Annotated in this window: 51 protein-coding genes; 44 read left to right on the forward strand and 7 right to left on the reverse strand. The window is 71.4% G+C overall.

The genetic code is table 11. From position 1 onward, the window contains the following. The first annotated feature begins 180 nt into the window (after positions 1-180). The 8 genes from ACZ6S0_RS50565 to ACZ6S0_RS50600 all read left to right on the forward strand — a co-directional run bounded on the left by ACZ6S0_RS50565 (position 181) and on the right by ACZ6S0_RS50600 (position 7,250). A complete protein-coding gene (locus ACZ6S0_RS50565) occupies positions 181-1,068 on the forward strand; it encodes a hypothetical protein (protein WP_465927908.1) in 888 nt (295 codons plus the stop codon). Beyond that, complete coding sequence (locus tag ACZ6S0_RS50570; RefSeq protein ID WP_465927909.1) at positions 1,068-1,733, forward strand: hypothetical protein; 666 nt, start codon at positions 1,068-1,070, stop codon at positions 1,731-1,733. The genes ACZ6S0_RS50565 and ACZ6S0_RS50570 overlap by 1 nt, the downstream gene beginning before the upstream one ends. A gap of 177 nt (positions 1,734-1,910) precedes the next feature. Continuing rightward, a complete protein-coding gene (locus ACZ6S0_RS50575) occupies positions 1,911-2,603 on the forward strand; it encodes a hypothetical protein (RefSeq protein WP_465927910.1) in 693 nt (230 codons plus the stop codon). Then, positions 2,600-2,842, forward strand: coding sequence for a hypothetical protein (locus ACZ6S0_RS50580; protein WP_465927912.1), 243 nt, complete (start codon positions 2,600-2,602; stop codon positions 2,840-2,842). The genes ACZ6S0_RS50575 and ACZ6S0_RS50580 overlap by 4 nt, the downstream gene beginning before the upstream one ends. Then, on the forward strand, positions 2,829-3,866 hold the full coding sequence (locus ACZ6S0_RS50585) for a tyrosine-type recombinase/integrase (RefSeq protein ID WP_465927914.1): 1,038 nt from the start codon (positions 2,829-2,831) through the stop codon (positions 3,864-3,866). The genes ACZ6S0_RS50580 and ACZ6S0_RS50585 overlap by 14 nt, the downstream gene beginning before the upstream one ends. A gap of 185 nt (positions 3,867-4,051) precedes the next feature. Next, positions 4,052-5,590: a hypothetical protein gene (locus tag ACZ6S0_RS50590; protein WP_465927916.1), complete on the forward strand. Its 1,539-nt coding sequence runs from the start codon at positions 4,052-4,054 to the stop codon at positions 5,588-5,590. Between the two features lie 908 nt (positions 5,591-6,498). Continuing rightward, a complete protein-coding gene (locus ACZ6S0_RS50595; RefSeq protein WP_465927918.1) occupies positions 6,499-6,966 on the forward strand; it encodes a hypothetical protein in 468 nt (155 codons plus the stop codon). A 98-nt stretch (positions 6,967-7,064) separates the two neighbouring features. Beyond that, entirely contained in the window at positions 7,065-7,250 is a 186-nt protein-coding gene (locus ACZ6S0_RS50600; protein ID WP_465927920.1) for a hypothetical protein, read from the forward strand. Between the two features lie 197 nt (positions 7,251-7,447). Here the strand turns inward: ACZ6S0_RS50600 and ACZ6S0_RS50605 are convergent, their stop codons facing one another. Then, on the reverse strand, positions 7,448-7,684 hold the full coding sequence (locus ACZ6S0_RS50605) for a hypothetical protein (RefSeq protein WP_465927922.1): 237 nt from the start codon (positions 7,682-7,684) through the stop codon (positions 7,448-7,450). Between ACZ6S0_RS50605 and ACZ6S0_RS50610 the strand changes: the two genes are divergently transcribed. The 4 genes from ACZ6S0_RS50610 to ACZ6S0_RS50625 all read left to right on the forward strand — a co-directional run bounded on the left by ACZ6S0_RS50610 (position 7,665) and on the right by ACZ6S0_RS50625 (position 11,062). Further along, the gene (locus tag ACZ6S0_RS50610) at positions 7,665-8,042 is read left to right on the forward strand and encodes a hypothetical protein (RefSeq protein WP_465927924.1); all 378 of its coding nucleotides are present in this window, start codon (positions 7,665-7,667) and stop codon (positions 8,040-8,042) included. The genes ACZ6S0_RS50605 and ACZ6S0_RS50610 overlap by 20 nt on opposite strands. 30 nt (positions 8,043-8,072) lie before the next feature. Beyond that, the gene (locus ACZ6S0_RS50615) at positions 8,073-8,756 is read left to right on the forward strand and encodes a hypothetical protein (RefSeq protein ID WP_465927926.1); all 684 of its coding nucleotides are present in this window, start codon (positions 8,073-8,075) and stop codon (positions 8,754-8,756) included. Positions 8,757-8,820: 64 nt separating this feature from the next. Next, positions 8,821-10,557, forward strand: a complete 1,737-nt coding sequence (locus ACZ6S0_RS50620; protein ID WP_465927928.1) for a hypothetical protein — start codon at positions 8,821-8,823, stop codon at positions 10,555-10,557. A 235-nt stretch (positions 10,558-10,792) separates the two neighbouring features. Continuing rightward, positions 10,793-11,062: a hypothetical protein gene (locus ACZ6S0_RS50625; protein WP_465927930.1), complete on the forward strand. Its 270-nt coding sequence runs from the start codon at positions 10,793-10,795 to the stop codon at positions 11,060-11,062. On the opposite strand, the gene ACZ6S0_RS50630 is transcribed toward ACZ6S0_RS50625, so the two are convergent. Genes ACZ6S0_RS50630 through ACZ6S0_RS50640 form a run of 3 tightly spaced genes read right to left on the reverse strand, consistent with a single transcriptional unit; the run spans position 11,059 to position 11,820 of the window. Further along, positions 11,059-11,352, reverse strand: a complete 294-nt coding sequence (locus ACZ6S0_RS50630) for a hypothetical protein (protein ID WP_465927932.1) — start codon at positions 11,350-11,352, stop codon at positions 11,059-11,061. The genes ACZ6S0_RS50625 and ACZ6S0_RS50630 overlap by 4 nt on opposite strands. Continuing rightward, positions 11,345-11,539 carry a hypothetical protein gene (locus ACZ6S0_RS50635; protein WP_465927934.1) on the reverse strand — a complete coding sequence of 65 codons (195 nt, stop codon included), beginning with the start codon at positions 11,537-11,539 and terminating at the stop codon, positions 11,345-11,347. The genes ACZ6S0_RS50630 and ACZ6S0_RS50635 overlap by 8 nt, the downstream gene beginning before the upstream one ends. A gap of 44 nt (positions 11,540-11,583) precedes the next feature. Beyond that, the gene (locus ACZ6S0_RS50640) at positions 11,584-11,820 is read right to left on the reverse strand and encodes a hypothetical protein (RefSeq protein WP_465927936.1); all 237 of its coding nucleotides are present in this window, start codon (positions 11,818-11,820) and stop codon (positions 11,584-11,586) included. A 281-nt stretch (positions 11,821-12,101) separates the two neighbouring features. Between ACZ6S0_RS50640 and ACZ6S0_RS50645 the strand changes: the two genes are divergently transcribed. From ACZ6S0_RS50645 to ACZ6S0_RS50660, 4 genes are all read left to right on the forward strand, one after another. Next, positions 12,102-12,338: a helix-turn-helix transcriptional regulator gene (locus tag ACZ6S0_RS50645; RefSeq protein ID WP_465927938.1), complete on the forward strand. Its 237-nt coding sequence runs from the start codon at positions 12,102-12,104 to the stop codon at positions 12,336-12,338. Between the two features lie 230 nt (positions 12,339-12,568). Beyond that, positions 12,569-13,741 (forward strand): hypothetical protein, encoded by a 1,173-nt coding sequence (locus tag ACZ6S0_RS50650; protein WP_465927940.1) that lies wholly within the window; start codon positions 12,569-12,571, stop codon positions 13,739-13,741. A 197-nt stretch (positions 13,742-13,938) separates the two neighbouring features. Beyond that, the gene (locus tag ACZ6S0_RS50655) at positions 13,939-14,682 is read left to right on the forward strand and encodes a ParA family protein (protein WP_465927942.1); all 744 of its coding nucleotides are present in this window, start codon (positions 13,939-13,941) and stop codon (positions 14,680-14,682) included. Beyond that, a complete protein-coding gene (locus tag ACZ6S0_RS50660) occupies positions 14,679-15,722 on the forward strand; it encodes a ParB/RepB/Spo0J family partition protein (RefSeq protein ID WP_465927944.1) in 1,044 nt (347 codons plus the stop codon). Before ACZ6S0_RS50655 ends, ACZ6S0_RS50660 begins: the two co-directional genes overlap by 4 nt. Before the next feature lie 110 nt (positions 15,723-15,832). Here ACZ6S0_RS50660 and ACZ6S0_RS50665 read toward each other — a convergent pair whose 3' ends face one another. After that, positions 15,833-16,813, reverse strand: a complete 981-nt coding sequence (locus tag ACZ6S0_RS50665) for a GntR family transcriptional regulator (protein WP_465927946.1) — start codon at positions 16,811-16,813, stop codon at positions 15,833-15,835. Between the two features lie 232 nt (positions 16,814-17,045). Here ACZ6S0_RS50665 and ACZ6S0_RS50670 point away from each other — a divergent pair, with 232 nt between their 5' ends. The 23 genes from ACZ6S0_RS50670 (at position 17,046) to ACZ6S0_RS50780 (ending at position 35,467) form a co-directional block, all read left to right on the forward strand. Continuing rightward, entirely contained in the window at positions 17,046-17,258 is a 213-nt protein-coding gene (locus tag ACZ6S0_RS50670) for a BldC family transcriptional regulator (protein ID WP_465928004.1), read from the forward strand. Then, the gene (locus ACZ6S0_RS50675) at positions 17,258-18,439 is read left to right on the forward strand and encodes a hypothetical protein (protein WP_465927948.1); all 1,182 of its coding nucleotides are present in this window, start codon (positions 17,258-17,260) and stop codon (positions 18,437-18,439) included. The genes ACZ6S0_RS50670 and ACZ6S0_RS50675 overlap by 1 nt, the downstream gene beginning before the upstream one ends. Beyond that, on the forward strand, positions 18,439-19,836 hold the full coding sequence (locus tag ACZ6S0_RS50680) for a DUF2637 domain-containing protein (RefSeq protein ID WP_465927950.1): 1,398 nt from the start codon (positions 18,439-18,441) through the stop codon (positions 19,834-19,836). The genes ACZ6S0_RS50675 and ACZ6S0_RS50680 overlap by 1 nt, the downstream gene beginning before the upstream one ends. Then, positions 19,833-20,549, forward strand: a complete 717-nt coding sequence (locus ACZ6S0_RS50685) for an SsgA family sporulation/cell division regulator (RefSeq protein ID WP_465927952.1) — start codon at positions 19,833-19,835, stop codon at positions 20,547-20,549. Before ACZ6S0_RS50680 ends, ACZ6S0_RS50685 begins: the two co-directional genes overlap by 4 nt. Continuing rightward, entirely contained in the window at positions 20,546-20,797 is a 252-nt protein-coding gene (locus ACZ6S0_RS50690; protein ID WP_465927954.1) for a hypothetical protein, read from the forward strand. The genes ACZ6S0_RS50685 and ACZ6S0_RS50690 overlap by 4 nt, the downstream gene beginning before the upstream one ends. Next, the gene (locus ACZ6S0_RS50695) at positions 20,797-21,216 is read left to right on the forward strand and encodes an ATP-binding protein (RefSeq protein WP_465927956.1); all 420 of its coding nucleotides are present in this window, start codon (positions 20,797-20,799) and stop codon (positions 21,214-21,216) included. The genes ACZ6S0_RS50690 and ACZ6S0_RS50695 overlap by 1 nt, the downstream gene beginning before the upstream one ends. Next, a complete protein-coding gene (locus tag ACZ6S0_RS50700) occupies positions 21,213-21,467 on the forward strand; it encodes a hypothetical protein (protein ID WP_465927958.1) in 255 nt (84 codons plus the stop codon). Before ACZ6S0_RS50695 ends, ACZ6S0_RS50700 begins: the two co-directional genes overlap by 4 nt. Further along, the gene (locus ACZ6S0_RS50705) at positions 21,467-23,332 is read left to right on the forward strand and encodes a hypothetical protein (RefSeq protein ID WP_465927960.1); all 1,866 of its coding nucleotides are present in this window, start codon (positions 21,467-21,469) and stop codon (positions 23,330-23,332) included. Before ACZ6S0_RS50700 ends, ACZ6S0_RS50705 begins: the two co-directional genes overlap by 1 nt. Positions 23,333-23,469: 137 nt before the next feature. Then, positions 23,470-25,620, forward strand: a complete 2,151-nt coding sequence (locus tag ACZ6S0_RS50710) for a hypothetical protein (protein WP_465927962.1) — start codon at positions 23,470-23,472, stop codon at positions 25,618-25,620. Positions 25,621-25,866: 246 nt separating this feature from the next. Then, positions 25,867-26,289, forward strand: coding sequence for a hypothetical protein (locus ACZ6S0_RS50715; RefSeq protein ID WP_465927964.1), 423 nt, complete (start codon positions 25,867-25,869; stop codon positions 26,287-26,289). A 41-nt stretch (positions 26,290-26,330) separates the two neighbouring features. Next, positions 26,331-26,771 carry an HIT family protein gene (locus ACZ6S0_RS50720; protein WP_465927966.1) on the forward strand — a complete coding sequence of 147 codons (441 nt, stop codon included), beginning with the start codon at positions 26,331-26,333 and terminating at the stop codon, positions 26,769-26,771. A gap of 8 nt (positions 26,772-26,779) precedes the next feature. After that, a complete protein-coding gene (locus tag ACZ6S0_RS50725) occupies positions 26,780-27,310 on the forward strand; it encodes a nucleoside 2-deoxyribosyltransferase domain-containing protein (protein WP_465927968.1) in 531 nt (176 codons plus the stop codon). Between the two features lie 117 nt (positions 27,311-27,427). Then, positions 27,428-27,835, forward strand: coding sequence for a hypothetical protein (locus tag ACZ6S0_RS50730; RefSeq protein ID WP_465927970.1), 408 nt, complete (start codon positions 27,428-27,430; stop codon positions 27,833-27,835). A 74-nt stretch (positions 27,836-27,909) separates the two neighbouring features. Further along, positions 27,910-28,380, forward strand: a complete 471-nt coding sequence (locus ACZ6S0_RS50735; RefSeq protein WP_465927972.1) for a hypothetical protein — start codon at positions 27,910-27,912, stop codon at positions 28,378-28,380. A 112-nt stretch (positions 28,381-28,492) separates the two neighbouring features. Beyond that, a complete protein-coding gene (locus ACZ6S0_RS50740) occupies positions 28,493-28,999 on the forward strand; it encodes a Pycsar system effector family protein (RefSeq protein WP_465927974.1) in 507 nt (168 codons plus the stop codon). Continuing rightward, positions 28,996-29,577, forward strand: coding sequence for a hypothetical protein (locus tag ACZ6S0_RS50745; RefSeq protein WP_465927976.1), 582 nt, complete (start codon positions 28,996-28,998; stop codon positions 29,575-29,577). Before ACZ6S0_RS50740 ends, ACZ6S0_RS50745 begins: the two co-directional genes overlap by 4 nt. After that, positions 29,574-30,551 (forward strand): DUF5131 family protein, encoded by a 978-nt coding sequence (locus ACZ6S0_RS50750; protein ID WP_465927978.1) that lies wholly within the window; start codon positions 29,574-29,576, stop codon positions 30,549-30,551. The genes ACZ6S0_RS50745 and ACZ6S0_RS50750 overlap by 4 nt, the downstream gene beginning before the upstream one ends. Beyond that, positions 30,548-30,895, forward strand: a complete 348-nt coding sequence (locus ACZ6S0_RS50755; protein WP_465927980.1) for a hypothetical protein — start codon at positions 30,548-30,550, stop codon at positions 30,893-30,895. Before ACZ6S0_RS50750 ends, ACZ6S0_RS50755 begins: the two co-directional genes overlap by 4 nt. Further along, positions 30,888-31,481, forward strand: coding sequence for a hypothetical protein (locus ACZ6S0_RS50760; RefSeq protein WP_465927982.1), 594 nt, complete (start codon positions 30,888-30,890; stop codon positions 31,479-31,481). Before ACZ6S0_RS50755 ends, ACZ6S0_RS50760 begins: the two co-directional genes overlap by 8 nt. Next, positions 31,481-31,858, forward strand: coding sequence for an RRQRL motif-containing zinc-binding protein (locus ACZ6S0_RS50765; RefSeq protein WP_465927984.1), 378 nt, complete (start codon positions 31,481-31,483; stop codon positions 31,856-31,858). The genes ACZ6S0_RS50760 and ACZ6S0_RS50765 overlap by 1 nt, the downstream gene beginning before the upstream one ends. Before the next feature lie 150 nt (positions 31,859-32,008). Then, positions 32,009-32,731: a hypothetical protein gene (locus tag ACZ6S0_RS50770; protein ID WP_465927986.1), complete on the forward strand. Its 723-nt coding sequence runs from the start codon at positions 32,009-32,011 to the stop codon at positions 32,729-32,731. Positions 32,732-32,796: 65 nt separating this feature from the next. Then, on the forward strand, positions 32,797-34,599 hold the full coding sequence (locus ACZ6S0_RS50775; protein WP_465927988.1) for a hypothetical protein: 1,803 nt from the start codon (positions 32,797-32,799) through the stop codon (positions 34,597-34,599). 151 nt (positions 34,600-34,750) lie between these two features. Next, positions 34,751-35,467 (forward strand): type II toxin-antitoxin system Phd/YefM family antitoxin, encoded by a 717-nt coding sequence (locus ACZ6S0_RS50780; protein ID WP_465927990.1) that lies wholly within the window; start codon positions 34,751-34,753, stop codon positions 35,465-35,467. A gap of 208 nt (positions 35,468-35,675) precedes the next feature. Here the strand turns inward: ACZ6S0_RS50780 and ACZ6S0_RS50785 are convergent, their stop codons facing one another. Together ACZ6S0_RS50785 and ACZ6S0_RS50790 are read right to left on the reverse strand one after the other, a co-directional pair. Continuing rightward, entirely contained in the window at positions 35,676-36,032 is a 357-nt protein-coding gene (locus tag ACZ6S0_RS50785; protein WP_465927992.1) for an STAS domain-containing protein, read from the reverse strand. A gap of 66 nt (positions 36,033-36,098) precedes the next feature. Next, positions 36,099-36,299 carry a hypothetical protein gene (locus ACZ6S0_RS50790; protein WP_344890662.1) on the reverse strand — a complete coding sequence of 67 codons (201 nt, stop codon included), beginning with the start codon at positions 36,297-36,299 and terminating at the stop codon, positions 36,099-36,101. Between the two features lie 535 nt (positions 36,300-36,834). Here ACZ6S0_RS50790 and ACZ6S0_RS50795 point away from each other — a divergent pair. The 5 genes from ACZ6S0_RS50795 (at position 36,835) to ACZ6S0_RS50815 (ending at position 40,129) form a co-directional block, all read left to right on the forward strand. Beyond that, positions 36,835-37,827 (forward strand): SEL1-like repeat protein, encoded by a 993-nt coding sequence (locus tag ACZ6S0_RS50795; RefSeq protein WP_465927994.1) that lies wholly within the window; start codon positions 36,835-36,837, stop codon positions 37,825-37,827. Between the two features lie 327 nt (positions 37,828-38,154). Next, the gene (locus ACZ6S0_RS50800) at positions 38,155-38,817 is read left to right on the forward strand and encodes a RapZ C-terminal domain-containing protein (RefSeq protein WP_465927996.1); all 663 of its coding nucleotides are present in this window, start codon (positions 38,155-38,157) and stop codon (positions 38,815-38,817) included. Between the two features lie 167 nt (positions 38,818-38,984). Beyond that, the gene (locus ACZ6S0_RS50805; protein WP_465927998.1) at positions 38,985-39,173 is read left to right on the forward strand and encodes a hypothetical protein; all 189 of its coding nucleotides are present in this window, start codon (positions 38,985-38,987) and stop codon (positions 39,171-39,173) included. Then, positions 39,170-39,382: a hypothetical protein gene (locus ACZ6S0_RS50810; protein WP_465928000.1), complete on the forward strand. Its 213-nt coding sequence runs from the start codon at positions 39,170-39,172 to the stop codon at positions 39,380-39,382. The genes ACZ6S0_RS50805 and ACZ6S0_RS50810 overlap by 4 nt, the downstream gene beginning before the upstream one ends. Positions 39,383-39,709: 327 nt before the next feature. Then, entirely contained in the window at positions 39,710-40,129 is a 420-nt protein-coding gene (locus ACZ6S0_RS50815) for a hypothetical protein (RefSeq protein WP_465928002.1), read from the forward strand. The last annotated feature ends 419 nt before the right edge of the window (positions 40,130-40,548 follow it).

Raw genomic sequence — 40,548 nt, forward strand, 5'->3', positions numbered from 1 at the left:
TGCTACGGCTCGGTGAACCCGCCTCGCCCGTTCCCGCACCGGTCGCCGCTCTGCTGCTGGAGCACATAGCGAACCGCGACAACATGAACACCGCCTCCTCTTCAAGGGGCGTGACTGTCAGTCTTTAGCTGACATTCTTGTTTGTCAGTTATACGCTGACGACGAGAAGGGGAGGTGTCCATGGAGGACAAGACCGAGCCGACGTACGAGGACGCCCCGTACACCGAACAGTCCCTCGCCCAGCTGGCCCTGGCCGCCACCGCGCAAGACCTGGCCGACTTCCTGATCGGCTTCGTGGCGGTCTGGTCGGACTACAACCCGCGTCCGGTCGAGGACGCGGCCAGGTTCGTCAGGCGGGCCCAGGAGCTGCTGGACCGGGCGGTAATTGTGGAGAAGGTCGGCGGCGCCTCGTGGGAGGACATCGGGGACACCCTGGAGATCACCCGGCAGTCCGCCCACGCCAAGTTCCGCCAGGCCGTCGAGGAGTGGGAGGAGGCGGTCAAGCGCCCGATCGTCACCGATGAGATCCACGGGATCAGCGGCGGGCTGGAGACGCGCACCTACAACCGGATGCCGGCGGGGACCTCCACACCGGACGAGACGGCCGCCTACCTGGACACGTGGGCGCTCGCGCACGCCCAGGCCGACGGCCGCGACGTCGGCGAGCGCCCGGTGTCCGGCGGGCTGGCCCGGATGACGCCCCTGGTCGAGATGATGAGCTTGTCGAGCGGCCCGCTGTTCGACGAGTTCGTCTCTCCGCCCCCGCACCTCCTGGCAGAGATCAGCGAGCGGGAAGCCGTCCTGTGGGAGCGTCTCGCAGCGGGCCCGCGCCCCTCGCGGGACGCCAAGAAGCACGCCGCCGCCGCGCGCCAGAAGGCCGCCACCTACCGGGCCCAGGACGCCCACGCCAAGTCGATCGCCGAGACCCAGACCCCGGCCCAGCACGCCGCCGAGCACGAGCGGCGCTGGCCCAAGAAGATCTACGGTCCGTACCGGGTGTTCCCCGACCTGGCCACCGCACGCGACTGGTGCGCCCACTGCAGCGTCTGGATTGGAGGCACTTCCTGATGGCATCGCCCGGTGAGTACCCCGAAGAGAAACCGCTGCCGCTGGCGATGCGGCGCGAGGATGGCGCCGAGCCGTGGCCCGGCTATCACGACGATCTGGAGATGCAGTTCGCGCTGTTCGACTCCATCGTTGGCGAGCATGGCCGATCGATCGGTTCCGCGGGGGACCTGGCCGATCTCCTGGCCGCCCTGCCCCGCGACACTAGCGTCCACCTCGACCCGGTCGTGTGGGCGGCCGGGCCCGCGCCGTGGGGCGTGAGCACGATGATCGCCCGCCGGATCATGCTGACCGAACGTCACCACGAGCCCGGCGGCCCCGCCTACCCCGATGGGTGGGAAGGCTTCGTTCCCGGGATTGAACTCCAGACCGTCTACCTGCCCGAAGGCATCCCCCACAACCACGTACCCCCGGCCAAGGAGACGCAGCCGGCCTCCGTCTACGACCGCACCGAGGACGCCCTCGACCACTGTCGGCTGGCCGACGGGCTGCGCGGCATCGCTGGCCAACTCAACCGGATCGCCGAACGGATCGAAACCGACGTCCTCGCCTTCGTCCCTGAGGACCACTCAGCCCACGAGGATCTGACCGTAGAGATCAAGCTCATGCTCACTCAGGCCAAGAGCCTCCTCGCCCTTGCCGACCCCGTGGAGGAAGCCGCCTCTTAAGGGCCGTCCCGAAACGAACCGTTCGATGGACGGTGGCCGTGTCACGTCCCCTCGACGACCCCCTCGCGCACCAGGATGACGGCCGCGCTGCTGACTTCCGGGAATGGTGATTCCCGGAAGCTGATCAAGGTTAGAGTGAGGGACACCAAGCAATCCCCCAGCCCCCGAGGAGGGCCTGTGGCCAGGTACGCGCACGAGCGCTACGACATCCCCGCCGACACCTACGTCCCCGCCGGCGCCGGCCGCGAGACGGGCGGCCCCGGCGGCCCCGGCGGCCCCGCGGTCACGTTCCCGTTCGACAACGCCGCCGAGTACGCCGCCGCGCGCAGCCTCGCCGCCGCGCGCCAGCAGATCGCCCACGAGGCCACGTACCTGGACACGTGGGAGGAACTGACCGACGAAGATCGGGAGGCGGCGGCGGTGGACGCGCTGCACTGGCTCCGCGCCGGCCGCCGCATCGGCATCTTCGTGGAGCGGCGGAGCATCGACGAGTACGTCGGCGCCTACGCCCGGCAGATCACCGACGCGCTCGCCGCCGAGGACATCGTCGCCGACCAGCACGAGTGGCTCAGCTCGGAGGCGGACGACGGCCCCGGCATGTACTGGATGTTCGACCCGCAGACCCCGCCCACCGACGACTCGTGGACCGAGGGCGTCACCATCGTCTGGGACTGGCGCCAGGGGTGGATCGACAACGCCGGCGGCACGCTGCCGCTGACCAGCCTCGCCGCCGTGGTGGACGTCGTGGCGGCGATCAGGGCGCACATCACCGCCCGGCCCAAGGTGACGAGCACGGACGGGCCGCAGTGGCACAACGCCGCCCCGCTGGAGGGACTGCTCGCCGAGCTGGCGAAAGAGGTCGACGCGTGATCGAGGGGGAGGGAGAACGGGCTGAGGCCGTGATCGTCTCGCTGCTCGGCTCGGCGGAAGGTACCGAGGTCCGGGCGATCATGCGCGCGGCGGTGCGCGCCGGCCTGATGTGGCAATGCGTGTGCCAGCAGGCCAACTACCCCAGCCACAAGTGGTGCGGCACGTGCGGGGAGATCCGGAAGCACGGGGAGACCCAGCCGAAGAAGAGGGAGAACCGGGCCAGGCATGACCGAGCTTGACCGCCTCGACGACGGCCAGGAGCACGCGCTCCCGGCCGTCGTCGACGTGCGCCCGGCCGACAACAACCCCTTCCTCGTGTACATCGGCGGCCTGGACTCGGCGGAGTCGCGGCGCACGATGGCCGGCTGCCTCGCCGAGATCGCGCGCATGCTCGGGGCCGACGACCCGGTCGCCGTGCCCTGGGAAGCGCTGCGCTTCCAGCACGTCGCCAGGCTCCGCACGCTGCTGGCCGAGCGCACCACCCTGCGGGACGGGGAGCCGGTGCCCTGGGCGCCGTCGACCATCAACAAGCACCTGTCCGCCGTCCGCGGCGTGACCAAGACCGCATGGCGGCTCGGGCTCATGACCGCCGACGACCTCCAGCGCGTCCAGGACATCAAGGGCGTGAAGGGCACGCGCGTCCCGGCCGGACGCAACATCGCCGCCGCCGAGCTGGCCGCGATGCTCACGGCGTGCCTGGCCGACGACACGCTGATCGGCATCAGGAACGCGGCCGTCCTCGCCGTCCTCGCCTCGACCGGCGCCCGCCGCGCCGAGCTGGCCGGCGCGCGGCGCGAGCACTACAACCCCGGCGAGCGGTCGCTGCGCATCGTCGGCAAGGGCAACAAGGAGCGCGAGGTCTACCTCACCGAGGAGACCGCGGTCTACCTGGGCGCGTGGCTGGCCCGCGCGGCCTGGCGCATGGGGCCGCTGTTCGCGCCGATCGACCGCTGGGGCAACGTGGCCAGGCGGCACCTGACGACCAAGGCCATCGCCGACGCGGTCAACACCGCGCGAGACGCCGCCGGGCTGCCCAGGCTCACCGCGCACGACTTCCGCCGCACGTTCATCGGCGACCTGCTCGACTCCGGCGCCGACCTGGCCACCGCCCAGGCCCTCGTGGGACACGCGAGCCCGACGACAACCGCCCGATACGACCGCCGCCCCGCCGCGACCCGGCGGGCCGCCGTGGCGCGGCTCCACATCCCCCGACCCGAGGACCTGGAGGCGCCCAAGGCCGCCGACGTCGCCGAGACCGAGTGACGGCCGGGAACGCGCGGGGAAACGTCACGGGGTCACGGCAAATTTGCCGTGACCCCGTGACGGTAAGCCGGGAGAGGTGGCAGCATGGGATCGTAACGCGGGGCAGCGGAAATGCCTCCGTCACGCCACGGTGTGACGGAACGCAAACCCGCCGACCGTCACAGCCCTCCGGAGGAGAAGCGACGATGACGACAGACCGCCAGCACGCCGACGGCGCGCGCCGGTGCGCCTCCCCGTTCTGCCGCAAGGCGCTACCCGCCGACGCCACTCCCCGCCGCCGCTACTGCTCGGGCGCCTGCCGCCAGGCCACCTGGCGCATCGACAACCCGGCCGCCGTCCCATCGCCCGCCCGGCCGAGCCCGGCCGAACTGGAGGAGCTGGAGAACGCCGTACGCCGGCGCGCCGGCCACCTGGCCGTCCACGCCCAGCACATCGCCGACCCCCAAGCCGGTACCGGCAAGCAGGCGGTCGCGCTGCGCGTCCTGCCCGGCCTGGTGGACGGACTGCTGGCCGCGCACGTCGCCGCCCGCCGCGCGGCCGGAGACACCTGGGAGCACATCGGCCAGGTCCTGGAGATGCACCCCGACACCGTCCGGCGCCGCTTCGGCCAGCAGCATGCCGACACCGACCATGCCAGCGACCACAGCGACCGCGGCCGCCAGGAGCACCGGCACGAGGACCTGGACGACCAGCCCGCCCGCGTGCTGCGCGCCGTTCCCGAGTTCGGCGAGGACCTCGCGCTGCCGATCGACAACGAGCTCCCTGCCGCCAGCACCGCGGCGGCGGCCGACGACCGCCAGGCCCTCACCGGCAAGCCCGGCGAAGGCCTCGCCGAGCAGGACGCAGCGGACGCGCCGGCCGCCCCCAGCACGGCTCCGGCCGCGCCGATACCGGAGCTGTACCTGGCGCGCCTTCACGGCGAGGACTACCTCCTGCTGGCCGACGGGACCCGGGTGGGCTGGCTGCGCGCCACCCCCGGCGGCTGGCAGGTCCACGACGGCGACGGGCAGCTCGTCACCACCGTGCAGGCCGACGACGGAATCGGGCTCGGGCTGGCGGCCGCCGCGCTCGCGGCGGCCGCGCTGGGCATCCCGGGTGCCGGTCAGGCGGCGGTGACGGTCGGCCCGCTGACCGACGAGCGCGGCAGAGCCATGGACACCACGACGGCGGCGCTGGCGTCCTGGAGCCTGCTCAAAGGCCGCGTGCCCGGCCGCGTCGACGTGATCGTGCGCAGCCGCTGCGTCGGCTGGCTCCAGCGCGACGATCGCGGCCGTGACGTCGCCTGCACGATCGACGGCCCGGTACCCGGGTCGGCCAGCACCAGCCGCGTGCACGCCGTGACCGCGCTACTGGCCGCGCTCCTCACTCCCGCTCCCCTGCCCGACCTCGGCCCCGAGGCCCGCACCCCGCGCAGGCCGCGCGCCCGCTCGCCGCGGGAGCGGCCGATCAGCCCGTTCACCCCGGAGCAACTGGCCGCCGCCGCGCTCGCCGACAACCTGCCCCGCCTGCCCGACGGCTCCTACCGCGTGCACATCCACGACGGCCTGGACGACACCGAGCTGGGCCGCGTCTACCGCACCGGCAGCCGCTGGCAGGCCCTCACCCCGGACGGGCGCACGGTCGTACGCCGCGCCGCCACCCGTACCGAGGCCGTCGACCACCTGCTGGCTACTCCCGGCCCGCTCTTCGGCGACCCCGGCGACACCGTCCTTCACGACCTATAACCAATCGCGCAAGCATCGGTCGCTACTGACCTGGTTTTGTTCGTGGGAATTGACCGCACTTGCTTGTGAATTTTGACCGCACTTGGCGGCCGGAAGCATGATCGATGTTCGCGAGAAGTGACCGCACTTTGGCGGCTTGCGGCTCTGCGGGCGGGGGTGTCCCTATGGGATTCGTCAAGCGACGATCTGCAAGCGCTGGTGCCGGTAATCGTCAGACGTCGCTCTCCACCCCGGGCAGCCGCCAGAGAGTTCCCGGCCCTCTTGGCTCGTGAGGGGGCGGGGGCTCTCTGGCGCTCCGGGTGCGTGCCCGGCTCGGGCAGACGAACCTCGAAGATCAACCGACATAGACAGCCAAGATCCCATGGACCTCAACATCGAATGATCTTGAAAAGTGAAAGGAGCAAAGATGGTAGATCGGGGGCCCTGATCTCAAGTAGCGATCACGCAGGAACCTTCAAGGTCACAAACTGCAAGATCAAACTGAGTGCTAAGGTATCGTCGCTTCGCGCCGATACGTCCGGGACGGAACTCGGTGAATCCCCTGGCCGCAGCGCCCCCGCCTGATGCCCTCGGTGGGGCGGTGGGTGGCCTCGATGCGGGGAAGAACGGGTACACGTTCGCCCCGGAGCAAGTTAGTGCAAAACTCGGAGTTCACGATTCGCCCGGGACGAAAGCCCGGTGCGGACGACGCGCCCCGAGGCCCCCCGGTCGGCAGGCCATCCGCCATCCCCGTGCAGCGCGCCTGCGCCCCCGAATCTCATGATCATGTCCATGCTCTTGAGGAGCAAGTTAGAGGTTTAGTCGGACTTTCCGTTCCGTCCGGGACGGAAAAGGGCGTAGCGCAAGATAGTGGAAAAGACAGTCTTAACCTTCCGTCCGGGATCAAACACGGACTACTGGTAGATGTCATGACCGACATCCACGAGGTCGACAGCATCGAATTCCGGGACCGGCTGCAGGGCCGCACGTGCGCGTGGTGCGCCACCTACATCACCTACTCCGGGCGCGGCCGGCCGCCGAGCTACTGCAGCAAGTCATGCCGTAACCGGGCCTGGGAAGTGCGCACCGCCGAGCGCCGCCTGCAGCGCGACATCGCCGCGGCGGCCGTGCGCGCTGAGCCGGTACGCGAGGTGCACACCGAGACCATCACCCGCACCCGCACGCGCGTGCAAACCCGCCTGGAGCGGCGGTCGCCGAGCACCGCCCACGACTGGGTCAAGCACCTGGCCGCGCTCACCGACCAGCTGCGCAAGGACGGCACGCTCGCCCCCAGGTTCTGGGATCACCACAAGCTTTATGCGGCCCTGGTCGACGCCGTCGTCGTGCTCGGCGAGGCCCATCCCGGAGGCCTCGACGAACTCCGGCGCCGACGCTGAACCCGGGGAACGGCCGCGTTGTACGACGACGCATCTTTGACGTGCTGGTGGTTCCGCCTTGTCGCGATGCCGAACACCGGCCGGGTAGGCCGAAGGGCATGAGCAAGCACACTCCGTGGGACAAAGAGGCCGCTGCGAGAGTGCAATCCAAGGCCGCCAAAGACCCCGACAGTCCCAGCGCGCGTGACGGCCTGGACCGCGAAGCCCAGTCGCAGGCCGACAAGAACGAGCACCAGGACGACGAAGACGACGAAGACGACGAAGACGACGAAGACGACGACTGAACCGGGCTTGGCACCCATTGGTGCCAAGGCGGGGCCGATCGAGCTGCTGAACGCCAGGTGACCATCGGGCCTCAAAGGGTTAGGTTCGTCTCTGTGACCCCAGCACCCCGCGGCCATCACGATGATGAGGAGATCCCGGCCCGGCACCTGGAAGTCGTGGCCGTGATCGTCGGGGCGGTTTTCCTGGGGGTCGTGGTCTACGCCCTGCGGCCGTGGGAGTCAGGAGAACCCGCCCCGAGCCCGTCTGCGGCGGCAGTGACCAGTGCGCCGCCGTCGCAGTCCCCGCCCGCTTCTGCCCCGCCGACGTCGGCGACGTCGCCGGGCGCGTCGACCGCGGCCGGCGTCTCGCCGTCGACGGCGGACAGCATCTCTCCCCCACCATCGTCGACGTCGGCGCCGTCGCCGGCGCGGCCGGTGGTGCGGTGGCGGGGCACGATCACCGTCAACGGCCTGTACGCGCACACCGATCTGGACAAGGTCCCGGCGCGGATCGCCCGCGACGAGCCGGACGCCGACATCGTCGGGGACTGGCTGAAGACCTCGATCAAAGCGGCGTCGGCCGGGGTGCGGGTGGCCCTGCTGCCGAGCGGGACGAAGCCGGGAATGCGGGCCTGCCAGGACGCGGCCGCCGCGGGCGCCGACCAGATCGAGCAAGTGCGCGACGGTGATGTGCTGTGCGCCATCACCACGCAGGGCCGCACGGCGCAGCTGCGGGTGCTGCAGGCCACGCAGCTCAGCACCCGGCCGACCGTGCGGCTCGCGGTCACGGTGTGGGATCCGCCGACGTCGTAGGAGCGTGGCAGAGAAGGGGTGAGGGGCGCCGTGACAGACGTGGTGCCAGCCGCAGTCGCCGCCGCAGTCGCCGCCGCGGTGGTGGACGCGGCAGCGGATGAGGCGGCGGGCGCAGTGGCGGGTGAGGTGGCGGTGCTGGGCATCGACCCGGGCCGGCGGTGGACGGCCGGGGTGCTGCGCCGCGGGGCCGAGGCGGTGCACGGCTGGACGATCGGCCCGGTCGACGCGAGCGGCCGGCCGTCGGCGGCGGCCGCCGACAACGTGCACGACCTGACGGCGTGGGCGCGCTACATGGCCCGGCTGATCGACGTCGTGGAGGCCACCCTGCAGCGGTACCGCGACGCCGGCGGCGGCCCCGTACGGCTGGCGTGCGAGGTGGTGCTGCCGCCGGGCGGGCGGATCGCCCTGGCCGACTGGCTCATCCCCCGCCAGATCGTGGCCGGCCTGCTGGCCTACGACCCGGCCCTGCTGCTGGTGCGCCCGGACGGGCACGGCAAACGCCACTACGACCGCGACGGCGCGGGCCGGCTGGTGCGGGCCCGGCCGGTCAACGCGAACTACCCGCCCGCGTTCTGGCCCGCCAAAGGCAGCCGGGGCGGCCGCCCTGCCGGGTGGGGGCCGTGCGAGGCCCGCCGCGGCGAACGTGACCACGAACGGGCCGCCTACGACATCGCCGGTGCCGCGCTCGCCCAGATGCGGCACTCGGCACCGTGAAGAACACCACCGACAACAACACCGAGAACGGCACCGTAAGGGGCGGCGCGGTGAGGACGGCGTGGTGAAGACGACGGCCGAGCTGGCGGCCTGGGCCGAGCGTAACCCCTGGGCCCGCGAGGCCGGCCACGCGGTCCGGGACGCCGCCCACGTGGCCTGGCTGGTCGCCGTCGTCGCCGCGGTCATGGTGTGGATCGCCCGGGGCATGCCCTCGCCGTGGAGCGCCGCCGCCCTGGCCGCCGTGGCTCCGCTCGGGGCGGCGGCGGGCGCCTGGCGCGCCGCCCGCCGCTCGAGCGGCGCCGAGACCGAGCGGCGGGCGGCCGCGGCGATGGCGTTCCGCCGCTGGCTGACGGCGTACGCGGTACTCGCCGCGCTCATCCCGGCCGTCTGGGCCGGCGCGCTGGTGCCGGTCCTGCTGGCCGTGGTCGCGCTGGTCTGGCTGGCGGTCGTCACCATCCCGGTGCGGGGGCGGCGTCGGCTGCTGGCCCGGCTGCGGATCGGCGCGGCCGCCGTCGCCGGTACCGAGGAGGTCCAGGTGGGCCGGGCGCTGTGGGGGCGCGACGGGCGCACCCTGCGCCAGGTGTTGGTGGCCTACCCGGCCGGCTGGGCCGCGCACAAGAGCACCAAACGCGACGAGCTGGTCGAACGCATGATGTGGGAGCTGTGCGGGCCGCCACCGGCCACCCCGGCCCAGGCCCGCCGCCGCCCGGACTACCTGACCACCTGGGATCACATCCGCACCCGGCTGGAGATCGAGCGGGTGCCGTCCCTGCCGCGCCTGCTGCCCGCCCGCGACTGGCCGCGCCCGGCCAGCGCGCTGGTGCTCGGCCAGACCACCCCGGAGCTGGCCGACCTCATCGACGACGGCCGCCCGCTGGCGCTGTATCAGCCCGCCGCGCACGCCCTCATCGTGGGCGCCACCCAGCACGGCAAAAGCTCGGGGGTGCGGGCCTGGGCCGTCGACGGCCTGACCCACCAGGCGTTCCCCGGCGGCATGTGGGGCATCGACGGCAAAGGCTCCGGCTCGCTGGCCCCGCTGACCGGCCGCGCCGGCGTGCACGCGATCGCGCACAGCCCCGACGAATGGCGCGAGGTGATCACCGGCGCGGTGGCGCCGGAGGTGGCCCGCCGCTACGGGCAGATGCTCGCCTGGCGCTCCGGCCAGGCCACCGCCCGCCCGCACCACCCGCGCGCCCTGCTCATCCTGGACGAGATCCAGCAGGTGCTGCTGGCCTGCCCGGACCTGGCCGACCCGCTCAACACCCTCGCCCGCCAGGCCCTCGAAGCTGGCGTCATCATGTGGGTGCTCACCCAGCGGCCCGACGCCAAGGACGCCGTGCCCGGCGCCCTGCGCGACCAGCTGGTCGACCGCATCACCTTCGGCCCGCTGTCGAGCGCGGGCGCGAAGATGGCCTTCGACATCGGCGAGGACTGGCACCGCGCCCTCGGCGTCGCCCCGATCCAAGGCCGCGCCCTGACATGGCTCAGCGGATCCTGGAGGCCCCTGCAGGCGCCCTGGCTGCCGTTCCCGGCCGATGATCCCGACTCCGAGCCGCTGTATCCGCCACGGGCCCCTCAGCGTCCCGCACCCCGCCCCGCACGGCGCGACGCTCCGCCGCCCGACGATCCGCCGTCCGATGACCCGCCACCGGCCGGGCCGGCCCCCGCGCCCCGTCCCAGCGACCCCGGCGACGACTCCAGCAACGGCCCCAGGGACGGCGGGGAAGCGTCGGCGGCCGGTGCGGTCTACGACCCGAACAACCCCTACGCCAGCCGTCGCCGGCGCCGCCGGACCACATGACGAGAGATCACCAGAAGTGACTGATTTGGCGTGATCATGGCCAGGGAGTCGACACGCTGGTCTACGCCGGAGTCCCAAAGGGACTCCGGCGATCTTACCACGCGATTCGCTCACCGCCTGCTGGGCTTCCGCCCGCTCTCATGCTCGCTGTCCGTGTCCCCATCCCGCCCTGTACCCCCCCGCCCCTCCCCCGGTTCCCGGGCCTTCGGGGTTGTCTCGGGGGATGATGGCGCGCATGGGCGATGTGTGGGGATGGGTCTCAGCCGCCGCGGTGGCCGGCGTGATGGTGCTCGGGTTGCCGGTCCTATTGCGCGGCGGCCGCCGCGGCACGCGACGGGTCGAACGCCGCGCCGCCCGCGTCGGCGGCCGCGGCTATCGGGTGCGTGTCGGCCCGAGCCTGCCCGCGCTGGTGGGTCTGGGCCTGGCCCGCCGCTTTGACGGCCTGGTCCTGGCCGTCGCCGCCATCGCGGTCGTGGTCCTGGTGGTGGTCAACGCCCGTGGCTAACCGCGTTGGATCCCGAGCGCGCCGGCGACGCCTTCGGCGATCATCGTGATGATGCCGGGGAAGTAGAAGATCAGCGCCACGACCACGGCCAGCAGAATGAACTGGATGAACCGCGTGATCTCCTTGGTGAACAGGAAGAACAGCGCCACGAGGCTGATGACAACCAGCAGCAGCGGCCCGAACAGATCCCGCAGCCAGTCCGCCAGGCCGGCGGTGTCCGGGGCCCCACCCGCCGGGGGCGTCGGAGTGACGGCCAGCACGGTCGTCACCAGGTGAGCCAGGTCATGCATCGTCGGTTGCCCTCCTGCTGCGCGTCACGAGGACGAGCTCGGTAATCGCCAGAATGCTCGCCCCCAGGCCGAATGCCACGGCCGCCGTGCCGCGCACGACGGTGCCCGCGCCGGCGACGAGCGAAATGATCAGGACCAGCGCCCCCGCCACCACCAGCAGCAGTCCTGCAGTCTTGCCGTGCGCCATCAGGCTTCCTCTCATCGCCGGAAAGTCAGGCCGGGGCCGGAGGGTCATGCGGGCACACGCCCGCTCGTCAGGCGGCCGGTCTCCTCCGCCCACTCCAGGACATCGGCGAGCCACCACCAGTCCCGGCCGGAGACCTTGCCCTCGGCCGCGGGGAACTTGGCGACCTTCACCCACTCGGCCGACCGGCGCCGCCAGGCGATCACGGTGTTCTCCGACACGCCGAGATGAGCGGCGATGCCGTCGATGCCGACGGGGATCCACGGATGCGTCGGTCGTGACATGGCATCAGCGTATTGATCATCAAGGCGCATGGCTAGCACGTATGCCCAGATGCATTGGGCGCGTGGGCAGAGCAGGCGCACTGCCAAGCCATGCAGCCAGCAACCGGCCGCCGCGAGAGCCAGACGGCAGGGTGTCGGACGCAATCAGACATGTGTTCCCTATCGGACGCCTTTGCGCAGGTCGCGACCACCTTTCAGTGATCATCTTCGGGTAAGCTGATGGGGTTGACGGTGTTGGATTAAACCCATGCGAAGGAAGTGAACTTCGTCCGATGCCCGCCATGGTCGTACCTGCCGGCCCTCTCCCCGACGACGCCACCATGCCGCCGAAAGAACTGATGCAACTGGTCGGCGTGCGCGCCCGCGCCACGTTGTGGCACTGGGACCGCAAGGGCATCGGGCCGACGAAGTACGTCGTCAACGCGCGCACGGTCCGCTACAGCCGCTCAGAGGTGCGGGCCTGGCTGCTGGACGGCGCCAAACGGGTGCCGCGTGGCGGTGATGCCGCCTTGGCCTGACGCGTTCTGGGCCGTGCACGCAGAAGGCCGCCCCGGGCAAGGGGGCGGCCATCGCGTCAGGCCCGTATGAGGGGACCTCGATCGTCACGCTGCTGCCAAGTGTTCTCGCACGCCTCAGCAGCGCCCACAACCTGAGGGGATCTTAGCAAAATGGCCGTAGGCCAGCCTGTTTTCTGCCGTCATGCCCGCACTCGCCGTATCGCGCGGCCCGGCGGGAAGGCGGGCTCCTGATGGACACGCTCGCCGGTTCGATCGACGACACGCCGATGCCCGCCTGGGCCGCCGACCACCTGACCACCAGGCAGCAGACCCTCTCGCCGGTCATGCGCTGGGTCACGCTGATCTACCAGCGCGCCGGCTGGGAGCCGTCGCACGTCACCGTCGCCCAGCGGCTGTGTCTGTCGGTGCTCCTCAAGGCCAAGGGCCAGCCCCTGCTGGACTGGCACAGCGAGGGCCAGCTCGCCGGCGACCTGAACCTGTCGCGCACCACCGTCAACTCGGTGCTGCAGGACCTGGAACGCGAGGGCTGGCTCCGGCAGCGGGTGCGGCCCGGCGCCTCCGGCCGCAAGGAACGCTGGCCGACCTGGCCGCCCGCTGACTGCCTGACCCCGGCCGACGGCCCCGAGCTGTGCGCGGCCCCGACCAAGGCCGGGATGCTGTGCACCCGCCGGGCCGGATGGGGCACGCCCACCCCCGGGGCCGGCCCGTGCAAGCTCCACCAGGACCAGGACCAGGACGTGCTGGCGGAACGGGAGCACCCCGCTGGTCACGACCACGGCCAGGCGGCCGATGTCCAACCGTTGGACACCGCCGAGGAGAGGGCGGCCTGTTCAACGGTTGAACAGGCCGGTGTTCAACCGTTGAACAGGATGTTGTCCAACGGTTGCGCAGGGACCTGTTCAACCGTTGGACACAAGTGTGAAAGGGAAGGGGGAAGAGAGTGTTCTCCGTCAGTGAGCGCCGCGCCCGCGCCGCCCGGGGCCGGGCCGCAAGTGCCCCGCCCGCGCGCCGCGACCGATGAACACGACAACGATCAGGCGGCCAGCTCGGAGGCGACCGGCACCGCAGACGCGGCGCCCGCGCCCCTCGCGCACGCCGTCCAGGTCCTGCGCCGCCTCTACCCCTGCGCCCAGGCCGACGCCGAAGCGATGGTCAGCCTCATCACCAAGGACAAGACGATCACCAACTGGGAGCGCTACCTGGCTTCCTGGACCCCCGACAGCTGGGCCCACTGGCACGCGCGCGTCCGGTCCACGCCGCTGCCGCCTCCGGCCCGCGACCGCATCGCCTTCCAGCCACCTCGTGAGCCGGATGACGCCGTGAACGTGCTCCCCGTCGACGAAGCCCTCGCCCGCCTGCGGGACAAGATGGGCTGGAAGCGCCCCGAGCCCACGCCGACGTAGCAGGCCCGGCGCACCGCTCCCGTCGTGTGCGCCGCCCCACAAGGCCCGGCGACGCGTCCACGGAGCTGTCCAAGCTCGGTGCCCGCCGTCGTCGTCGTGGTGAGCTGACGACCAAATGATCATCTGACAGAGTGGCTCCACGTCCGAAGTACCAGCCCACAGGGCTGGGAAGCACACGGAAGAAGGAGAGCCATCCCATGGCGAAGGTCCACGCCGTCGTCAACCAGAAGGGCGGCGTCGGGAAATCCACGAACGCCGTCCAACTCGCAGCGGTGAACGCCGACACCGCCGGAGAAGAAGACTCCACCGTCGTCCTCTCGCTTGACCCCCAGGGCTCCGCAGTCTGGTGGGCGGACCGAGTGGTCAGTGTCTACGAGGAACTGCTCACGACCGACCCCGACAAGGCCGCCGGCCGGGCGCTGCCGTTCCACTTCGTGCAGGGCTACGAGAACCTGGACGAGCTACGAGACCTGCCGAACCTGCCCGGCATCAAGCACATCTGGGTAGACACTCCTGGCTGGATGCCGACCGACAATCTCAACGCCCAGGACCCCTTCGACGACTCGGCGTTCGCCGACGCACTGCGGGCCATCCTGGAGATCGCGGACGACGTGCTCGTCCCCATTGAGGCTGAACCGCTGGCGTTCGATCCGACGTACAACACCATCGAGCACGTCGTGAAGAAGCGAGGGCTGCCGTACATGGTGGTCGTCAACAACTGGGATCCCCGTGATGGAACTCGTTCCCGAGACGAGACCATCGGGTTCGTGGACAACCACGGCTGGCCTCGCGCCAAGACGGTGATCCGCCACTACCGCGTCCACACGGACGCTTCGGCGAACGGTCTGGTCGTCACCACATACCCCAAGAACAGGGTGTCGCTGGAGGCCCGCCAGGACTTCTACAAGCTGGCTCTGGAGTTCGAGAGGCTGCCGCGGTGAGCGTTGCAGCCTCAGGCCGCCGCACCAGCCTCTCATCGCTCAGGGTTGGCAATCTTCATGAGCCCCGCTGGCCGGACAAAGTCAAGTTCGCCGACATGGCCGACAACCCCGACAACCCCCGAGACGCGCTCCGCGATCTGGAAGGGCTGGCCGCCACCATCAAGGAGAGCGGCATCCTCCAGGACCTCGTTCTCGTCCCGCGCGAAAACTGGCTCGAGGCTCACCCCGAACACGACAAGCCCATCCAGGACGGCGGGATCGGCGACAAGCCATTCGTCATCCTCATCGGCCACCGACGCCGCCACGCAGGCGAACTGGCAGGGCTGAACGAGGCGCCCGTCAAGGTCCGGGAGGACGCGGCCGTGGCGTCGCGGCGGACCGCGCTGATCGAGAATGTGCAGCGCGACGATCTGTCGCCGTTGGAGGAAGCACACGCGATCCGCGACCTCATGGCGGAGGACGGCTTGTCTCAGGGGAAAGCAGCAGCTCTCTTGGGCAAGTCGGGGGCGTGGGTGTCGTTTCGGCTGGCACTACTTGGCCTGCAGCCGGAGCTCCAGCAGGCACTCATCAAGGGTGATCTCAAACTGGAGGACGCACGCAGGCTCGGCAGGCTGTCACACGACCAGCAGATCTGGCCAGAGCCAGAGCCGGACCCAGGCATGCTGTCCCCGGCCATAGCGCCCATCACTGAGCCGCTCTCTCAGCCTGGACCAGCACCGGTCTTGGGTACGTCGGCCCCGGGCCCCAAGCCTGAGCGGTCGGCTCCCGCATCGTCTGACGGTGGGAGAACGACTCCCCCTTCGCCCGCCCAGCCGCAGCCCGTGAACCCGGAGCCGCTGACCGCGCCCGGCCGCGGGGAGCCTTTCCAAGAGGTCAGCCTGAACGAGGCACTGCGGCTGGAAGGGGCCGCCAACGTGGTCAGCGATCAGCGAGCACTCCGTCAGATGGCTCACCGCCATCCCGCGAAAGCTCGCGCGATCCTGAAGATCCTTGAGGACGCAGCCGCCATCTTGAGGAAGGGACTGAGCGACGATAAGTAGGCTGTCTACAGGTCTTAACGCCGTTAACGGGCGGCCCTCGGAACCTCACAGCTATTTGTAGGACACCTACAGGCCTTAACGCCGTTAACGACGTAGGGCGCCCTGGGCCGTCAGCTTCGGGCAGGGACCAGCGGCAGCCCGTCATACACAAGTTCGGTTCGCGCTGGGTCGATCACCATGCGGAGGAACTCCAGAGCCTGGCCAGCGTCGTCGCGGGTCACACGGTCAACCGTCAGAACGAAGGCGCCAGGGGAGAGGGCAAGCTCAGCCGCCTCTTCCGAGGCGGCTGGGCGGGTTCCGATCTTCTCATCAGCTCTGGTCGGTTGCATGCCCACGGCGCGCATCGCGCCGTATACACCGCCCGTGACCTTGTCCGCCCCGGCGAGTGGGGTCCCTTCCACAAGCTGGGCCGGGTAGTAGGCGGTGTGGAGTTGAACGGTCGCCCGGTCGATGGTGGCGTGACGGCTTCGGCGTACCACCTCCTCGCCGGGGCTGATCCCCAGCGCTTCGGCGACTTCGGCATCGGCGGGCTCGCGGTCGACCTCGACCGTAATCATGCCGCCGGCGACCCCGGCTCGCTGACAGGCCGTCTCCCACGGGCCCAACTGTCCCCCGGGCTCCAAGACGGCTGCGTAACGGCTCAAAGCAACCCGAACGGGACGCCAGTCGAGGACGAAGACGCCCTGACCGGGCACCCCGCGAATGAGGCGTTCTGCCTCCAGAATGCCAAGGGCGGTGTTCATGGTTGTGCGCGAGACCTGGTAGCGCTCGAGTAGCTCCATGTGGGTCGGCAGGCTCGACCCGGGCAGGTACTCGCCTGCCTTGATCGCGCGGCGCAAATCCGCCGCGATCTCGCGGTACCGGACAGCCATCATGAGCGACACCACCCTTCTGTGCGCATCCCGTCCCGGACAGATTGCGATCCTTGTGACTTCCGAGACTAATACCGGTCTTGCGATCCCTTGACAGCGCCTCGTGTCCGTTTCATTATCGTACTTGTGGATCACAATACCGGTATTGCTCGAAGCGTAGGCGCTGCTGCCCTCGCTGAACAGACGATCGGTCTCGGCATTGACCTGCCGCGAGGGCACCGCATCTGCCCCTATTGCGACGTGACGTGGGCTGCCTATGGCGCTTTGACGTGCTGGATTTGCCAGCGTCCAGGTCTTTCTGCGACCGACTACGACCGCGAGCGCACACGAAAGAGGGTGATCACGAGCCCCTGACAAAAGCGTGTGGCCCCAGCGATTCCAGCGCCGGGGCCACCTGGATCGCTTCATGTTCCCCACCTTGCGAAGCAGGAGAAAACGACCCGTGAACAACATCATTGCGCAGGTAACGGCCGACGAACAACTGCTCACGCCGGTTGAGGTGGCGCGGATGTTCCGCGTCGACCCCAAGACCGTGAGCCGTTGGGCGAAGGCCGGCAAGCTGCGTTCCGTTCGCACCCCCGGTGGCTTCCACCGGTTCCGTCCGTCCGAGGTCCTGGCCCTGTTGGGCTCCGAGTTCGGAGCGGCAAAGGCGGTGTGCGCCTGATGACCTCGACCGCTACCCCCACCACCGCTCCGCCTATCTCCCTGGACCCCGTGCGCTACCCGGTGTTGGCTGAGCTGGCTGCTCGGCAGCCTCTGGCCGACGTCGTGGTGACCATCAAGCTGGAAAAGCCCAGCTTCCACGGTCAGACGGAGTTCCGTCTGCGCCCGGGTGTGGTCGACGCCGACGCCGTCGAGCTGTTCGGGTTCGCTCAGTGCCACCGCCTGGCCGCCGCGATGCATGAGCGGACCGGTTGGCCGTTCGCGCTGGTTCAGCAGCTTGTTGACGGCGTCTGGAAGTGGGCGCACGTCGGCGTGTTCACCTCGGCCGGACGGATGCTCGACATTCACGGCCCGCGCGAGGTGGCCGAGGTCGAGCGGCAGATGAGCGACACCTACGGTCCCCCGGCCCGGGTGCGTTCACTCGACACGCTCGCCGACCTGCGCGACGCCATCGCCCCCACCAACGGGCTGGCGAACTGGAAGAACGACATCGACGGCGCGGCCGGGGTCGAGATCGTCATGCTCCTGGCCGACACGCTGATCGCCAAGGCGAACGCGGAGAGCCAGGCAGAGAGCCGACCGGTCACCAGGTCCGCTGGCCACGAGGCCCGTGCCCTGCTGGCTGACGCGGCGAACAAGGACCGCTTCTACGACAACTCCTCCACGTACAACGAGCGGCGTCGCCAGGCGTTGCGCAAGGGCGACGACGCCGCGACCGCGTTGTACGCGGCGCAGGCCGCGACCGGGCACGCGGTGCTGGCCGTGGCCGGCGAGCTCGCCGAGCTGCGCGGCCAGGTCCACGAGCTGCGCGCGGTGCGTGAGGACCTGGCCGACATCGCCGACGCGGTGCGTGGCCTGGCCAGCGCCCTGACGTCCGGCGTCGAGCAGAGCGCCGGCGTCGCCGACCAGATGGCGGAGCTGACCGCCGTCGTCGACCGGGGCTTGATCGACGTGGCCCGCGAGGTCGCCGACGTCGCGGCCGCCGTCAACGAGCACCGCGGCCGTCGCCGGTCGTGGCGCAACCTGTTCCGGCGCCGGCCTGCTGATCAGGCACCGGTCGACGCCGGTGTCGTCTCCGACCGTGAGGGCCCCACGTGGGACCCCACACACCCTCCCACGTGTGACCCCCACACCACCCCTCTGACCAGCGAAAACGGTAGCGACCGGGGGGTGTGTTCCTGATGACCACCTACTGGGACACCAAGGCCGCCCGGGCGGTGGCGTCCGCCGACGCCGAGACACGCCTGGCGGAGGCGGAGGCGACGCGCGCCGAGACCATGCTGCGCGTCGAGGCGCAGCGGATGGAGCTGCAGGCGCGCCAGGCTGAGCAGGCCGCACAGGCGCGTGCCGAGCGTCAGGAGCGCAAGGCCCAGGCCCAGCGGGCCCACAACGCCGAGATGGCCAGGCTGTGGCAGAAACGCCGGGCCTGGCTGGGCAAGGCAGCCCAGGCGAGTGTTCGTGCGGTCGCTGGGCGGGTGCCGCTGCTGGTCGGCGCGATCGCCATGGGCGCGCCGATCGCGATCGCGTGGGACGGCCAGCTGGAGTTCGGCACGCAGGTCATGCAGCTGGGCGGGCTGGCGTTCACTGTGCCGGTGGCGCTGGAGGGCAGCGCCTGGTACCTGGCGTGGCTGACGCACAAGGCGCTGGAGGCGGAGAAGCCGACCGGGCGCCTGCGGGCGTGGACGTGGCTGCTGGCGCTGACCGCCGCGGCGATGAACGTCTGGCACGGGGCCGTCGGCGAGGCGTTCGGCTCGGACGGGCTGCAGGTCGGCATCGTGCGCGGCCTGGCCTCCCTGCTGGGGGTCGGGCTGTGGGAGCTGACCGTGATGGCCCGCCGGCAGCGCAAGAGCGGTCGGTCGCTGGCCGAGCTGCGGACGGCGCTGTGGCGGCGGGTGCGCTACCCGCGGCTGTCGTGGCAGGCCGCCAGCATCGCCGCCGCTCGTGGCCCGGCATGCTCGCCGGATCAGGCGTGGGAGTCCGCGTGGATCGACCGGTACGGCGTGGGCCCGGACGCCAGCCGCCGCGATCGCCGGCTGTCTCGCCGGATCCTGGGCCGTCAGGCCAAGGCCGATCGCCGGGCGGTCAAGAAGGGTGAGCTGTCGATGGTCGGCGGGCTGGTGATCGGTCGGCCGATCCCGATCGTGCCGGTCAATCGACCCACGCATGCCCTGGTCGCGCCTGCCTCGATCGCGCCGACGCCCGCCGTGTCGATCGACTCGATCGAGACGGGTGCGTGGATCGAGTCGATCGAGACTGTCCGGATCGATCCTCGGGAGCGTCGATCGATCGAGCCGCCGAAGGGTCGATCGATCGAGGGGGCAGAGTCGACCGGGTCGATCGATCGGACGCGTAAGCCTGCCGTCGATCGTCCCCGGCGTCGATCGATCGAGCCGCCGCGTGAGGCCGATCCCGCGCCGCGTCGATCGATCGATGAGCACCGGGAGATCTTGCGCGGGCTGATCGGCCAGGGCGAGATCGGCAGGCAGCCGAGCGCGGAGGAGATCCGCAGGACGCTGCGATGCGCGCCCGGGACCGCCGCGACGCTTCGAGACGAGCTGGCCGAGGGGGCGCCGGTATGAAGCCGATCGTGACCGAGCACCTGACCCTGTTCCCGGCCGGCCGGCCCGACGATCGGTACCTGGGGACGCTGTTCTACGACGCGGCTGACCCGTACGCGGTGTCGCTGGCCTACGTCGACCACGGCAGCGAGCTGGCCGCGGGCGCCACGTTCTCCCGCACGCTCCTGATCGACTACCTCGACTCGGCGCGGTGGATCGGGCCGGACCGGGTCGTGTTCGGCCCGCACACCGAGCCCGGCCACACCGTCATCACGATCGCGCCCGACGACCCCCAGGCCGGCGGCGGCGAGGCGGTCCTGTACTGCTCGACCAAGGTGCTGGAACAGTTCGTCAACGCCACGCTGCGCGAGGTGCCGCTGGGTGACGAGGACGACTTGATCGACTGGCACGCCGAGCTGGCGATGCTGCTGCCCGATCGGCAGCGCACGATCGCCGTGCGCCAGGCCGGCGGCATGTTCGGCCGGTGGGGCACGGGTGTGCTGACCGCCCACTGGAGCCGGGCCGACACCATCGTCGTGCAGGTGCCCGACGCGGCCGGTCTCCTGGTCACCTGGCTGGCGAGCGGGGTGAGCCTGGCCTGCCAGGCGGTCGTGGCCCGCCACGCCGGCGAGAGCTGGTTCCGGCTGGATGTGCCCGAGAACGACTGTGACGTGCTGGTGCGCTGCGCCGACGTGCACGCCTTCCTGGCCGGGGTGGGAGGTGCGGCGGCATGAGCACCACCACCGTTTCCGCTGTTCAGGGGCTGTCCCACAACGAGCTGGTGATGCTGGCGGCCGCCTACAGCGAGCTGCTGGCCGCATCCAGGGCGAGCGTGGCGGCCGCCGTGCTCGGCGAGCCGGATCCGCTGGTCTACGTGCGCGAGCACCTGGCCGAGCACGGCCAGGTGCCGCCCGCGGGGGCGCGGCCGGTGGTGCTGCTGGCGCAGGCGGCCGTCCCGTCGACGCACCGGGGGGCGGCGTGATGGCGGCCACGATCAGCGTGCCGACGGCGTGTGCCCGCTCGTTCGACGGCACGGCGGCCTCCATCGGCCAGGCTCGCGCCTGGGCGCGTGAGGTGCTGCCCGCCGGGTGCGGCCGCGTCGACGACGTCGTCCTGGTCGTCAGCGAGCTGACGACCAACGCCATCCTGCACTCCGTGTCCGGCGCGCCGGGCGGCCGGTACGCGCTGCAGCTGGAGGTGGACCCGAACGCCCATTCGGTGGGGGTGACCTGCATCGACATGGGGCCCGTCCTGGTGAGGGCGGCTCGGGGCGAGGGCGAGGGCGGGCACGGCCTGGCCCTGGTCAAGGCGCTGGCCGACAGCTACGAGGTGCGCGCGGAGCCGACCTGCCGCACGGTGTGCTGCTGGCTGGACTGGCCGTCGGCGGAGGTGCCCCGATGAGCCGGGCCAAGCGACACCGTGCCGAGTCGGTGACGGGCCACCTGGTGGCCATCGCCGTTTTGTCGGCCGCGGCCTGGTGGGGGCTGACCTTCACCCCGCTTCCCGAGCCGATGGTGGCGTGGCTGTCCGGCCTGGTGGCCGGGCTGTCGGCGCTGCCCGCGATCAACACGGCCCGCCACCGGTTGGCGGCCGCCGTCTCTCCCCCACCGACCCCCAAGCCCCGGCCCCGCCGGACGGGAGGTGAGCACTGATGACGCACGAGGACCCGATGGTCGAGCCGGTTGAGCCGGTCGAGAGCTTCGAGGAGACCCGCCCGGCGCCGCAGCCGGTCGAGGAGCTGCCGGTCGACGACGTCGACCAGGAGGCCGAGCACGAGGAGCACGAGGAGGAGGTTGAGGAGGACCCGGAGGGGATCCCGGCCGGTCACCTGGCCGTCGGTGGCGCGACCGGCGCCACGGTGGTGCTGGGGCTGCTCTACCAGCTCACCGGCCTGGCCGGGCTGGTCGCCGGTGGTGTGCTGGCCGGTGGCGGCGCTGTGGCCTACATCCGCCACCGGCGTGGCCAGGGCCGGGCGCAGTCCGGCACCGGCTGGACGACGGGGTCGAACTCCAAGAGCGGCAAGTCGGCTTCCGGCGGCCTGTTCGGCGGCCGGAAGCCGTTCGGCAAGTCCGCTGGTAGTGCGCTGTTCAGCACCGGCTCCAGCAGGTCAGGCCGCGCGGGTGCGCCTCGTGCGGGGCGCACAGGCCGCCCGGCCGCGGGCGCGCCTGCGGCTGCTGGGCACGCCTCCCCCTCCCGTTCTGCCCGTCCGGGCCGGGCTGGTCGACGGGGCGCCGGCGGGCACGGCAGTGGTCACAGCGGTGGGCACGGCAGCGGCCGGCAGGCCGCGGGCAAGCGCCCGACGGCGATGGGCACAGTCCGTCGTCAGGTCGTCGGCGCAGGCCAGGCCACTCGCACAGCCACCCGCACGGTGGCCCGCAAGACTGCTGCCGGCGCCAAGACGGTGACCCGAGGTGCCCGCCGCGCCGCCACCTGGGTCAACCGCAAGACCGGCGGCCGGGCCGGTCGGGCCGCCCGCGCTGCTGCCCGGGCCGCCGTGATGGGTGCTCGCAAGGCGGCGGTGTGGGCTGACCGCAAGACCGGCCGTCGTGTGTCGGCCGCCTATCGGGCCGCCACGGTCGGCGGCCGGGAGGGCAGCTTCCGCGCTCGCCGGCGTCGCGCCGCGGCCATCCTGGGCTGGCATGGGCCGGTGACCGGCCCGATCCTGGCTCTGGTCGCGGTGCTGGCCGAGGCCTGGCGCCGCCGCAAGGCACGCAAAGCCGAGGCCGCCGAGGCTGAGACCGGCAGCCAGGCCGAAACGGCCGCTGAGACGCCGGAGACGACGTCGGCTGGCGACGGCGACCCGGCCCTGAAGGCGAGCGCCGAGTGCCCGCGCTGCGGAGCCAGGAACACCGCCATCATCCCCAGCGACAAAGACGACGTCTGGGTCACCTGCCCCTGCGGCCATCGGATCCGGTTCTTCCGCGCGCCGATTGAAGACCCGCCCGACGACTGGGACCGCGACGGCCAGGCCGTCACCGGCAGCGCCAAGTGCTCCAGTTGCGGCACCTGGCACACCACCACGATCCCGCCCGGCCAGGACGGCCGGACGGTCCGGTGCGCGTGCGGCACCGAACTGCGCTTCTTCCGCAAGCAACCAGAGGAGACCCAGGCCATGGCGACCGGTCAGGACCGGCGCCGTCACCCCCACACCGCATCCAGCACCTACACGAGGAGGACCCGCATGAGTGCGAACCCGCTTGCCGCCGCGGCTGCCGAGCTGAACGCCGCCGCGGCCGCGCACGCCCCGATCGACATGTTCCAGGTGGCCCGGGAGCTGGACCAGCTTCCGGAGGTGCCGGCGAACGTCGGCATGGCGTTGCGCACCTACACCGTCCGCCTGCAGGGCGAGTACCCGATCCACGAGTCCGTGGTCGAGGCGCTGGGCCAGCTGTACATGGCGCACGCCCAGCTCGTCTCGCAGGCCGAGGAGATCGGCGCCCTGTTCCGGCAGGTCCACGCCGAGGACCTCAAGCGTGAGGAGGCCCCGCGCACCAACGAACAGGCATGGAACGTCTGACCCCGCCCGGGTGGGGTTGCGTACGGCATCCCGGCCCTGACCGGCCGGGATGCCGGGCGGAACCGACCCGAGCGTGTGGAACCGATCTGGATTTTTCTGCTGACGACTTGCACCACCGATGACTGGAGATCGTTGTGATGGCCGCCAAGACACCCGCCAAGACCACCGTCAAGGCCGACTGGTCGCTCAAGCCGCGCGGAGCGGTCACGGCGACCGCGCAGGGCGCGCTCGCCCTGGCCGCCGTGGCCGTCGCCGGCGACCTGGCCGCTGTTGACCCCTGGTGGGGCGGGGCCGCCACCGCAGTCGGCGCCGTGGCCAGCGTGCTGCGTTCGGCCCACCTGGCCCACCCGCCCGCCGGGCTGCTGTACCGGTTGTGCTGCTGGCTCGGGGCCGGGTCGTGGGTGACCTACACGCTGGCCGCCGGCCTGTGGAGCCAGGGCGCCTGGGCCACGCTGGGCCTGGGCGCGATGGCGGCCGGGGTCCTGGCCCCGGTGGGGCGCACGACCGGCCGTAAGGCGCGCTCGCAGGGCACCGGCCGGGCGCTGGTGCTGAGGCGGACCGCGCAGGCCGGGGAGGAGTGGGAGCGCCGGATCGAGCGGGTGTGCCGGATGCGGGTGCAGGTCACCGGCGTGGTGCCGTGGCCGACCCGGTGCGGCTACGACGTGCACGTGGACCTGCCCGGCGCGGGGTCGACCCGCGCCCAGCTCGCCGCGGCCGCCGACGCGCTGGCCACCGATGCCCGCCTGCCCCAGGGCTGCGGCGTGGAGATCACCCCGGGCGAGCACCGCGGCGCCGTCGTCTTGCGGGTGGCCACGGTCAACCGGCTGACCGAGAACATCGACTACCCGGCCGACTACCGGCCCCGCTCGATCCTGGAGCCCTTCGCGCTGGGCGAGTACCGCGACTCCAGCCCCGCCGAGGTGATGCTGCGCGAGGCGTCCGCGCTGGTCACCGGCAAGAAGGGGTCGGGCAAGACCACCACGCTGCACGCGCTGACCGCCGGGATCGGGCTGTGCCGCGACGCGCTGGTCTGGCACATCGACCTCAACGGCGGCGGCATGAGCCAGGCCTGGCTGCACCCGTGGTTGGAGGGCGGCTCGGACCGGCCGGCCGTCGACTGGGCCGCCGCCACCCCCGAGGAGGCGGTGACGATCGCCGAGACCGCGCTGGCGATCGCCAAGGACCGCAAGAAGTCCACCCGCGCCCTGAAGATCCAGGCCAACTCCAGCTTGATGCCGGTCAGCCGCGAGCTGCCCGAGATCGTCGTCATCGTGGACGAAGGGGCCGAGGCGCTCGCCCCGGCCAACCGCGACCCGGTGCTGCGCGCCCTGCGCGAGGCGCTGGAGGAGCTGCTGCGGATCGGCCGCAACGAGGCCTGCAACGTGGTCATCAGCTCTCTGCGCGCGACGCAGGACATGATCTCGGCGAACGTCAAGAAGCAGTCCGACGTCCGGGTCGGCATGTATGTGACCGATGAGGAGGAGCTCTCCTTCCTGTTCGGCTGGAACCGCGGCCTGTCCCTGGCCGACCTGCCCGGCGTGGGCTGCGGCTTCATCCAGGCCGGCCAGGCGACGCCGCGCCCGTTCCGCTCCTACTTCATGCGGCCCGGCGACATCGTCCAGGCCGCCCAGGCCGTGGCCCGCATCCGCCCCGAGCTCGACCCGGCCGCCCGCCAGGTGGCCGGCCAGGTCTACACCACCCGCTACGCCCGGATGCGCAAGGCCTTCACCGACCTCGATGGCGTCCAGGAGGAGCTGGCCGGGGTACGCCAGACCCCTCCCGCCACCGCGCCCGCCGCTCCGCCCGCCCGGCCGCACCTGGCGCCCGTGCCGTGCGGCCCGGACGCCACCTCCTGGCCCGACCTGCGCGAGCTGACCCGCAAACCCGCCCCGGCGATGAGCTCGGCCGCCTCCTGGCCCGACCTGCCCCGGCCGCGCCAGAGCGACGCCCTGCGCGCTGAGCACATCCGCCCCCTGCCCGCCGCCCCCGCCGCCCCGGCGGCGGCGCGGCCGCTGCCGGAGATCCTGAGCCGCGCCCTGGCCGTCTTCGACGCCCAGCGCACCGGACGGCTGCACAGCGAGGAACTCGGCGCCGCGCTCGAGCTGAGCACGACCGCCCTGGCCGACCTGCTGCGCCCGCTGACCGTCACGCCGCTGCCGAACGCGTTCCTGCGCAACGGTGAGCGGGGCCGCGGCTACGAGCGGGCTGACCTGCAGACGGCTGCGGAGCGTATCGCCCGCGGCGAGCTGGACGTGCCGGCGGAGGTCGCCGCGTGGCCCGCCGCGTGAGTGTGGGGGTCCCACGTGCGGCCCCCACGCCCCCACACCCCCGCACGTGTGCCCCACACACCCATCCGACCAGCGGAAACAGCCGCCTGTGTGGGGGTGTGCGGGGGCCGGGAACTTGGGGGTTCCCGGGTCTGGGAGCCCGCAGACCCCCCAACCTTCCAGACCCCCACACCCCACAACCGTCCCGGGATCGCACCGCGCCACCAGCCCGCCGAACATCACGCACCGTCACCGAATGGAGGACCGATGACCGTCAACCCGATCGCCGCCGCGGCGGCCGACCTCAACGCCGTGGCCGCCGCGCACGCCCCGCTCGACATGTGGCAGGTCGCCCACGAACTGGACGAGATCGCGGCCGTGGACGACTTCACCGCCACCGCGATCCGCACCTACAGCCGGCACCTGGAAGGCGAGTACCCGATCGACCAGGCCGTGCTCGACGCCCTGGAAAACCTCGCCCGCGCCCACGCCGACCTCGTGACGATCGCCGAACAGATCGGCCCGCTGTTCCGCCAGGCCCACGAGATCGACCTGAGCCGCGGCGAGACGCCCCGCACCAGCGAGCACCTGTGGAACGTCGCCGGCGGAGCCCCGCACACCGAGCCGGACCTGTGCCCCGGCTGCCCGCCCGACTGCCCCCGCCGCGGCACCCCGCACAGCCGCCCGTAGACCCGAGCCCCCTACCTGCGCCTGAAGGAGGCAACCACACCATGACCGTCAACACCGCCTTGCCCGACCGGCTGGCCGAACCCCTCACTCAGCGAGCCATGACTGCCCAGCCCACAACCTGCGTGTTTTGCGCCATCGCGGCCGGAGAGGCCCCGGCCGCCATCGTTCGGCGGTGGGACGACCACGGGGTGCTCGCCATCCGCCCACGCGGCGGCGTCAACGACGGGCACGTCCTGGTCATCCCCACCACCCATGTGGCGGACGCCGGAGTCGACCCCGATGTGTCCGCCCGCACCATGGCCTGTGCCGCCGAGCTGATGGCCGGGCATCCAGACGCGAACATCATCACCTCCAAGGGCAGCGAGGCCACCCAGACCGTCTTTCACCTGCACATCCACGTGGTCCCCCGCGAACAGGGCGACGGGCTCCCGCTGCCCTGGACCACGCAGCAGACCACCGCGACGCCTGGAGGTATCCGATGACACACACCATGACCGTGATCTACGCCCGCGAGCCGATCCCGGCCTGCGGCCCGACGGTCTTCCTTGCCGGGCCGACCCCTCGCGCCGGCGGCGACGTCGAATCCTGGCGTCCCGCCGCCATCGAGGAACTGGCCGCCCAGTGGACCGGCCAGAAGCTCATCGTCCTCACGCCCGAGTCGCGAGGCGGCAAGCGCGCCGAGCACTACGACGATCAGGTCGGCTGGGAGACCGACGCCCGCGCCGCCGCCGACGCCATCCTCTTCTGGATACCGCGCGACCTGCGTACCCTGCCCGGTTTCACGACCAACGTTGAATTCGGCCTCGATGTCGCGACCGGCCGCGCCGTCCTCGGCTGCCCTCCGGATTGCCCGAATCCCGAGCGGAACCGGTACCTGATCTATGTGGCCCGCCGCCACGGCGTGCCCGTGCGCACGACGCTGCACGAGACCGTGGCCGCCGCCCTGGCCCTCATCGCCACGCCGGCCACCCGCAGCACTCAGTACGGGGGTGAGGAACCGGTGGATAGCCGTTGGCGCTGAGAACGATCAAGGAGCGCTCACGGCTGCAGGCCCCGTTCGGTGCCGCTGCTGACCACCAGCCGGCAGCCCGGACGACGACCCGCACGAACGAACCACACCACCACCGGAAGGACGATCATGACCGACGACACCGACTGGACCACCTGGTTCGCGGAGACCGAGCCCGGCGGCCAACCCGCCGAGCCGCCCGCCCCGGCCACGCCGCCAGCCACGCCGCCGGCCCTGCTGGCGAACCTGCGCAGCCAGGACCCAGCTGCGCTCAACCTCGCCCACGCCCGCGCCGCCGCGCTGAACTGGGTCAGCCGGCTGACCACCGGCAGGCACGACCCGCTCGCGGTGCTCCGCAACGCCGAGCCGGTCCTGGAGTTCCTCGCGGCCGCCACGGATGAGGACGATCTGCGGCTGCGCCGCATGGCGGCGGACCTGCAGTCGGCCAACGACGACGAGCGCGAGCCCGACGACGACGGCGCCGGCTTCGCGCTGCGCGCCGCCGTCCTGTACGGCGCCATGACCGGCACCGCATGAACACCGCGTACACCCCGCACACCGCCCCCGTAGACCCGGCCACTCGCCGACTCAACCGAGGAGACAGATTCCCGATGACCACCACGACCATCCAGCGGCCGCCGCACGCCGAAGCCCGGCACCTGCTGGCCTGCGCCGCCGAACGCGCCCGCCAGAATCCCGGCCTGCTGGCCCACCCGATCGACCACGCCGTCCTGCAGGCCGTGCTCGGCGCCACCGGCGCGCTGCTGGGCGACCGGCGCGGCGGTGAGCGCCTGGCGGAGGCTGGCGACCAGTTGCACGCCTGCATCGCGGACGGTCAGGCCGACGCGCAGGAGGCAGCCGTCGCACACACCCTGCTGGCCCTCCTGTACGCCCTGGCCCTCGACGTCGACGGCCGGGCACTGAACCACCTGCAGGAGGCCGACGACCTGGCCGACACGAGCTTCACCGACGGCGACCTGCTGGTGCAGTCCGCGCTGGCCGCCCTGGCCTACGCGCTGATGGCGACCGCATCGCCCTGGCAGCGGCTGAAGACCCCGGCCGCCAGGCGTCCGTCCGCCTGACCACACCCCGGGACGGGCGCGCATCACCGCGGTCTATCCGCCAAGACCGGCCGCGGTGGGCGCGCCCGCACAACCCCATCCACCCGATAGATCAGAAAGGGCTGTTCCCATCATGACGCAAACCACCGATGCGGCCGTCTTCCCCGGCGCGCTGACGGTGCTGGCACGCGAAACCGACGCGGTGCGCGCCGAGCTCGCCCGCGTCGACGCCAAGGCCAACACCCTGCTGGCGTTCACGCTCGGCTGGTTGACGGCCATCGTCGCGCTGGCCGCGGCCGGCCCGAGCACGCCGGCGTGGGGCGCGGTCGCGCTGTGGCTGGCTGGGCTGGTCCTGGCCCTGGTCGCGGTCGTGCTGCTGCTCACGGTGCGGCCGCGCCTGCCCCGCACCGGCGGGACCGGCTTCGTCGCCCACGCCCGCGCCCGGTCCGGCGCCGACCTGCTGACCACCCTGGCCGGTCAGGGCCGCGGCGCCCGGGAAGCCGCCGACAACCTGCACCTGCTGTCGAGGATCGCCCAGGCCAAGAACGGCCTGATCCGGCTGGCCGTCGACCTCATGCTCGCCGATCTCCTCCTCCTGGCCGCCGCGCTGCCCCTGATCATCGCCGGGAGGATCGCATGAGCCCGCAACGGAACGACGACGCTCGGCAGCCGTCGGCCGCCGTTACGGTGCTGCTGGGTGAGTACGACGCCCTGAAAGCCGAACAGCGCTCCCGGATCGGCTTCCGCGACAACCTGTTGTACGCCACGCTGACCGCGGCCGCGGCGATCGCCGCCGTCACCGCCACGGCCGGACGGCTGGAGCTGCTGCTGGTGCTCCCCCTGGCCGGGATCGTGCTCGGCTGGACGCACCTGCACAACGACCACATGATCACCGCGATCGGCCGGTACGTACGCGACCGGCTCGGGCCGCGCCTGCAGGCGCTGGTCGACGGGGTCTCCGACCTGCCGATGTTCGAGTGGGAGAGCGACGGCCGCGGCGATGTGCGCCGCGTCTCGCGTAAGTGGCTGCAGCTGGCGGTGAACCTGGCCGCGTTCTGCGTGCCGCCGCTGGCCGCCCTGATCGTGGTGTGGGCCGCGGGCCCGCGCACGCCGGCGGTGCTGGCCGTCTCCGTCCTCGAGGCGGCCGCGCTGGCCGTCCTGGCCGTGCAGATCACCCGCTACGCCGAGCTGGCCAGCGTGCGGCAGGTGACGCGATGAACCTCAACACCGCGATCGAGTGGACCGACACCAGCTGGAACCCGGTGCGGGGCTGCACCAAGGTCAGCGAGGGCTGCGACCACTGCTACGCCGAGGCGATCGACAACCGCTGGAACGGGCCCGGCGCCTTCGCCAACGTACGGCTGGTGCGTGAGGTCCTGGACGCGCCGCTGCGCTGGCGCGACCCGCGCATGGTGTTCGTCAACTCCATGGGCGACCTGTTCCACGACGCTGTGCCGGACGACTTCATCGTCGAGGTGTTCACCCGGATGTGGTGGGCGCCCAAGCACACCTTCCAGGTTCTCACCAAGCGTCACGCGCGCATGGCCGCCCTGCTGCCCCGGATCGAGGCGCATCTGCGCGCCCGCGAGGCCGACCTGGCCCTGCTCGACGCTCCGACCCCGCTGGTGTGGCCGCTGCCGAACGTGTGGCTCGGCGTCAGCGTGGAGAGCCAGCGCTGGGCCGACATCCGCATCCCCGCGCTGCTGCGCACCCCGGCCGCCGTCCGGTTCCTCAGCGTCGAACCCCTGCTGGGCCCCGTCGACCTGTCGTCCTGGCTGGGCGTGGAGTGGATGGAGTCCTTCCAAGGGTGGGGCGGCGAACTGCTGGCCAGCCTCGCCGGCCGGGTCGGCCCCGGCGGGGGTGTGGGCTGGGTCATCGCCGGCGGCGAGTCCGGCCCCGGCGCCCGCCCGCCGCACCCGGACTGGCTGCGCACCCTGCGCGATCAATGCCAGGCCGCCGAGGTCCCGTTCTTCTTCAAGCAGTGGGGCCAGTGGACCCCGGACCTGTCCGGCGGCGGCCGCCAGGTCGACGTGCCGCCCGACGGCCACACCCTGCCCCCCTCGGAGGCCCCGGCGGAGGCCTCGCCTGAGGGCAGCGTCCGGATGCGCCGCGTCGTCAGCAAGCACCAGGCCGGGCGCGAACTCGACGGCCGCACCTGGGACCAGATGCCCGCCGGGGCGGTGACCCGATGACGGACACCACCACGCCCTGCTGGGTGCTGACCAACCGCGACGGCGAAGACTTCGACGACGCAGATGGCGTGCCGCACTTCCCGACCCAGGAGAAAGCAGCCGGCTGGGCGGTGAACCTCACCGATGCCTGGAACCCGCGCCAGCTCGGCCACACGTGCGTGACGGTCACCTGCACCTGCTGCCAGTACGCCTACGACGAGGACGAAGACGGGCTGGCGCACTTCGCCGACATGGCGGAGGCGGAGAAGGCGCTCGCCGACTTCTGGAGTTTCGCCGGCGGCCAGGCGAAATGCGACGCCTGCACGGCCGGGCCGTGCGACCCGGAGCGAGGCGACCATGGCTGAGACCCCCACCACGGCCACGCTGTCCGAGGTCGAGGCCATCGGCGCGTTGCTGGAGCGTCTGCCCCTCGCCACCCCGGCGGAGGTGCTGGAGCTGGGCCGTAGCTGCCCGCACCGCCACGTCGCCAACCAGGCCGACCGCCTCCACACCCGCCTCGCGGCGGTCAGCGGCCAGCGGCCCGCCGAGCGGTGGATGGCCGACCTGGAGAAGCTGCGTACCCGCCTGGCCGGCCTGATCACCACTGCGCATGAGCAGGCAGCCGCCGCCGAAGCGTGGCTGCGCGACCTCGAACAGGAGACGGCCCCGGACGACCCGGAGCCCCCCGCCACCCTGCGGCAGACCACCGAACCGTCCCCGCCATCCCCGGCGGCCGCGCTGGCGCGGCCGCGCGGCCGCCGGGACGCCACCGGCCCCGCCAGCTCGAACGAGCCGGCCCGGCCGCCGGTACGGCGACGCGATCAGCGCCAGATCGGGTCGACGCAGCCCAACTCCGACGACCAGGCGCTCGTGCGGCGGCTGTGCCACCGCATGGCCGCCAGCCCGGCCGAGGCGGACGAGCTGATCGCCATGCTCGGGGTGGTGGGCTGATGGGCCGCCGTGTCTTCTGGGACCCCACCGGGCGCCGTTTCGGCGGTCTGCCCACCTTCCCCTGGCGGATGGCGCCCGACGGGCTGGCCACGCGCAGGCAGCTACGCGCGGCCGGGTTGCGGCCCGGCGGCCAGGAACCGGCGGCTCAGCTCATGTGGCGCTCGCGCCGCTACCGGTCCGGGGTGCGGGTGGCCTACCTGTACGAGGTCGCCAAGGCCAAGCCGCGCCGTACCCCCACTGCCGCCCAGCTGCAGGCGCTGGGCAAGGCGCTGGCCGCCCGCCGGGTGTGCCCCGAGTGCGGCGTCGAACAGACGTACTGCATCCCCACCCGTTATGGAGCCTGCCTGTCCTGCCACGGCTGGGAGCTCGCCACGTGACCATCGCTGAGCCGCTGCGGCTGCTGCGGGTCCCCGCCCGGCTTACGGCCGGGCGGGGTGCCCGGGGCGTCCGCCCCAACACGACAAAGCCCCAGGCGTTCATCCGACCAAGAACGCACGCCCGGGGCCCCCATAGCAGGGAGGTCCACCATGTCACAGAAGCCCGACGCGTCCTACCGCAAGGCCCAGAGCCGCCTGACTCGCGAGGCCGCCGAGGCGTACCAGCGCCCGGACTGGGGCCAGGAGGACGACCACGCCCGGATCGCGTACGACCGGGGACCTGCGCCGGTCGACGCGGGTCAACGGAAAGGGCCGGCGGACGAAGTGAAGGTGCGGATCCCCGCCTGGCCGATGCCGGGCGGGGACCCCGGGGCGCCCGCCCGGCACGCAACGGACCGGCGCGACGGCGTGCCGGTCCGACACGCCGTAAACACCCCGAAATGGGGCGTAAGCAGGGATTCTGACAAAGATCACGAACTGCTAGTAAAGGGATTCGGGCTGTCTGTCAAGAAGTCTGGTAATGATCTGGTCATGTCGGCGCCGTACGCGGCCGGCCCGCCCCACCCTCGTGCGTCGGTGCCCGATCTGCGCCCCTCCCGCCCTGTTTGGGGTCGCCATGCGCGACACGCCAGGCACAACGTCGGCGCGTACGGCACCACATACGGCGCGTTCATGGAAGGATGCGGGACTGACTACTCATCGATCTTGACCGGAGTGGCCCAGGACAACAAAAAACGCCCCGCTGGATGCGGGGCGGCGTTGCAGACAACTTCATCAACTAAGTCGCGTTTTGGAACGATCAGCTCCGATGCTTTGGCGGGCGAAGAGCGGATCGACCTCGACGGGATTTTTCACGTCTGGGGACGACCATAGCAGGCAGCCAGGCGGTTAGCCCACTGCGCCCTGAAGACACGCCGGGGCGTTCGCAAACCGCATCCTTGATTCCGCCGCCCGATTCCGGGCCCGGCGACGAGCACGTCGGCGAGCCGGCGCCGTGGGCGTGGCGGTACGCGCATTACGAAGGTCCTGACGAGCTGCCCCGGCTGGCGCCGGAGTTGTGGTGGCGGCTGGTGCAGCTGCTGGTCTCGCGGGGGGAGCACCTCCATCTGTGCGCGTACCGGCTGGGCAAGCACCTGCAGCTGAGGTGCGCCGACAAGCGCGGCCTGATCGGTGACATCGATGAGGCGCTGGAGAAGTACGCGGCCAAGCACCAGGTCAGCAAGCGCACCGGGTGGATCGACCTGGGCCGGTTGATGGAGGCCGGGCTGCTGCGTCAGGTGCACGCGGCCGCCCCCGAGCGTAAGGCCTGCTACGCCCTGGTGATGGACCTGGCCGCGCTGCCGGACGACTTGCCCAAGACGCTGGCTGAGGCGCTGCGCCGGCACATCGACAACCCGATCACCATCGCCAAGGGCGGCCAGACCAAGGCCGCTGTCGATGAGGGCCTGGCGGAGTCGGAGGTGGTCCGGTACGGCTCAGCGGTGGCCCGCCGCGGCGTCCCCCGCGAGCCGATCATGACCGCTCTTGGCTGTGGAAGACTTCACACGTCTCCTTATACACGCGAGGGACTCCCCCCTCCCCAGTCACATCCGTCACAGGGGTCCCGGCCGGCGCGTCGTCGGCCGGTGTTCGGGGGGCAAGATTCCGGCGAGGAGAAGGCCGCCGCCCTTTACTTTGTAAAGGGCCTGGCTCCGGACTGGGCGCAGCAGCGAGACGGCCAGGTGCCCTCGGACGCCGAGCTGGCCGAACTGGCGCATCTGGTCATGCTCCTGCTGCGGCACATGCCCGAATCGGAGGCGCGCGAGCTGCTCACCACGCAGGTCGCCACCGCCACCAACCTGTGCGGAGTGCTGCGCTGGCGCATCGGCCGCACCCTGGCCAAACTGCGCCGCGCCGCCCGCCACGCGGCCGTCCTGCGGGTGGACGACGACGGCCGCCGACACCAGGCCTGGCTGGAGGCCAACGCCGCCCGCAACGCCGACAACGCCGCCCGCAAGGCCGAAGTCGTCGCCCTCGCCCGCCAACTCGCCCACACCGCCACCACACCACGCCTGGACAGCGAACGGGACCGACTGCGCGCCCGACTCGAGCCCCGAAACGCCGCACAGCCCTCAGCGGCCCCCAGCGCCCCGCAACCCCCCTCCCGGGGGCATCGGTCCAACCCGCCCCCGAACGACAGCCTCGATGGCTCTCCGCAGCCCGGCAGGCTCGATTCCGTGATCGTCCCGCCGCCGATCATCGCGGTCGACGACGACGGCCGCCGGCACGCCGCACTCATGGCCGCCAACGAGGCGGCCAACGCCGAAAACGCCGCCCGCAAGGACGAGCTCGTCGCCCAGGCCCGCGCCATCGCCGCGGCGCGCACCACCGGAACCGCACCGCCCCCGGCCGACGACCGGGTCGTCGACCCGGCCGACACCGTGGTGCGCGCCCCCCTGCAGGACCGCCTGGCCGACCTGATGACCGGCAGCGGCAACGCGCCCCACGAGCCGCCACCAGGCCAGTCCCGCGCGGTGGCCCTGCGGGTGGACGACGACGGCCGCCGACACCAGGCCTGGCTGGAGGCCAACGCCGCCCGCAACGCCGACAACGCCGCCCGCAAGGCCGAAGTCGTCGCCCTCGCCCGCCAGCTCGCCCACACCGCCACCACCGCGCGTACCGCCGAGGCCTCCGCCGAGCCGGAGCGGACCCTGCAGGACCGGCTGGCCGACATTCTGGCCAAGCGCGCCAGACGCCGGTAGCCGCCCGCCTTAACGTAAAACGATCATGAACGGCGTTCGATTGTGTACACAAAGGATTTCCGTGGGCGACGCCGGGGCGGCCCATCTGGAGCCCCAGTCGGTGTGCGGGTTCCCGTCCGACCCGCGTCGGGTTGTGTACACAATGCGGATCATGAAGAAGATCGGGATTCGGGACGCCCGCGCCCGCCTGGCCGAACTCATCGAGGCGGCCGGCGGCGGCGACCCGGTCGTGCTGACCCGGCGCGGCCCGGGCCGCAGCGAGGCCGTGCTGCTGCCGGTCGAGGCGGCCGCGGTGTGGCAGCGCCACCTCGCCGAGCAGGAAGCCGAGCGTGAGCGGCGTGCGCAGGAGAAGGCATTGGGCGAGCGGCTGCCGGCGACCAAGCGGGTGCCGGTCTGCCCGTACTGCAAGTCCTCCTTCCTGCAGGTCGCCTACACCGGGCCTGTGGTCAACGCCCTGGTCAACACCGCCGACCCGGCCGCCGGTGTCCAGGACGTCGTCGTCGACCCCGACGTCGGCCAGCTCGACAAGGTGGCGTGGGTGCGGTGCGCCTCCTGCTGGGAACCCCTGGCCGACGGGCCCCGCCAGCACGGCTCCCCCGCGCACCGCGCGGCCATCGAGATCGCCGAGAACGCCTCCTGGGCCGACGTGCCATGGGAGGCGACCGACCCCTGGGTGGTCAAAGAGCAGGAGATGGGCCGCTCCTCCCGGATCGTGCTGCAGCACGACCTGGCCCGTGGCAAGGTCCAGCGGGTCAGCATGTGGGAGTACATCACCGGCATCACCGACGCCGAACGCGAACAGATGCGCGCCGAACGGCTGGCCCGCGGCGAGCCCTACGACTACGACCTGTGGGACGACGAAGCCTGACCCCCTCGCAGCCAGCCCGCGATGATCGACGGCCGTCAGCATGCCAGGGTGGGAGAGGGGCCTGGCCTTCTCCTGGGAGGAACGCCAGGCCCTTTCCTCGAGATCGAGCACATCGTGCGCCGACGGGCCGCCCCCGGCGCCCGGCCGTGGTCTGCCGTCAGCGCAACAGCACGACGGCGACGACCGGGCTGCTGACCCGTTGCCAGGATCACGCACGTGCGTGCAGCGCTGCGAGGATGGCCTGTTCCACGCTGTGATGCACGGTCAGGACGAGTCTGGCCCCGGTGTTGTTCAGCAGCCGGGTGGGTGCCTGCTGCAGGGACGCCAGGTGCAGGTCGCCCCCGTGCCGGCGGACCAGGGCTCGGACGTTGAGCAGGACGCGCAGGCCTGAGTGGTCGAGATGCGGTACCTCGCTCAGGTCGAGCACCAGGTGATCGCCCGGCTGCCGGCGCGTCCGGCTGGCGAAGGCGTCCAGTTGGTCGACGTTGGCGGCGTCCAGGTCTCCGGCCATTGAGATCACGGTGACGCCGGGTATGTGCTGGTAGGCGAACGTCAGTGGGGCCATCACAGCTCCCCGGCAGCGGGTGGACCTTCTGGCGGGACGGGCACGGGTGAGAGCGGCCATCGGGGCTCAGTCCTGCGCACGTGTTGTTGTCAGGTACCTCGTGATGGCCAGGGCGAGGCCGACGAAGCCGGCGAAGCCAGCCGCTCCGGCCAGGACGGCCAGGGGCACGGGGGTGCCGCCCAGCCAGGCGAGGGCGCCGCCGGCGAAGGCGATGACGAGACCGGCGGTGACGATCACGGCCACCCAGAGTCCCCGGTTGTTGTTCATGGTGTTCCTCACGTCGTTGTGAAGGGTCGAGGTCCATGCGGGCGTACGGGCCTTTGCCCGGCGGCCCGGGGGCGTGCCGGCCATGGCGTCCCCGGGCCTGTCCCTGTGCCTCTCATCGGTTGGCGATCAATGCGCCTCAACGATGCGGGTGCTGCCGACCCCGCCGCCAGTGCTCCAAACGTCTCCGGATAACCCCGGAGTAGATCGTTCCCTTTTTGCTCGGGCGAAGATCAGCGCCTTCACCGCGGGTTTGGGTGGGCTGACCTCCCCTGATCGCTTCCGCTCGCCGCGCTTTCGGCGGGTCCTTTCGCGGGGATGCTCCGACGGCCTCCGGCGTCATCCGATGCCGTCCGGAGTCATCCGGGATCATCCGAGCCCTTCCGGGGACGTCCGGCCCTTTCCGTGCAGGTAAACCAGGGATTGATGCCGGACGAGGCGGGAAATGCGATCTCCCTCAAGTAGGCCATCAGTTGATGCCAATATGACTTCCGCTACTACCTGTAGATCATGGATCACTCATTTTCGGCTAGGAGCGATGGAAGAACATCGCGTTGCGCCGCTATGCGCCTTCATCGACCAGCTCAAGGAGTTGCGTGAACTCGCCGGCTCCCCATCGCTGGCCGAGCTGCGCCGACTGTCGAAGAAGGATAATTCCGGAACATCTAAGGAGCTGACGGAAAGCACCACACATGACATTTTGTCTGGTAAGCGAAAGAAGGTTCCTGATTGGTCTTGGGTGTCTTCCTTCGTGACAGCCTGCGCAATCGCCGGTGACCAGACCGGCCTGGACGCGCGGGTCATGGGGGATCGTTCGGCCTGGCATCGCCGATGGCGGGCTGCCCGGGAGGCCCAGCAGGGCCCACCGGCCGTGCCGGCTGCGAGCGCATCCTTGCCCGCACAACGGTCCACCGCGGACAAGAGGCCGCCGCAGCTACCGGTGTTCATCTCGCCGCCGCCGCCGTTGTCGGAGGAGGAGCAGCGGCTGTTGGAGATCTACGGCAGGACCGGCGTCCGCCTGCTACGCCGCAGCGACCCCGGCAACAGCCAGGACTGCATGCGCCTGGCGGTCATCGCGTGCTTGAAGGGCTGGCCCGAAGAGGCGCGCACGTGGCTGCACCGGGCCGGCGCCGCGGGGAACCAGGCGGCCGTCGACCTGCTGCACGAGCCCGGCTGGAAGGAGACGGCCGCCAAGCTGGCCTTCCATTTCGGCCAGGAGCATCAGCGAGCGGATCGCGACCGGCCCAGCACCGCGATGTTCCTCTACCGGCTGGCCGGCGACCACGGACACAGCGGGGCGGCCTTCCATCTGGGGGTGCTCCACCGGAACAAGGGAGAGGACTGGGCGGCCGCGAGCTGGCTCAGGCGCGCCGCCGTCGACGGCCATTCTCTGGCGGCGATCGAGTTGTACGGAGTCTCCGAGCAACTCACCCAGACCTCGTGGGAGGACGTCGAGAGGATGTTCGAGGAGCTGGCACAGCCGGATCCGCCCCCGGCGGCCGGTGACTCCCACCCACCGACGGCCACCTGAGGCCGCGCTGGCCATCACGATCTCGCCTCCCCCGGAGGTGAGCAGCCTGGCTCCCCCTCCAGCAGCCTGCACTCACCAGCAACGTGTCTATCAGTAATCACGTTGCCACTTCAGGTGAACAATCAACTTTTCCTCGGCGCGCGGGCACGCGAATGGCGGGCCTCAAGGCTGGCGCGTCCGAATCTTGTCTCCGACCTGCGATTTCGTCGAGGGCTCTGAGGAGCGTGGCGCTGCGCGGGCGTATCCGGGTTGAACCGAAAATCCAATACGGGCCCGCGATATGTCGAATCAATTGACATGTCGAATAGCTCGACACATACTTTGGGTATGACGACGAACGAACCGCCCCCGGGGCCGCGCGAAGCCGCGTTGCGGGCGCTGGCCAACTGGGCCGCCTCGCAGAAACAGGTCCGGCCCCGGCTGACGGCCGCGGCCTGGCGAGCCGGCGAACACAACATCCGGGCGCTGGCACGCGCCGCCGGCGTCGCCCGCGACACCGTCTACGCCGACCTGGCGGCCGAGGGCATCGACTACCGCGACCGCTCGAGCAAGACCGAGACGGTGACCACGTACTCGCCCGGCTCCTACCTGCTGCAGGTGGTCCTCACCAGCTACGGCGTGCTGCACCGCGACCCGCCGCAGGAGAGCGGCCTGGCGGTGAACCTCACCACCGCGTTGCGCAACCCGCCCGACGACCCCGCAGTGCGCGAGCGGATGGTCCAGCTCACCGGCCTGGACCCGGAGGTGCGCGCGTACGTGCTGGACACCCCCGGCGCCCTGGAGATCGTCGGCCGCACCGCCGACCAACTCCGCACTCTGGTCGACGGCTGGGGCAACCCCACCCGGATGCTCGTGCGCGGGTTCTTCTTCTGCCGCGGCGGCCGCCACCGATCCGTCGTGATCGCCGAAGAGGTCGCCACCTGGCTCCGCGGCGCCGGCCTCGGCGTCGAAGTCGACCACCTCGACATCAACGAACCGGTCGCCACCTGACCGCGCGTTTGTGATCACGCAGGAGAGGAGGACAGCAGGCCCCTGGCGGCCGGGCCACCCAAGGCCCCGCCACAGAATACGAAAACAGAAGACAAAACCAGTGGTGACCGCGCCGATCCCGGCAAAGAGAGAGCGCGGCCACCGCTCCACAAGGGAGTGACTTCAGCATGGCACAGCCCAAGCACGATGCCGCCTACGACAAGACCCACTCGCGCCTCACCCGCGAGGCCCACAACAGCTACGTCAACGACGTGGACTCGGGACCCGAGAGCCCGTCCGCGCGCAGGACCTACGACATGAACCTGCGCCGGTCGATGCCGGTCGACGGCAAGGGCCGCCAGGGCCGACGGTCATGAACCGGCACCGCAGCCACGAGCCCGACGACGACGGCGACCTCGGTCTCGTCATCAAGGGCAACACCGGCCCCGTCCACCTGGGTAACGGTGACATCACCGCCAACACCGTCGTGCTGAGCGGCGACGGCCTCACCTTCGTCGCCGGAGACAACCCCGCCGGAGTCTCCAAGTCGTTCGGCGGCAAGAAGAACAAGAGGAAGCGCAAGTAGCGGCCTCAAGCAGCCGCCAGAGAGCTCCCCGGCCCGTCAGCGCAACAGCACGACAGCGACGACCGGCATGCTGACCGTCGCCAGGATCACGCATAACCGCAGTGTCGCCCCCCAGTCTTTGATCGCTTCCCGTACGATGCGCCAGTTGATCTGCATGGTCGGCTCCTCTCCGTTTCGGCTCATGCCTCAGCGTGGCGCCCGCCGATATGAGGTCCGGTAGGTGATCGGGTACGTGGTCCGGCAGATCCTGAACGGGGGGACGATGATGGCCCCCGCCCGTCGGCGACGCCCTGGCCACGTCTTGGGCGGCGGCGTACCGTGGCGGTCGTGACCGTTGACAGCGCTGCGTGGGACATCCGCCACCAGCAGAACCTGATCGACCTGGCCGACGATCTGGCCGAGCTGGACGCGGCGCTGCTGGCGCAGCTGGACCCGGTCGACCGGGCCCGGCAGGTGCGCGCCCGGCAAGCGCTGTGGGAGTACGCGGACGCGATGTGGGACGAGGCCAAGGCCACCAAGCCCGGCGAGGGCAGCCCGGCGACCCGTAACCCCTACAACTGCGTGGCCGCGCTGCGCGACTTCGCCGACGAGCTGCTCGCCGCCGCGGTGCAGGCGCAGCAGGCGGCCGGCGAGACGGAGTCCGACGACGACGGCTCGGGCGATGTGGACATGTGGGCGGAGTACCGCACCAGCACCGGCATCGGTCGGCCCCGCTACACCCTGCCGGACCGCGCCCCCGGCGCCTGAACCCGCCGCGCCGTCGCCGAGTACCTCGCGCCCGCCCCCGACCCGGTCGCCGCCGGGCGTCGACGGGTTCCGTCCTCGGGGCACCTGACGAGCCGCGCGGCTCTGCACGACCGAACCCCCCGGCCAGGCCCGGGGGGTTCCACATTTTCAAGGTCGTTTGAGGACGTTCTGCTGGCACGGGACACTTGTGAATATCCTGGTCGTGAGTAGTCCCGGCCTGGGGAGAAGCGGGCCGGGGCTCTCCTGCGTCCAGCTCTCCTGCGTCCAGGGTGAGCGTTGACGCTCACGGCTTCTGGGTGCGCCGGCCTCTGCGGTGAGAGCGCATGATTTCGTCGGTCAGTAGCGACATCGTTTGTTGGTGAGTTTGGACAGCGGTTGGCGATCAACAGGCGCAGAAATGTTGGTGAGAAATGGCAGCA

The organism is Nonomuraea sp. NPDC051298 (assembly GCF_055586305.1).

Coding starts and splice junctions, on each gene's coding strand:
- ACZ6S0_RS50565 (WP_465927908.1), top strand. CDS start 181: ATGGAGGACAAGACCGAGCCGACGTACGAGGACGCCCCGTACACCGAA.
- ACZ6S0_RS50570 (WP_465927909.1), top strand. CDS start 1,068: ATGGCATCGCCCGGTGAGTACCCCGAAGAGAAACCGCTGCCGCTGGCG.
- ACZ6S0_RS50585 (WP_465927914.1), top strand. CDS start 2,829: ATGACCGAGCTTGACCGCCTCGACGACGGCCAGGAGCACGCGCTCCCG.
- ACZ6S0_RS50590 (WP_465927916.1), top strand. CDS start 4,052: ATGACGACAGACCGCCAGCACGCCGACGGCGCGCGCCGGTGCGCCTCC.
- ACZ6S0_RS50595 (WP_465927918.1), top strand. CDS start 6,499: ATGACCGACATCCACGAGGTCGACAGCATCGAATTCCGGGACCGGCTG.
- ACZ6S0_RS50600 (WP_465927920.1), top strand. CDS start 7,065: ATGAGCAAGCACACTCCGTGGGACAAAGAGGCCGCTGCGAGAGTGCAA.
- ACZ6S0_RS50625 (WP_465927930.1), top strand. CDS start 10,793: ATGGGCGATGTGTGGGGATGGGTCTCAGCCGCCGCGGTGGCCGGCGTG.
- ACZ6S0_RS50630 (WP_465927932.1), bottom strand. CDS start 11,352: ATGCATGACCTGGCTCACCTGGTGACGACCGTGCTGGCCGTCACTCCG.
- ACZ6S0_RS50635 (WP_465927934.1), bottom strand. CDS start 11,539: ATGGCGCACGGCAAGACTGCAGGACTGCTGCTGGTGGTGGCGGGGGCG.
- ACZ6S0_RS50640 (WP_465927936.1), bottom strand. CDS start 11,820: ATGTCACGACCGACGCATCCGTGGATCCCCGTCGGCATCGACGGCATC.
- ACZ6S0_RS50645 (WP_465927938.1), top strand. CDS start 12,102: ATGGTCGTACCTGCCGGCCCTCTCCCCGACGACGCCACCATGCCGCCG.
- ACZ6S0_RS50650 (WP_465927940.1), top strand. CDS start 12,569: ATGGACACGCTCGCCGGTTCGATCGACGACACGCCGATGCCCGCCTGG.
- ACZ6S0_RS50655 (WP_465927942.1), top strand. CDS start 13,939: ATGGCGAAGGTCCACGCCGTCGTCAACCAGAAGGGCGGCGTCGGGAAA.
- ACZ6S0_RS50675 (WP_465927948.1), top strand. CDS start 17,258: ATGACCTCGACCGCTACCCCCACCACCGCTCCGCCTATCTCCCTGGAC.
- ACZ6S0_RS50680 (WP_465927950.1), top strand. CDS start 18,439: ATGACCACCTACTGGGACACCAAGGCCGCCCGGGCGGTGGCGTCCGCC.
- ACZ6S0_RS50685 (WP_465927952.1), top strand. CDS start 19,833: ATGAAGCCGATCGTGACCGAGCACCTGACCCTGTTCCCGGCCGGCCGG.
- ACZ6S0_RS50690 (WP_465927954.1), top strand. CDS start 20,546: ATGAGCACCACCACCGTTTCCGCTGTTCAGGGGCTGTCCCACAACGAG.
- ACZ6S0_RS50695 (WP_465927956.1), top strand. CDS start 20,797: ATGGCGGCCACGATCAGCGTGCCGACGGCGTGTGCCCGCTCGTTCGAC.
- ACZ6S0_RS50700 (WP_465927958.1), top strand. CDS start 21,213: ATGAGCCGGGCCAAGCGACACCGTGCCGAGTCGGTGACGGGCCACCTG.
- ACZ6S0_RS50705 (WP_465927960.1), top strand. CDS start 21,467: ATGACGCACGAGGACCCGATGGTCGAGCCGGTTGAGCCGGTCGAGAGC.
- ACZ6S0_RS50710 (WP_465927962.1), top strand. CDS start 23,470: ATGGCCGCCAAGACACCCGCCAAGACCACCGTCAAGGCCGACTGGTCG.
- ACZ6S0_RS50715 (WP_465927964.1), top strand. CDS start 25,867: ATGACCGTCAACCCGATCGCCGCCGCGGCGGCCGACCTCAACGCCGTG.
- ACZ6S0_RS50720 (WP_465927966.1), top strand. CDS start 26,331: ATGACCGTCAACACCGCCTTGCCCGACCGGCTGGCCGAACCCCTCACT.
- ACZ6S0_RS50725 (WP_465927968.1), top strand. CDS start 26,780: ATGACCGTGATCTACGCCCGCGAGCCGATCCCGGCCTGCGGCCCGACG.
- ACZ6S0_RS50730 (WP_465927970.1), top strand. CDS start 27,428: ATGACCGACGACACCGACTGGACCACCTGGTTCGCGGAGACCGAGCCC.
- ACZ6S0_RS50735 (WP_465927972.1), top strand. CDS start 27,910: ATGACCACCACGACCATCCAGCGGCCGCCGCACGCCGAAGCCCGGCAC.
- ACZ6S0_RS50740 (WP_465927974.1), top strand. CDS start 28,493: ATGACGCAAACCACCGATGCGGCCGTCTTCCCCGGCGCGCTGACGGTG.
- ACZ6S0_RS50745 (WP_465927976.1), top strand. CDS start 28,996: ATGAGCCCGCAACGGAACGACGACGCTCGGCAGCCGTCGGCCGCCGTT.
- ACZ6S0_RS50750 (WP_465927978.1), top strand. CDS start 29,574: ATGAACCTCAACACCGCGATCGAGTGGACCGACACCAGCTGGAACCCG.
- ACZ6S0_RS50755 (WP_465927980.1), top strand. CDS start 30,548: ATGACGGACACCACCACGCCCTGCTGGGTGCTGACCAACCGCGACGGC.
- ACZ6S0_RS50760 (WP_465927982.1), top strand. CDS start 30,888: ATGGCTGAGACCCCCACCACGGCCACGCTGTCCGAGGTCGAGGCCATC.
- ACZ6S0_RS50765 (WP_465927984.1), top strand. CDS start 31,481: ATGGGCCGCCGTGTCTTCTGGGACCCCACCGGGCGCCGTTTCGGCGGT.
- ACZ6S0_RS50770 (WP_465927986.1), top strand. CDS start 32,009: ATGTCACAGAAGCCCGACGCGTCCTACCGCAAGGCCCAGAGCCGCCTG.
- ACZ6S0_RS50780 (WP_465927990.1), top strand. CDS start 34,751: ATGAAGAAGATCGGGATTCGGGACGCCCGCGCCCGCCTGGCCGAACTC.
- ACZ6S0_RS50785 (WP_465927992.1), bottom strand. CDS start 36,032: ATGGCCCCACTGACGTTCGCCTACCAGCACATACCCGGCGTCACCGTG.
- ACZ6S0_RS50790 (WP_344890662.1), bottom strand. CDS start 36,299: ATGAACAACAACCGGGGACTCTGGGTGGCCGTGATCGTCACCGCCGGT.
- ACZ6S0_RS50795 (WP_465927994.1), top strand. CDS start 36,835: ATGGAAGAACATCGCGTTGCGCCGCTATGCGCCTTCATCGACCAGCTC.
- ACZ6S0_RS50800 (WP_465927996.1), top strand. CDS start 38,155: ATGACGACGAACGAACCGCCCCCGGGGCCGCGCGAAGCCGCGTTGCGG.
- ACZ6S0_RS50805 (WP_465927998.1), top strand. CDS start 38,985: ATGGCACAGCCCAAGCACGATGCCGCCTACGACAAGACCCACTCGCGC.
- ACZ6S0_RS50810 (WP_465928000.1), top strand. CDS start 39,170: ATGAACCGGCACCGCAGCCACGAGCCCGACGACGACGGCGACCTCGGT.